The organism is Alistipes muris (assembly GCF_943193205.1).
GTDB classification, from domain to species: Bacteria; Bacteroidota; Bacteroidia; order Bacteroidales; family Rikenellaceae; genus Alistipes; species Alistipes muris.
In genome coordinates, this window is record NZ_CALPDD010000014.1 from 1 (window position 1) to 55821 (window position 55821).

General features: G+C 60.8%; 56 protein-coding genes and 2 tRNA genes (1 of these 58 only partly in view). 21 read left to right on the forward strand and 37 right to left on the reverse strand.

Going from position 1 to position 55821, the window contains the following annotated elements; genetic code table 11:
* Positions 1-82: 82 nt before the first annotated feature.
* The 3 genes from NFR47_RS07850 to NFR47_RS07860 are packed head-to-tail and all read left to right on the forward strand — an operon-like array spanning position 83 to position 2932.
* Positions 83-1546 (forward strand): sodium:solute symporter, encoded by a 1464-nt coding sequence (locus tag NFR47_RS07850; protein WP_251215025.1) that lies wholly within the window; start codon positions 83-85, stop codon positions 1544-1546.
* 26 nt (positions 1547-1572) lie between these two features.
* Positions 1573-2022 (forward strand): GatB/YqeY domain-containing protein, encoded by a 450-nt coding sequence (locus tag NFR47_RS07855; protein ID WP_251215026.1) that lies wholly within the window; start codon positions 1573-1575, stop codon positions 2020-2022.
* 1 nt (position 2023) lies between these two features.
* The gene (locus NFR47_RS07860) at positions 2024-2932 is read left to right on the forward strand and encodes a transporter (protein ID WP_251215027.1); all 909 of its coding nucleotides are present in this window, start codon (positions 2024-2026) and stop codon (positions 2930-2932) included.
* 274 nt (positions 2933-3206) lie between these two features.
* Here NFR47_RS07860 and NFR47_RS07865 read toward each other — a convergent pair whose 3' ends face one another.
* Genes NFR47_RS07865 through NFR47_RS07875 form a run of 3 tightly spaced genes read right to left on the reverse strand, consistent with a single transcriptional unit; the run spans position 3207 to position 4812 of the window.
* Positions 3207-3770, reverse strand: a complete 564-nt coding sequence (locus NFR47_RS07865; RefSeq protein WP_251215028.1) for a hypothetical protein — start codon at positions 3768-3770, stop codon at positions 3207-3209.
* A gap of 15 nt (positions 3771-3785) precedes the next feature.
* Entirely contained in the window at positions 3786-4148 is a 363-nt protein-coding gene (locus NFR47_RS07870; protein WP_251215029.1) for a DMT family protein, read from the reverse strand.
* A gap of 4 nt (positions 4149-4152) precedes the next feature.
* Positions 4153-4812 carry an HAD family hydrolase gene (locus NFR47_RS07875; RefSeq protein WP_251215030.1) on the reverse strand — a complete coding sequence of 220 codons (660 nt, stop codon included), beginning with the start codon at positions 4810-4812 and terminating at the stop codon, positions 4153-4155.
* 81 nt (positions 4813-4893) lie between these two features.
* Between NFR47_RS07875 and NFR47_RS07880 the strand changes: the two genes are divergently transcribed.
* Positions 4894-5937 carry a DUF2776 family protein gene (locus NFR47_RS07880; protein ID WP_251215031.1) on the forward strand — a complete coding sequence of 348 codons (1044 nt, stop codon included), beginning with the start codon at positions 4894-4896 and terminating at the stop codon, positions 5935-5937.
* A gap of 65 nt (positions 5938-6002) precedes the next feature.
* Here NFR47_RS07880 and nqrF read toward each other — a convergent pair whose 3' ends face one another.
* From nqrF to NFR47_RS07910, 6 genes are read right to left on the reverse strand one after another with little or no spacing between them, the layout of a single operon-like run.
* Entirely contained in the window at positions 6003-7265 is a 1263-nt protein-coding gene (gene nqrF / locus NFR47_RS07885; RefSeq protein WP_251215032.1) for an NADH:ubiquinone reductase (Na(+)-transporting) subunit F, read from the reverse strand.
* 25 nt (positions 7266-7290) lie between these two features.
* Positions 7291-7911: an NADH:ubiquinone reductase (Na(+)-transporting) subunit E gene (gene nqrE / locus NFR47_RS07890; protein ID WP_251215033.1), complete on the reverse strand. Its 621-nt coding sequence runs from the start codon at positions 7909-7911 to the stop codon at positions 7291-7293.
* 11 nt (positions 7912-7922) lie between these two features.
* A complete protein-coding gene (locus NFR47_RS07895) occupies positions 7923-8552 on the reverse strand; it encodes an NADH:ubiquinone reductase (Na(+)-transporting) subunit D (RefSeq protein ID WP_251215034.1) in 630 nt (209 codons plus the stop codon).
* Positions 8545-9255 carry an FMN-binding protein gene (locus tag NFR47_RS07900; protein ID WP_251215035.1) on the reverse strand — a complete coding sequence of 237 codons (711 nt, stop codon included), beginning with the start codon at positions 9253-9255 and terminating at the stop codon, positions 8545-8547. The genes NFR47_RS07895 and NFR47_RS07900 overlap by 8 nt, the downstream gene beginning before the upstream one ends.
* A gap of 10 nt (positions 9256-9265) precedes the next feature.
* Positions 9266-10411: an NADH:ubiquinone reductase (Na(+)-transporting) subunit B gene (locus NFR47_RS07905; protein WP_251215036.1), complete on the reverse strand. Its 1146-nt coding sequence runs from the start codon at positions 10409-10411 to the stop codon at positions 9266-9268.
* Between the two features lie 2 nt (positions 10412-10413).
* Positions 10414-11769 carry a Na(+)-translocating NADH-quinone reductase subunit A gene (locus NFR47_RS07910; protein WP_251215037.1) on the reverse strand — a complete coding sequence of 452 codons (1356 nt, stop codon included), beginning with the start codon at positions 11767-11769 and terminating at the stop codon, positions 10414-10416.
* 263 nt (positions 11770-12032) lie between these two features.
* On the opposite strand from NFR47_RS07910, the gene NFR47_RS07915 reads away from it, so the two are divergent.
* Together NFR47_RS07915 and NFR47_RS07920 are read left to right on the forward strand one after the other, a co-directional pair.
* Positions 12033-12644, forward strand: coding sequence for a TatD family hydrolase (locus NFR47_RS07915; protein WP_251215038.1), 612 nt, complete (start codon positions 12033-12035; stop codon positions 12642-12644).
* Positions 12637-13365 (forward strand): tRNA threonylcarbamoyladenosine dehydratase, encoded by a 729-nt coding sequence (locus NFR47_RS07920; RefSeq protein ID WP_251215039.1) that lies wholly within the window; start codon positions 12637-12639, stop codon positions 13363-13365. The genes NFR47_RS07915 and NFR47_RS07920 overlap by 8 nt, the downstream gene beginning before the upstream one ends.
* Positions 13366-13437: 72 nt before the next feature.
* Here NFR47_RS07920 and NFR47_RS07925 read toward each other — a convergent pair whose 3' ends face one another.
* From NFR47_RS07925 to alaS, 3 genes are all read right to left on the reverse strand, one after another.
* The gene (locus NFR47_RS07925; protein ID WP_251215040.1) at positions 13438-14511 is read right to left on the reverse strand and encodes a TlpA disulfide reductase family protein; all 1074 of its coding nucleotides are present in this window, start codon (positions 14509-14511) and stop codon (positions 13438-13440) included.
* Between the two features lie 17 nt (positions 14512-14528).
* Positions 14529-16055, reverse strand: coding sequence for a 2,3-bisphosphoglycerate-independent phosphoglycerate mutase (gene gpmI, locus NFR47_RS07930; protein WP_251215041.1), 1527 nt, complete (start codon positions 16053-16055; stop codon positions 14529-14531).
* Positions 16056-16185: 130 nt separating this feature from the next.
* On the reverse strand, positions 16186-18807 hold the full coding sequence (gene alaS / locus NFR47_RS07935; RefSeq protein ID WP_251215042.1) for an alanine--tRNA ligase: 2622 nt from the start codon (positions 18805-18807) through the stop codon (positions 16186-16188).
* A gap of 99 nt (positions 18808-18906) precedes the next feature.
* Here alaS and NFR47_RS07940 point away from each other — a divergent pair, with 99 nt between their 5' ends.
* Genes NFR47_RS07940 through NFR47_RS07950 form a run of 3 tightly spaced genes read left to right on the forward strand, consistent with a single transcriptional unit; the run spans position 18907 to position 21444 of the window.
* Positions 18907-19884 carry a M23 family metallopeptidase gene (locus tag NFR47_RS07940; protein ID WP_251215043.1) on the forward strand — a complete coding sequence of 326 codons (978 nt, stop codon included), beginning with the start codon at positions 18907-18909 and terminating at the stop codon, positions 19882-19884.
* A gap of 2 nt (positions 19885-19886) precedes the next feature.
* Positions 19887-20837 carry a M23 family metallopeptidase gene (locus NFR47_RS07945; protein ID WP_251215044.1) on the forward strand — a complete coding sequence of 317 codons (951 nt, stop codon included), beginning with the start codon at positions 19887-19889 and terminating at the stop codon, positions 20835-20837.
* A 4-nt stretch (positions 20838-20841) separates the two neighbouring features.
* Positions 20842-21444, forward strand: coding sequence for an HAD family hydrolase (locus NFR47_RS07950; protein WP_251215045.1), 603 nt, complete (start codon positions 20842-20844; stop codon positions 21442-21444).
* Between the two features lie 4 nt (positions 21445-21448).
* On the opposite strand, the gene NFR47_RS07955 is transcribed toward NFR47_RS07950, so the two are convergent.
* Positions 21449-24589 (reverse strand): UvrD-helicase domain-containing protein, encoded by a 3141-nt coding sequence (locus NFR47_RS07955; protein WP_251215046.1) that lies wholly within the window; start codon positions 24587-24589, stop codon positions 21449-21451.
* A gap of 112 nt (positions 24590-24701) precedes the next feature.
* Between NFR47_RS07955 and NFR47_RS07960 the strand changes: the two genes are divergently transcribed.
* Together NFR47_RS07960 and NFR47_RS07965 are read left to right on the forward strand one after the other, a co-directional pair.
* On the forward strand, positions 24702-25451 hold the full coding sequence (locus NFR47_RS07960; protein ID WP_251215047.1) for a GIN domain-containing protein: 750 nt from the start codon (positions 24702-24704) through the stop codon (positions 25449-25451).
* A 1-nt stretch (position 25452) separates the two neighbouring features.
* Positions 25453-28299 (forward strand): PD-(D/E)XK nuclease family protein, encoded by a 2847-nt coding sequence (locus NFR47_RS07965; protein ID WP_251215048.1) that lies wholly within the window; start codon positions 25453-25455, stop codon positions 28297-28299.
* A gap of 145 nt (positions 28300-28444) precedes the next feature.
* On the opposite strand, the gene tsf is transcribed toward NFR47_RS07965, so the two are convergent.
* The 10 genes from tsf to mce all read right to left on the reverse strand — a co-directional run bounded on the left by tsf (position 28445) and on the right by mce (position 35994).
* Positions 28445-29275, reverse strand: a complete 831-nt coding sequence (gene tsf / locus NFR47_RS07970; protein ID WP_251215049.1) for a translation elongation factor Ts — start codon at positions 29273-29275, stop codon at positions 28445-28447.
* Positions 29276-29378: 103 nt separating this feature from the next.
* The gene (gene rpsB, locus NFR47_RS07975) at positions 29379-30248 is read right to left on the reverse strand and encodes a 30S ribosomal protein S2 (protein ID WP_251215050.1); all 870 of its coding nucleotides are present in this window, start codon (positions 30246-30248) and stop codon (positions 29379-29381) included.
* 214 nt (positions 30249-30462) lie between these two features.
* A complete protein-coding gene (rpsI, locus tag NFR47_RS07980; protein ID WP_251215051.1) occupies positions 30463-30849 on the reverse strand; it encodes a 30S ribosomal protein S9 in 387 nt (128 codons plus the stop codon).
* 5 nt (positions 30850-30854) lie between these two features.
* Positions 30855-31310, reverse strand: a complete 456-nt coding sequence (rplM, locus tag NFR47_RS07985; RefSeq protein ID WP_251215052.1) for a 50S ribosomal protein L13 — start codon at positions 31308-31310, stop codon at positions 30855-30857.
* Between the two features lie 138 nt (positions 31311-31448).
* Complete coding sequence (locus NFR47_RS07990; protein ID WP_251215053.1) at positions 31449-31877, reverse strand: DUF3592 domain-containing protein; 429 nt, start codon at positions 31875-31877, stop codon at positions 31449-31451.
* A gap of 68 nt (positions 31878-31945) precedes the next feature.
* Complete coding sequence (locus tag NFR47_RS07995; protein ID WP_251215054.1) at positions 31946-33157, reverse strand: sodium ion-translocating decarboxylase subunit beta; 1212 nt, start codon at positions 33155-33157, stop codon at positions 31946-31948.
* Positions 33158-33161: 4 nt separating this feature from the next.
* Positions 33162-33623 (reverse strand): biotin/lipoyl-containing protein, encoded by a 462-nt coding sequence (locus NFR47_RS08000; RefSeq protein WP_251215055.1) that lies wholly within the window; start codon positions 33621-33623, stop codon positions 33162-33164.
* A gap of 9 nt (positions 33624-33632) precedes the next feature.
* Complete coding sequence (locus tag NFR47_RS08005) at positions 33633-33989, reverse strand: OadG family protein (protein ID WP_251215056.1); 357 nt, start codon at positions 33987-33989, stop codon at positions 33633-33635.
* A 15-nt stretch (positions 33990-34004) separates the two neighbouring features.
* Positions 34005-35570: an acyl-CoA carboxylase subunit beta gene (locus tag NFR47_RS08010; protein WP_251215057.1), complete on the reverse strand. Its 1566-nt coding sequence runs from the start codon at positions 35568-35570 to the stop codon at positions 34005-34007.
* Between the two features lie 13 nt (positions 35571-35583).
* Positions 35584-35994 carry a methylmalonyl-CoA epimerase gene (mce, locus tag NFR47_RS08015; protein ID WP_251215058.1) on the reverse strand — a complete coding sequence of 137 codons (411 nt, stop codon included), beginning with the start codon at positions 35992-35994 and terminating at the stop codon, positions 35584-35586.
* 259 nt (positions 35995-36253) lie between these two features.
* On the opposite strand from mce, the gene NFR47_RS08020 reads away from it, so the two are divergent.
* On the forward strand, positions 36254-36712 hold the full coding sequence (locus tag NFR47_RS08020; RefSeq protein ID WP_251215059.1) for a thioredoxin domain-containing protein: 459 nt from the start codon (positions 36254-36256) through the stop codon (positions 36710-36712).
* Between the two features lie 8 nt (positions 36713-36720).
* Positions 36721-37830, forward strand: coding sequence for a methylmalonyl Co-A mutase-associated GTPase MeaB (gene meaB / locus NFR47_RS08025; protein ID WP_251215060.1), 1110 nt, complete (start codon positions 36721-36723; stop codon positions 37828-37830).
* A 160-nt stretch (positions 37831-37990) separates the two neighbouring features.
* Here the strand turns inward: meaB and NFR47_RS08030 are convergent, their stop codons facing one another.
* Entirely contained in the window at positions 37991-38590 is a 600-nt protein-coding gene (locus NFR47_RS08030; RefSeq protein WP_251215061.1) for a trimeric intracellular cation channel family protein, read from the reverse strand.
* A gap of 66 nt (positions 38591-38656) precedes the next feature.
* Positions 38657-39352: an SIR2 family NAD-dependent protein deacylase gene (locus tag NFR47_RS08035; protein ID WP_251215062.1), complete on the reverse strand. Its 696-nt coding sequence runs from the start codon at positions 39350-39352 to the stop codon at positions 38657-38659.
* Between the two features lie 477 nt (positions 39353-39829).
* Here NFR47_RS08035 and NFR47_RS08040 point away from each other — a divergent pair, with 477 nt between their 5' ends.
* From NFR47_RS08040 to NFR47_RS08050, 3 genes are all read left to right on the forward strand, one after another.
* Positions 39830-40591, forward strand: a complete 762-nt coding sequence (locus NFR47_RS08040) for a DUF1295 domain-containing protein (protein WP_251215063.1) — start codon at positions 39830-39832, stop codon at positions 40589-40591.
* An 84-nt stretch (positions 40592-40675) separates the two neighbouring features.
* Positions 40676-41899 (forward strand): NADH:flavin oxidoreductase, encoded by a 1224-nt coding sequence (locus tag NFR47_RS08045; protein ID WP_251215064.1) that lies wholly within the window; start codon positions 40676-40678, stop codon positions 41897-41899.
* A gap of 1 nt (position 41900) precedes the next feature.
* Complete coding sequence (locus NFR47_RS08050; protein ID WP_251215065.1) at positions 41901-42710, forward strand: SDR family NAD(P)-dependent oxidoreductase; 810 nt, start codon at positions 41901-41903, stop codon at positions 42708-42710.
* A gap of 118 nt (positions 42711-42828) precedes the next feature.
* On the opposite strand, the gene NFR47_RS08055 is transcribed toward NFR47_RS08050, so the two are convergent.
* The 4 genes from NFR47_RS08055 to NFR47_RS08070 form a co-directional block, all read right to left on the reverse strand.
* A tRNA-Pro gene (locus NFR47_RS08055) sits at positions 42829-42903 on the reverse strand.
* Positions 42904-42950: 47 nt separating this feature from the next.
* Positions 42951-43025 (reverse strand) — tRNA-Pro (locus NFR47_RS08060).
* Between the two features lie 270 nt (positions 43026-43295).
* On the reverse strand, positions 43296-44369 hold the full coding sequence (locus tag NFR47_RS08065) for a TIGR04133 family radical SAM/SPASM protein (protein ID WP_251215066.1): 1074 nt from the start codon (positions 44367-44369) through the stop codon (positions 43296-43298).
* 2 nt (positions 44370-44371) lie between these two features.
* The gene (locus NFR47_RS08070) at positions 44372-44641 is read right to left on the reverse strand and encodes a hypothetical protein (protein ID WP_251215067.1); all 270 of its coding nucleotides are present in this window, start codon (positions 44639-44641) and stop codon (positions 44372-44374) included.
* A gap of 212 nt (positions 44642-44853) precedes the next feature.
* On the opposite strand from NFR47_RS08070, the gene NFR47_RS08075 reads away from it, so the two are divergent.
* From NFR47_RS08075 to NFR47_RS08090, 4 genes are all read left to right on the forward strand, one after another.
* Positions 44854-45054: a cold-shock protein gene (locus NFR47_RS08075; RefSeq protein ID WP_251215068.1), complete on the forward strand. Its 201-nt coding sequence runs from the start codon at positions 44854-44856 to the stop codon at positions 45052-45054.
* A 162-nt stretch (positions 45055-45216) separates the two neighbouring features.
* The gene (locus tag NFR47_RS08080) at positions 45217-46452 is read left to right on the forward strand and encodes a 6-phosphofructokinase (protein WP_251215069.1); all 1236 of its coding nucleotides are present in this window, start codon (positions 45217-45219) and stop codon (positions 46450-46452) included.
* A gap of 119 nt (positions 46453-46571) precedes the next feature.
* Complete coding sequence (locus NFR47_RS08085; RefSeq protein WP_251215070.1) at positions 46572-47507, forward strand: DUF5106 domain-containing protein; 936 nt, start codon at positions 46572-46574, stop codon at positions 47505-47507.
* A gap of 113 nt (positions 47508-47620) precedes the next feature.
* On the forward strand, positions 47621-48175 hold the full coding sequence (locus NFR47_RS08090; protein ID WP_251215071.1) for an NADH peroxidase: 555 nt from the start codon (positions 47621-47623) through the stop codon (positions 48173-48175).
* A gap of 55 nt (positions 48176-48230) precedes the next feature.
* Here NFR47_RS08090 and NFR47_RS08095 read toward each other — a convergent pair whose 3' ends face one another.
* Both NFR47_RS08095 and NFR47_RS08100 read right to left on the reverse strand, forming a co-directional pair.
* Entirely contained in the window at positions 48231-48578 is a 348-nt protein-coding gene (locus NFR47_RS08095) for a hypothetical protein (protein ID WP_251215072.1), read from the reverse strand.
* Positions 48579-48602: 24 nt separating this feature from the next.
* Complete coding sequence (locus tag NFR47_RS08100) at positions 48603-48815, reverse strand: YtxH domain-containing protein (RefSeq protein WP_251215073.1); 213 nt, start codon at positions 48813-48815, stop codon at positions 48603-48605.
* 71 nt (positions 48816-48886) lie between these two features.
* Between NFR47_RS08100 and NFR47_RS08105 the strand changes: the two genes are divergently transcribed.
* Entirely contained in the window at positions 48887-49393 is a 507-nt protein-coding gene (locus NFR47_RS08105) for an SLOG family protein (protein ID WP_251215074.1), read from the forward strand.
* A 138-nt stretch (positions 49394-49531) separates the two neighbouring features.
* Here NFR47_RS08105 and NFR47_RS08110 read toward each other — a convergent pair whose 3' ends face one another.
* The 6 genes from NFR47_RS08110 to NFR47_RS08135 all read right to left on the reverse strand — a co-directional run.
* Entirely contained in the window at positions 49532-50386 is an 855-nt protein-coding gene (locus tag NFR47_RS08110) for an MFS transporter (RefSeq protein ID WP_251215075.1), read from the reverse strand.
* A gap of 162 nt (positions 50387-50548) precedes the next feature.
* On the reverse strand, positions 50549-52273 hold the full coding sequence (locus NFR47_RS08115) for an acyl-CoA dehydrogenase family protein (protein ID WP_251215076.1): 1725 nt from the start codon (positions 52271-52273) through the stop codon (positions 50549-50551).
* A complete protein-coding gene (locus tag NFR47_RS08120) occupies positions 52273-53292 on the reverse strand; it encodes an electron transfer flavoprotein subunit alpha/FixB family protein (protein ID WP_251215077.1) in 1020 nt (339 codons plus the stop codon). Before NFR47_RS08120 ends, NFR47_RS08115 begins: the two co-directional genes overlap by 1 nt.
* A 14-nt stretch (positions 53293-53306) precedes the next feature.
* Positions 53307-54185 (reverse strand): electron transfer flavoprotein subunit beta/FixA family protein, encoded by an 879-nt coding sequence (locus NFR47_RS08125; protein WP_251215078.1) that lies wholly within the window; start codon positions 54183-54185, stop codon positions 53307-53309.
* A 175-nt stretch (positions 54186-54360) separates the two neighbouring features.
* Positions 54361-55629 carry an adenylosuccinate synthase gene (locus tag NFR47_RS08130; protein ID WP_251215079.1) on the reverse strand — a complete coding sequence of 423 codons (1269 nt, stop codon included), beginning with the start codon at positions 55627-55629 and terminating at the stop codon, positions 54361-54363.
* A gap of 159 nt (positions 55630-55788) precedes the next feature.
* A protein-coding gene (locus tag NFR47_RS08135; protein ID WP_251215080.1) for a clostripain-related cysteine peptidase crosses the window boundary here: on the reverse strand, positions 55789-55821 show its 3' end. 1161 nt of this gene lie beyond the right edge of the window; the window shows 33 of its 1194 coding nt (coding positions 1162-1194); the start codon falls outside the window, past its right edge; its stop codon occupies positions 55789-55791.

The window sequence follows — 55821 nt, forward strand, 5'->3', positions numbered from 1 at the left end:
CTTAATTCTTAATTCTTAATTCTTAATTCTTAATTCTTAATTCTTAATTCTTAATTCTTAATTCTTAATTCTTAATTAAAAAGTGTCCCCTCTCGCCGTCATCCTCACCGTCTCGGGTTATATAGCCGTGCTGTTCCTCGTCGCGTGGCTCTCGGGGCGCCGCGCCGACAACGCCGGATTCTTCACCGGCAACCGCCGCACTCCGTGGTACATGGCCGCTTTGGCCATGATCGGAGCCGCCATGTCTGGCGTCACGTTCATCTCCGTGCCCGGTTCCGTCGCCGCCGATTCGTTTTCCTACATGCAGATGGTCGCAGGCTTCACCGTCGGGCAGCTGATCGTCGCGTTCGCCCTCGTGCCGTTGTTCTACCGGCTGAAGGTCGTGTCGCTCTACCAGTACCTCGACGAGCGGTTCGGCATCGTCTCCCACCGCGCCGGGGCCTGTTTCTTCATCCTCTCCAAGATGTTGGGCGCCGCCCTGCGGGTCTACGTCGTCTGCGCCGTCATGCAGCTGCTCGTCTTCGGGCCTTACGGTTGGCCGTTCTGGGCCAACGCCGTCGTCACCGTCGCCCTCGTGTGGCTCTACACGCAGCGGGGCGGCGTCAAGTCGCTTATCTGGACCGATACGCTCAAGACCCTTTGCCTGGTCAGCAGTCTGGTCCTCACCATCGTTTTCATCGCCCGGGCTTTGGGCTTCGGCGGCACGGAGCTTATCCGCGAGGTCTCCGCATCGCCCATGTCGCAGATATTCTTCTTCGACAATCCCGCTTCCGACCGTTATTTCTGGAAGATGTTCGTCGGCGGCATCGTCGTCCTCGTCGCCATGACCGGGCTCGACCAGGACATGATGCAGTGCAATCTCTCCTGCCGCACGCCGCGTGACGCCCAGCGCAATATCGTGCTGACGGCTTTCTGTCAGATCATCGTCATCCTGCTGTTCCTCGTGCTCGGCGTACTCCTATATTTATATGTCGACAGCCGCGGCCTCGCGCTCCCCGCCAAAAGCGACCAGCTCTTTTCGTTGGTCGCCGTCGACGGAGGGCTTCCCGCCATCGTGGGCATCGTCTTCGTCCTCGGGTTGATTTCCAGCACCTATTCCGCCGCCGGGTCGGCCATGACGGCCCTCACCACTTCGTTCACCGTCGACCTGCTCGACGGCCCCGCGCGTTACGACGAGCAGCGGCTCACCCGCGTGCGGCACCGCGTCCACGTCCTTATGGCCGCCTGCATGACGCTCGTCATCCTCGGCGTAGGCTACCTGGCCGACGACAACGCCATCAACCTCTTTTTCCGCATCGTCAGCTACACCTACGGTCCCATCCTCGGGCTCTTCCTCTTCGGCATCCTTTCGCGCCGACGTCCCCGCGACCGCCGGGTGCCGTTCGTCGCCCTCGCAGGCCCCGTGCTGAGCGCATTGCTGCAATACGCCGCCGCCGAGCATTGGGGTTACCGCATCGGCTTCGAGCTGCTGGTCTACAATGCGCTTTTCGTCATCGCCGGGCTCTTTTTGCTCTCGCTCGGGCGCAGGGATACAGAAAAATCGTAACTTTGGGGCTGTAAAACCGTTTTAGCATGTCACTCGAACAACAGATTTCCAAGAGCATCATGGATGCCATGAAGGCCAAAGACGCCGTGCGTCTGAGCGCCCTGCGCAATGCCAAGAAGTACATCATCGAAGCCAAGACCGCCGGGCCGGAGCTCTCCGAGCTGCCCGACGCCGACGTGCTGAAAATCCTCGCCAAGCTCGCCAAGCAGGGCACCGATTCCGCCGCCATCTTCACCGAGCAGAACCGCCCCGACCTAGCGCAGGAGGAGTTGGCGCAGGTCGCCATTTTCCAGGAGTTCCTGCCCAAACAGCTCTCGGCCGAGGAGCTGACCGCCGAGGTCAAGGCCGTCATCGCCGAAGTCGGCGCCACCTCCATGAAGGAGATGGGCAAGGTCATGGGCGCCGCGTCCAAGCGGTTGGCCGGACGGGCCGACGGCAAGGATATTTCGGCCAAGGTCAAGGAGCTGCTCGCTTAGGATGCACCTGCCCGAAGGCGTCCGCCGCAATCTGAAAAGCATCGCCATGCCCACGGCCATGGTCGTCGGCGCATTGCTGTGCCGCCCCGTCACGGCCGTGGAGGAATGGTCGGGCCGGATGATTACCCCGGCGCTCATCTTTCTGATGCTCTTCGTCACGTTCTGCCGCGTGAAGCCGCGCGAAATGCGGCTTTCGTGGCTTCACGTGTGGCTGCTGCTTTTCCAGACAGCAGCTTCTGCGGCAGTCTATTTCGCCTTGCTCCCGTTCGACACCACCATCGCGCAGGGGGCCATGATTTGCATCCTCACCCCCGTCGCCATGGCCGCCGTTGTCATCGCAGGCATGCTCGGCGCCAACGTCGTCACCGTGGCGACATACAGCCTGCTCTGCAACATGACCGTGGCTTTGGCGGCCCCCGCGATTCTCACTTTCACCGGGACAGGCGTCTGTTCTTTCGCCCAGATTCTCTCGCGCATCGCTCCGCTCCTCGTCATGCCGTTCGTCGTCGCGCAGTTCTGCCGGCTGCTGACACCCCGCATCGCCCGGTGGTTCGGCAGCCACGGGCAGATTTCGTTTTACCTGTGGTTGGCAGCGCTCACCGTCACCATAGGGCGGACCACGGCGTTCATCATCGACCTCCACGACGTTTCGCGGTCGGTCGAGTTGTGGCTCGCGCTCGCCGCCCTGGTCATCTGTCTCGTCCAGTTCAAGGTCGGGCGGACGTTGGGAAAGCGGTTCGGCGACCCTGCCGCCGGGGGCCAGTCCCTCGGGCAGAAGAATACCGTCCTCGCCGTCTGGATGGCCCAGTCGTTCCTCGACCCCATCTCCTCCATCGCCCCCACCGCTTACATCGTGTGGCAGAACTTCGTGAACAGCTGGCAGATGTACCGCAAAAATCAAGGCGAATAATCGACTGCTAAATAAAATTATCCCCGGCCGAATTGGCCGGGGATAATTACTATATCAGTTTTTATAAAGATCAATAATATTCGTTGATGGTAGTTGTAGTTGTATTCTCTGAATTAGGGAATACCGAAGGGTCATATATTGAACTTAAAGCACGAGTTACTGTTTTACCGGAATATTCATATGTGGTAATTATTGAATAGCCATTAGAATGATTTTCGGTTCTTATTATTCGGCCGTGCTCGTCATAATAACTATACTCATCGTGTGTGATTCCTCATTTATATTTAGATGAAACAATACCATTCCGACTGAAATACAACCCGTCCACGAAAAATTCGCCGCAATCGGAATTGCCACTTGAACCGTCGCCCGTGGATTTGAGTGCTGCAACTTCCGTGTTCAGCCGTTCGATTTCACCGCCCATCCCGGTCATTCGGGCTGTCAATGTCGCCGTTTCTTCTTTCAAAGCCGAGATTTCCGGTTCCACATTCAACGACAAAATTTCTTCTTTGAGGGTAGATACTTCCTCCTTCAATGCTGCGACATCCGTGCTCGTATTCAACGCGGCCAATTCCTCTTTAAGTGCCGATATTTCCGTTCTCAAAGTAGCAATATCCTTATCCATATCCAACGCCGACAACTCCTCTTTCAACGTGGATACTTCGGTCTTCAATGTGGAAACCTCCGTTTGCAGCGCACGTATGATATTCCACAATTCCTGCCCGTTAGCAGGCGGGACCGAATCGTCGGTCGTGGACTCGCCGCAGGAATGGTTGATAGCCACCCCGACCAAAAACGCCGCAATAACGGCGATTGATTTCAAAAGGTTGTATTTCATAAGGTTTGAAGTTAGTTATTTCCGGAAAATAAAGTAAACGGCGAGGACCAGGCAGGCGAACCCGGCGAGGTGGTTCCACCGGAGCGTATCGGACTTCATGAAGACGAGCGCGAAAAGGGTGAAGACCGAGAGCGAGACAACCTCCTGGATGACCTTGAGCTCCCAAATGGAAAACGGACCGCCGAACTGCGCCGAGCCGATGCGGTTGGCCGGGACCTGGAAGCAATATTCCAGAAGGGCGATTCCCCAGCTCAGCAGCACGATAGCGGCCATCCCGAAACGTTCGAGCCGCGATTTGAACGCGATATGCCCGTACCACGCCAGCGTCATGAAAGCGTTCGACACGACGAGCAACCCCACAGCAACTATTCCCCGCATCGTCCTACTGCAAAATAGCGCCGAGGTCCTCGACTTCGGCAAAGTTGTTCACAATCATGTCCGCCGCGGTCTCTGCCGCCAGCACCTCGCGCGGGAGAGTCGTGGTCAGCGCAACGATGCGCCCCGCACCTGCCCGCCGGGCCGATTCGATGCCGGCCTTGGCATCCTCGAACACCACGCATTCCGCCGGATTCAGGCCCAACTCAGCCGCGGCCGTAAGGTATATTTCCGGGTCCGGTTTGCAGTGCGCCACCCTGTCGCCCGACACGATGACGTCGAAACAGCCCTCGATGCCGCATTTCTCCAGCACGAAGTCGATGTTGGTGCGGCAGCCCGACGACCCCACGGCAAGGCGCACTCCGGCAGCCCGCAGCCGTCCGAGCAGGTCGGCCAACCCCTCTACGGGCCGGATGGTCGGCGCGTAGATTTCGCGATAAATCGCTTCCTTTTCGTCGGCCAGCGCCGCCAACCCTTTTTGACGGATTATCTCCTCGGGCATGATACGGCGCATGATGTCGTCGTTACCCATACCGAACGCCTGCGCCAACTTCTCCTGCCAATCATGCACGCCGTAGCGCTCGCAGAAAATCTCGAATGCCCGCACATGCACCGCGCTGTTGTCGACCAGCGTGCCGTCCATGTCGAATATTGCTCCTCGAATCATCGTTTCAGAATTTTACGGGGATAAAGATACCAATTTTATTGGTACGGGATTTGCGCGGGGGCCGAAAAAATTCCGACAACCATGAACCACGGTATCAGCGTACTTTTCCGCGCCATTCCGCTTGCGATGGCGGCATTCTGTTTTGCCTACGGGGCCTATATCTACACGGCGGGCGACGACCCCGCACGCCTGACGGCCGGACCCGTCGTATTCTTCCTCGGCTCCATCTGCATGGCCCTCTACTGCACGGCGGCCACCATCATCCGCCAACTGACCGGCACCTACAACGAAGCATCCAAATACATCTTCCCCGCCATCGGCTACTCCTTCGCGCTGGCCACGCTCATCTGCGGCGTCTTCATCCTCACCTCCGGGATGACCGGCTGGGTGGTCACGGGCCACGTGGTCTGCGGTCTGGGCCTTATCACCGTCTGCGTTTCGACGGCCGCAACCTCGTCGTCGCGCTTCGTCCAGATTCCCCGCAATTCGGCCGACGCTTCGTTTTCGATCAACCCGCAGGGATTCACCGTCGGCCAGTCGGTCACCCTTATCGGCATCGTCAGCGCCACGGCCCTCGCCGCGTGGATTTGGTGCATCCTGCTCTATGTCCGCGGCACGCTCCCGGCCCACATCGTCGCCGGCAGCGTCATGTTCGGCATCGCCTGCGTCTGCACGGCGCTTATCGCCTTGGTGGCAAGCATCGCCCGGCAAATCCGGGGCAGCTACACGCTCAAGGAGAAATCCAAATGGACAGGGCTGGCCCTCACGATGGGCGCCCTGGCTTTCATCCTCGGCATCGTCCTGCTGATCGTACTTCGGGGACGCCCCATCAATTTCGTCGGATTCGTACTCTTCGGCCTGGCGCTGATTTGCTGGAGCATTTCGAGCAAGGTCATCCTGCTTGCCAAAATCTGGCACACCGATTACCCGCTGGCCAACCGGATTCCCATCATCCCCATCGTCACCGCCCTCACGTGCCTTTTCCTCGCGGCGTTCCTTTTCGAGGCCGCCGGCTTCGCCCACAAGTATTTCGTGCCCGCCCGCGTTCTCGCCGGATTCGGCGCCATCTGCTTCGCCCTCTACTCCATCGTCTCCATCCTCGAAAGCGGCGCCAGCAAGAAATAACCCGCACCCTTTCAACAAAAACAAGAGCAGACATTCGTCTGCTCTTGTTTTTTATTCACCCTATGTTAACTGCCGAAATTATCATACAGGATATTCTCCGGCGGGACGCCGAGGCTGTCGAGCATCTTGACGACCGAAGCGATCATCATCGGAGGTCCGCACATGAGGTAGATGCAGCCTTCGGGCTCCTCGTGGTTCTTCAGATAGTTCTCGAAAAGCACGTTGTGCACGAATCCGGCCGTGTACTTCACCCCTGCCGCGTCGGCTTCGGGGTCGGGACGGTCGAGCGCGAGATTCATCTTGAAGTTGGGGAAATCCTTCTCGATCTGGTGGAACTCGTCGAGATAAGGCGCTTCCTTGAGTGCGCGGGCACCGTACCAGAACGACACCGGACGCTTGGTCTTCTCGGTCTTGAACAGGTGCATGATATGGCTGCGCATGGGCGCCATGCCCGCACCGCCGCCGATGAAAATCAGCTCCTGCGTATCGGGCAGGTCGTCCGGCAGGAAGAATTCGCCGTAGGGGCCCGAAATCGTCACCTTGTCGCCCGGTTTGCGCGAGAAGATGTACGACGAGCAGATACCCGGGTTCACCTTCATGAACGAGCCCGCGGCCCGGTCGAACGGCGGCGTGGCGATACGGATGTTCAGCATGATGATGTTGCCCTCGGCCGGGTGGTTGGCCATCGAGTAGGCGCGAAACGTCGGTTCGGGGTTGGTCGTCACGAGGTCCCACATCTTCATCTTGTCCCAGTCCTCGCGGAAGCGTTCGTCGATTTCCATGTCCGAGAACTTGATGGCGTCGTACTTCGGAATGTCGATCTGAATGTAGCCGCCGCTGCGGAACTTGAGGTTCTCGCCCTCGGGCAGCTTCACCACGAATTCTTTAAGGAAAGTCGAAATGTTGCGGTTCGAGACCACCGTACACTCCCATTTCTTCACGCCCAGCACCGCTTCGGGCACCCGAATCTTCAGGTCCTCCTTGACCTTGACCTGGCAGCCCAGACGCCAGTGGTCCTTGGCCATCTTGCGCGAAATGAAGCCCGTTTCGGTCGGCAGGATGTCGCCGCCGCCCTCCAGCACCTGGCACTTGCACATGCCGCACGAGCCGCCGCCGCCGCAGGCCGACGGCAGGAACACCTTGTTGTTGGCCAGCGTCGAAAGCAGCGTCCCGCCGCTCTCGGCCGTGATGACTTTCTCACCGTTGTTGATGTCGATGGTCACGTCGCCCGACGAGGTCAGCTTCGCCTTGGCAAAGAGAAGCAGCCCCACCAGCAGCAGGGTGACGATCAGAAAAGCCGCAATCGCAACTATAATTGTCAATTCCATTTTTTCAGTGTCTCTGTTTAGGGGTTTAGAACTGAATGCCCGAGAAAATCATGAACGCGATGCCCATCAGCCCCGTGATGATAAAGGCGATGCCCGGACCTTTCAGCGCGGCCGGGATGTGCGAGTAGGTCGTCTTCTCGCGGATGGCCGCCATCATGACGATTGCCAGCCACCAGCCCAGACCCGAGCCCAGACCGTAGACGACAGACTGCCACAGCGAGGTCAGCTGCATGGCGTCGACCTTCTGCTGCATGAACAGCGAGCCGCCCATGATGGCGCAGTTCACCGCAATCAGCGGCAGGAAGATGCCCAGCTGGCTGTAAAGCGTCGGCGAGAATTTCTCGACGATCATCTCCACCAGCTGCACGAACGCCGCAATCGTCGCAATGAACACGATGAACGACAGGAAGCTGAGGTTCACTTCGGGAACTCCGGCCCACGCCAGGGCTCCGGGTTTCAGCACGAACTGATAGAGCAGATAGTTCAGCGGCACGGTCATCACCATGACGAACGTCACGGCGGCGCCCAGTCCGAGGGCCGTCTTCACGCTCTTCGACACAGCGATGTAGGAACACATGCCGAAGAAGAAGGCGAACACCATGTTGTCGATAAAAATCGACTGGATAAAGATATTCAACGATTCCATACGCTACCCTCCTATTTTTCCTGTAATTCCTTGTTGCGCGAGCGGTGCACCCAGATGATGCAGCCCACAATGATAAGGGCCATCGGCGGGAAGAGCATCAGACCGCAGTTCGAGTAGAACCCGCCCTCGGCCATGTACCAGCTCTCCGGGACGATGCGGTAGCCCAGCAGCGTGCCCGAGCCCAGCAGTTCGCGGAAGAACGCCACGACCACCAGTATCAGGCCGTAGCCCAGGCCGTTGCCGATGCCGTCCAGCAGCGCGGGCCACGGCTTGTTGGCCAGCGCAAAGGCTTCGATGCGGCCCATGACGATGCAGTTCGTGATAATCAGACCCACATAGACCGACAGCTGTTTCGACACTTCGTAGACATAGGCCTTGAGCACCTGGTCCACAAGGATTACCAGCGCGGCGATGACCACCAGCTGGACGATGATGCGGATGCGGGCCGGCACGCCGTTGCGCAGCAGCGACATGACGAGGTTCGAGAACGCCGTCACGACCGTCACCGACAGCGCCATGACGATGGCCGGTTTGAGCTGCACCGTCACGGCCAGCGCCGAGCAGATGCCCAGTATCTGTACGATTACCGGGTTGTTCGCCGAGAAGGGCCCGGTCAGGTATTTGAGATTCTTGCTACTCATGGTCTTCCGTATTTTCTTCGTTAGAGCCCGATGCGGCCGCGCGGCGCGCTTCCAGCAGCGGCAGATAGTGGCCGATGCTCGTGCGGAGCATGGCCGTCACGCCGTCCGAGGTCTTGGTTCCGCCCGTGATGGCGTCCACTTCGTGGGCAGGGTCCTTGGCGCCGCCCTTACGCAGCGACACCGACACGAATTCGCCGCCCTCGAAAATCGTCTTGCCGACGAAATTCGACTGGTATTTCTCCGTCGCGATTTCGGCGCCCAGACCGGGGGTTTCGCCCTTGTGGGACATCACGATGCCCGCCACGGTGTTCATGTCGTTTTCCAAGGCCACATAGCCCCAGATGGGGCCCCACAGCCCCGAGCCCGTCACCGGGATGACCACCCGGCCGTCCCGGGCCTCGAACACCGGGTAGTTGCCCGCATCGAACGAGCCTTGCAAGTCGTTGAGCATGGCGAATACGTCGCCGCCCTCGACCGTCCGGCCCTCGGCATCCAGCACACGGGCTTCGATGAATTCATCGTAGTTCTCGCCCGTTGCCGAGAGCGACGCGAGAATCGACTGCTTCTTCTCGTTGAGCTCGTTGGCATACTGGCGTTTTTGCAGCGAGAGCGCGGCCACGGCCAGCAGCGTCGCCACCGCCACCACCATCACCGTCGAGTAGACGATGATGTAGGCGTTGCTGTTCGTATTGAATTTTTTCATGATTGCACCCTTATTTTGCCGGTTCGACACGTTTGTTTCTGCGCCGGATGTTGGCCTCGACCACATAGTAGTCGATCAGCGGCGCCAGCGCGTTCATGAAGAGAATCGAAAGCATCATGCCCTCGGGATAGGCCGGGTTGACCACACGTATGAGCACGGCCAGCGCACCCGTCAGCAGACCGAAGATGTACTTGCCCGCGTTGGTCTGGGCCGAAGTCACCGGGTCGGTGGCCATGAAGACCGCACCGAACGCAAAGCCGCCGATGATCAGATGCCACCAGGCCGGATAGGAGGTCACGCCCGTCCACTGGAACACATAGCCCATCAGCAGACCGCCTGCGAAGACCGAAAGCATCGTCCGCCACGAGGCGATGCCCGTGAAGAGCAGCAGGGCGGCGCCTATCAGAATCGCCACCGTCGAGGTCTCGCCGATGGAACCGGGGATGAATCCGAGGAAAGCATCCATCGCCGAGTAGCCCAGCGTGCCGTCGACAGCCAGGTGTTCGAGCGCCGTGGCACCCGAGAAGCCGTCGACCACGCCCTCGCCCGACTTCAGGCCCGCAATCCACACCTCGGCGCCCGAAATCGAGGGCGTGTAGGCGAAGAAAACGAATGCACGTGCCAGCAAGGCAGGGTTGAAAACGTTCATGCCCGTACCGCCGAAGACTTCCTTGCCGAATACGACCGAGAAAGCCGTAGCTACGGCCACCATCCACAGCGGAATGTCCACCGGCATGATCATCGGGATGAGCAGACCCGTCACCAGGAAGCCTTCGTTGACTTCATGGCCGCGCGCCTGCGCGAATCCGAATTCGATGGCCAGACCCACCACGTAGGAAACCACGATGATGGGCAGCACCTTCAGAAATCCGAACCACAGCGAAGCCCACAGCGCAGGTTCGACGCCCTGCGACAGATAGTGCTGATAGCCCGTGTTGTAGAATCCGAACAGCAGCGCAGGCAGCAGCGCCGCCACCACCACGATCATCGTTCGTTTCATGTCGTTGCAGTCGCGGATATGCGCGCCCTTGGCCGTCGTCGTGTTCGGCACGAAAAGGAACGTCTCGAACGCATCGAACGTCGAGGCCAGAAAACTCAGCTTGCCGCCCTTGGAAAAGGTGGGCTTGAGGTTGTCAACTATTTTACGCAGTCCCATCGTTATGCCTCCCTTATCATTAAGTTAATACCGTCGCGGATAATCTGCTGGATTTCGATTTTCGAGGGGTCGACGAATTCGCACAGCGCGAAGTCCTCCTCGACTGCTTCGTAGATTCCCAGATTCTCCATCTTGTCGATGTCGCCCGCCAGGCAGGCTTTCAGCAGATACATCGGATAGATGTCCATCGGCAGATACTGCTCGTAGAGTCCCGTCACCACGAACGGACGTTCGCCGCCGTGCAGGTTGGTATCGAGCTTGTAGGCTTTCTTCGGGCAGAGCCACGAGAAGTAGGAGCGCGACACCGAGAACTTGCCGAAGCGCGGCATCGCCCAGCCCAGCAGTTCGTACTTGTCGCCCTCGGGGATGACCGTCAGCTGGTTGGCGTAGTAGCCCAGGAAGCCGTCCATCGCCGTCTTGGTGCCCGTCAGCACGTTGCCCGAGATGATGCGGACGCTGTCGCCCTCTTTCTGCGCCTTGACGTTGCCGCCCAGTATCGAATCGCAGCGGGCGCCCGCTGCGGTGCGGACATAGGCGGGTTTCTCCACCTCGGAGCCCGTCACGGCGATGATGCGCGTCATGTCGACCCGCCCCGTGTTGAACAGGCGGCCGATGATGGCGAGGTCCTGGATGTTGACCGTCCAGACCTTCTCGCCCTTGTTGATGGGGGCAATGTGGTGAATCTGCACGCCGACGTTGCCCACCGGGTGCTTGCCCGCAAAGCTGTGCAGTTCGGCGCCTGCCAGCGACGGCATGTCGCCCTCGGCCTTGGCGCGCACCGACAGATGCACCTTGCCCGGCGTGAGCTTGCGCAGCACCTCGATTCCGGTTTGCAGGTTGTGTTTCTCCTCGCGAAGCACGAAGTTGTAGTCCGGGGCCAGCGGCGCCGAATCGAACGCCGAAACAAAGATTGCCCGGGGCGTGTCCGACGGGTCGGCGATGATGCCGTAGGGGCGCTGCACGATCATCGGCCACAGGCCGCTGCGCAGCAGCAGTTCCACAACTTCCTCGCGCGTAGCCGCACCGAGGTCCGGACGTCCGAACTCTTCCGACCGACCTTCGCCGTCGGGGGTCACCGTCACGGAGAGCACCTTGCGTTTTTCGCCGCGGTTGATGGCCGCCACACAGCCGCTCACCGGCGAGGTGAAAAGTACGCGTTGGTCGTTCTTGTTGAAGAACAGCGGCGTACCCGCCTTCACCTTATCGCCCGCCTTGACCAGCAGCTTGGGGGTCACGCCCTCGAAATCGAGGGGCGAAACCGCATACTCCGCAGCCCGCGGCGCATCGGCCACGGTCGGCTGAGGTTTCCCCTCCAGATTGATGTCGAGACCCTTGCGTAGTGTAATGACTTTCGACATGGTTTGAATTTGAGTTTGATTGAAATATGATTTTTCTCGTTGTTCCGTCCGTTGTCCGTGCCCTCTCGGCCGCAGTCCGCAGGTGTTCCCGCAGTCGTGGGCCCATGTTCCGGCAGTTCCCAGCGCCTCCGGCTTCCCGGCCCCGCCCTGTTGTTAGCACGCTAACAGCTTAACCGCGTGCGAAAGTACGAAATTTTTTCCGGAAAAACGTATGCCGCAGCCATTATTTCTTAAATATCCTTAAAATTCGTATCTTTGTCCATATGAACCCTGTTTTCGTCAACATCCACACCCACCGCCCGACGGGCTGCGGCATCGAACTGCGCACGGCGGGCATCCACCCGTGGGATGCTCCCCAGGCCGATGCCGCCGCGCTCGACCGGCTCGCCCGCGAGTTGGAGAGCGGCGGCGTGCAGGCGGTCGGCGAAACCGGGCTCGACTTCGTGCAGGCGGCCGACAACGGCACGCGTCAGGCACAGATCGAGCTGTTCCGCGCCCAACTCGCCCTCGCCTGCCGGTACGGACTGCCCGTGGTGCTCCATTGCGTCAAGGCATTCGAGCAGACCATGCGCCTGCTTTGGGAGCAGGAGCCGCGCGCCGTCATCTTCCACGGCTTCATCGGGTCGCCGGAGCAGGCCCGGCAGGCGCTCGAACGGGGCTACTGCCTGTCGTTCGGCGAACGGACCTTCGCCTCGCCGCGGACGGTCGAAGCCCTGAAAGGCACGCCCCTTTCGCAGCTCTTTCTGGAAACCGACGACAGCGAGACGCCTGTTAAAACGATTTATACGCGCGTCGCAGAGCTCCTGGCACTTTCGGTCGAGGAGCTGAAGCAGGCAACGACCGAAAACTACGAACGCATTTTCATCCATGGATAACTGGCTCGAACGCACCGCCCTGCTGCTGGGCGAAGAGAAGCTCGGCATGCTGCGCCGCGCCCACGTGCTGGTCGTGGGACTGGGCGGCGTGGGGGCCTATGCCGCCGAAATGATCGCCCGCGCAGGCGTGGGCCGCATGACCGTCGCCGACGCCGACACGGTGAGCGTCAGTAACATCAACCGCCAGCTTGTCGCGCTCCGCTCGACCGTCGGCCGCCCCAAGGCCGAGGTGCTGGCCGAACGGCTCCGCGACATCAACCCGGAGCTGGAGTTGACGGTGCTAAATCGTTTTATACGCGACGAGGAGACCTACGCCCTGCTCGACGCGGCGCGCTACGACTATGTCGTGGATGCTATCGACACCCTTTCGCCCAAGCTGGCGCTTATCCTCGCGGCGCTCGAACGGGGGCTGCCGCTTGTCAGCTCGATGGGCGCCGGAGCCAAGACCGACCCCACGAAACTCGAAATCGCCGACATCTCCAAGACCCACCACTGCCCGCTGGCCCACATGCTGCGCAAGCGGCTCCACAAGGCGGGTGTCCGGCGGGGCTTCCAGGCCGTATTCTCGCCCGAACCCGCCCGCGAGGGGGCGATGATTCTTTGCGAGGAGCAAAACAAGAAATCGAACGTGGGGACCATCTCCTACCTCCCCGCCCTATTCGGCATCGGCTGCGCCTCGGTCGTCATCCGCGGGCTCATCGGCGAACTGCCCGAGCGCTGAGAACCGCATCCCGCATAGAAAAAAGGGGCGCGAAAATTTCGCGCCCCTTTTTCCATACAATGTCCTGCCGGGCTATTCGGCCATGACCTCGGCCACCTTCTCCTTGAGCGCATCGCCGCGCAGGCCGCGGGCGACAATCGTTCCGTCGGGACCGAAGAGGATGATATGGGGAATCCCGTTGATGCCGTAAAGGTCGGTCGGCACGCCCTGGGCGTCGAGAATCTGCGCCCACTCGATACCGAGGTCGGCAGCGGCCTTGAGCGTATCCTCGCGCTTGTCCCACACGGCAACGCCCAGCACCTCGAACTTGTCGCCGCGGTACTTCTCCCACACCTTGCGGATGACGGGAATCTCGCGGCGGCAGGGACCGCACCACGAAGCCCAGAAATCGACCAGCACGTATTTGCCCTTGCCCACGTAGTCGGAAAGGCTCGCGGCCGTCGAATCGGCATTGCCGTTCTCGATGGTGAAGTCGGCGAACGGCATTCCCTCGGCGGTCTTCTTCAGCGCATTGTGCTTGTCGACGATGGCTTTCACGGGAGCGAACTCACGCACACGGTCGCCCGCAAGGGCCAGCGCGGCGTCGAACTCCTCGGGCGTCTCCAGATCGGAGCACCAACGCAGGAAAGCATAGGCGCCCAGCGCGTTGTTGTTGGCTTCGACCAGCGGACGGGCCAGGTCGCCGAGCGCAACGTTCGTCTCTGCCACCAGCGCATCGGCCTTGGCCTCGAACTCCGCTTCCGAAAGCAGCGCGTCGCCCTTAAGGGTCATGAAATTCTCGTAAAACGCCCGGCCGATGGAATCGTACTGCGTGTTAAAACGATTTAACTGCTCGTTTTTCTCCGAACCGCCGACCGTGTGCTCCGTAAGGTCGACCGTGAAATCGCCGCCCTCCAGAATGACGTTGACGAAGTTGCGGCCCAGCGAAACCCGGCGCAGGACGTCGCCCGCAATGCGGCCGCCGAAGCTGAAACGCCCCTCGGCTACCACGGTGCTGTCGACGGCGCGGCCCTCCTGGTAATCGTAAAGGTAGACCGTCTGCCCGTCGGCCGACGAATCGGCCGTACCTGCGAGAGTGAACGGCTTCTTAGGCGTGCACGAAGCGCAAAGCGCGGCGCAGGCCGCAAAGAACAACAATTTTTTCATCGTATTCGGTTTTAAGGTTACTTCATTTCGACCAGCGAACGGCCCGTCATACCGGCCGGCTGGGGAACGCCCATCAGCGCCAGCACCGTGGGTGCTACGTCGGCCAAGATACCGTCGTGCACCGCCTTGACGCGGTCGGAAACCACGACGATGGGCACCGGATTGAGCGAGTGGGCCGTGTTGGGCGTGCCGTCGGGGTTGACGGCGTTGTCGGCGTTGCCGTGGTCGGCAATCTGCACCACCTCGTAGCCGTTGCGCTTGGCCGCCTCGACCACCTTTTCGACGCACCCGTCGACCGCCTTGACCGCCTTGACGATGGCATCATAAATACCCGTGTGCCCTACCATGTCGCCGTTGGCGAAGTTCAGACAGATGAAGTCGAACTTCTGCTCGTCGAGCGCCGCCGCCAGCTTGTCGGCCACCTCGGGCGCCGACATCTCGGGCTGGAGGTCGTAGGTCGCCACCTTGGGCGAAGCGACGAGGATACGTTCCTCGCCCTCGAAAGTCTCCTCGCGTCCGCCGTTCAGGAAGAACGTGACATGCGCGTATTTTTCGGTCTCGGCGATACGCAGCTGCCTGAGCCCCTGCTTCGAGACCCACTCGCCGATGGTGTCGGGCACATTCTCCTTGTCGAACAGAATGTGCAGCCCCGTGAACTTAGCGTCGTAGGGGGTCATGCAGCAATAGTAGAGCGGCAGGGTGTGCATCCCGGCTTCGGGCATGTCCTGCTGGGTCAGCACGATGGAAAGCTCCTTGGCGCGGTCGTTCCGGTAGTTGAAGAAAACGACCACGTCGTTGGGCCGGATGGTTCCGACGGGATTGCCGGCCTCGTCCACGCGAACGACGGGCTTGATGAACTCGTCGGTAACATCGGCGTCGTAAGACTTCTGCACGGCGGCGGCCATGTCGGTTGCGTGCTCGCCGATGCCCTCGACCAAAGCGTCGTAAGCCACCTTGACACGCTCCCAACGCTTGTCGCGGTCCATAGCGTAGTAACGACCGACGACCGTGGCGATTTTACCCGTCGACGCGGCCAGGTGCTTCTCCAGCTGCTCGATGAAACCCTTGCCGCTGCGCGGGTCGGTATCGCGGCCGTCCATGAAACAATGGACGAACGTGCGGTCGATTTTATACTCGGCGGCGATGTCGCACAACTTGAACAGATGCTCCAGCGACGAATGCACGCCGCCGTCGGAGGTAAGGCCCATGAAATGGACGCCGGCGCCGTTCTGGCGGGCATAGTCGAACGCGCGGACGACCTCGGGATTCTTCAGAATCGAATTGTCGCGGCAGGCGCGGTTGATTTTGACCAAATCCTGGTAGACGACGCGCCCGGCGCCGATATTGAGGTGGCCCACCTCCGAATTGCCCATCTGCCCGTCGGGCAGACCGACGTTCTCGCCGTCGGTGCGCAGCTGCGCGTGGGGATAACGCTCGGTCATGGCCGAGATATAAGCGGGATGAACCGTCGAAATGACGTCGGCCCGGTCGTGGCGGCCGTTGCCCCAGCCGTCGAGAATCATCAGCAGAACCTTGTTTGCCATAGCTGTAATCTTTTATTCAAATCTGTAAGGCCGTCATTCTGAGCGGTCAGATCCTTCGCTGCGCTCAGGATGACAAAAAGAGCTGGCTCGGGACAAAAGAGACGCGCTCAGGATGACAGGCGTATAGTTTCTATTTGAGTTTGGCGAGAATCAGTTCCACCGCCTTGTCGATGGCGGCCTGCAATCCGTCGGGGTTCTTGCCGCCGGCCGTGGCGAAGAACGCCTGACCGCCGCCGCCGCCCTGCATGAGCTTGGCGGCCTCGCGGATGACGGCCCCGGCATCGACGCCCTGCTTGACGATTTCGTCGCCCAACATGATAGTCAGCGAAGGCTTGCCCTCGAAGAGCGACCCGATGACCAGCACGAGCTTGGGCGACCGGGCGCGGAGGTTGTAGGCGAGGTCCTTGACCACCTCGGGCTTGTTCTCGGACTGCAAGGCGATGAGCTGCACGCCGTTGCGCTCGGGCAACGACGCGGCGAGCTTGTCGGCCCACTGCGCCACCTGCTCGCGCCGCATGCGCTCGACCTCCTTGGAGAGCGTCTCGTTGCTCTCGATCATCTTCCGGACCGCCTGCATGATTTGCGTATTGTTGAGCGACTCGCCCACACTGCGGATCGTATCCTCAGCCACGTAGAGCACCTTCTCGGCCTGCTCGCCCGTGACGGCCTCGATGCGGCGCACCCCGGCCGAAATGGCGCTCTCGTTGAGAATCTTGAAGAAGCCGATGTTGCCCGTAGCGCTGGTATGGGTACCGCCGCAAAGCTCGACCGAATCGCCGAAACGCACCATGCGCACGCGGTCGCCGTACTTCTCGCCGAAAAGCATCATGGCCCCGGCTTCGGCGGCCTCCTCCTTGGTGGCGTCGCGCTTCTCCTCGAGCGGGTAGTTGGCGCGGATGGCCTTGTTGACCAACTTCTCGACCTCGCGCAGCTCCTCACGCGTGACTTTCTGGAAGTGCGAGAAGTCGAAACGCAGCAACTCGGGGGTCACCATCGAACCTTTCTGCTCGACGTGGTCGCCCAGCACCTTGCGCAGAGCGGCGTGCATGAGGTGGGTGGCCGAGTGGTTGTTGGCCGCCGCCTGCCGCTTGTCGGCATCGACGCGGGCGGTGAAAACAGCCGCGGGATTCTCCGGCAGCCGCTCGACGATATGGATAATCAACCCGTTTTCCTTTTCGGCAGCGACGACGGCGATGCGCTCGTTGGCGCTCTCGATGACACCGATGTCGCCGATCTGACCCCCCGAATTACCGTAGAACGGCGTGCGGTCGAAGACCAGCTGGTAGGAAGTCTTGCCCTTGGAAGCGACGCGGCGATAACGGGCTATGCGCACCTCGTCGGTGAGCGTGTCGTAACCTGTGAAGACACTTTCGCGCAAGGGGAACAGCTCCACCCAGTCGTCGGTATCGACGGCCGCGGCGTTGCGCGAACGCTCCTTCTGAGCCTGCAGCTCCTTGTCGAAGGCATCGAGGTCGACCCCGACGCCCTGCTCGCGGGCTATAAGCTCCGTGAGGTCGATGGGGAAGCCGAACGTATCGTAGAGCTCGAACGCGTCGGCGCCCGAAATCAACTGCCGGCCCTCGGACTTGGTACGCGCGATGACGCCGTCCAGGAGGTTGATACCTGTGGCCAAAGTCCGCAGGAACGAAGCCTCCTCCTCCTCGATGACCTTTTCGATAAGCCCCTGCTGGGCCTTGAGCTCGGGGAACTGGCCGCCCATCTGAGCCACCAGCCCGGGCACCAACCGGCAGAGGGTCGGCTCGGTGAAGCCGAGGTAAGTATAGCCGTAACGCACGGCGCGGCGGAGGATACGGCGGATGACGTACCCGGCCTTGACGTTGGAGGGCAGCTGTCCGTCGGCGATGGAAAAAGCGATGGCGCGCAGGTGGTCGGCGATGACGCGCATGGCGATGTCGGCCTGTTCATCGGCCCCGTACTGCTTGCCGGACAAGGCGGCGATACGGCCGATGGTGGGCTGGAAAACGTCGGTATCGTAATTGGACTTCTTGCCCTGGAGAATCATGCACAGACGCTCGAAACCCATGCCGGTGTCGACGTTGCGCGCGGGCAACTCCTCCAACGACCCGTTGGCCTTGCGGTTGAACTGCATGAAGACGAGGTTCCAGATCTCGATGACCTGCGGATGGCTCTTGTTGACCATCTCGCGGCCGGGTATGGCGGCGATTTCGGCCTCGTCGCGGAGGTCGAAGTGGATTTCGGAACAAGGCCCGCAAGGACCCGTCTCGCCCATCTCCCAGAAATTGTCGTGCCTGTTGCCGCGGATGATGTGGTCCTCGGGCAGGAAACGCCTCCAATAATCGTAGGCCTCCTGGTCGAACGGCACGCCGTCCTCCTCCGAACCCTCGAACACGGTGGCGTACATACGCTCGGCGGGCAACTTATAGACGTCGTGCAAAAGCTCCCACGCCCACTCGATGGCCTCCTTCTTGAAATAATCGCCGTAAGACCAGTTGCCGAGCATCTCGAACATGGTGTGGTGGTAGGTATCGTGGCCCACCTCCTCCAGGTCGTTGTGCTTGCCGGAGACACGCAGGCACTTCTGCGTATCGGCCGCCCGCGGAAACTTGCGGGGAGCGTTGCCGAGGAAAATATCCTTGAACTGGTTCATACCCGCGTTGGTGAACATCAACGTAGGGTCGCCCTTGACGACCATCGGCGCCGAGGGGACGATGGCATGGCCCTTGCTTTGGAAAAAATCGAGAAAAGCCTGACGGATTTTTGCAGATTCCATATATACTCTATTGTCCTGTTGCATCGTTATACGATTCGGGTTGCAAAATTACACAATTAAACTTAAATTTGCATCCTGCAACAAGGAGTTTTTTAGAGGATGAAGCAAAAACCAGAGACACCTGCCGCCGCAGGGCGCGAGGCGCGCGAAACCGCCAAGGCACCGCTCCGGCTGAGAATCTACCGCATACTGCGCAAGGTACTCATCGGATTCATCCTTGTGTCGATAGCCAACGTGGTCTTTTCGCAGTTCTTCTACACCCCCAAAATGTACCGCATCAACCGCCGCAACCGCGAACTGATGATCCGGTACCGCATCCTCCAGGACCGCATCCGCACGGCCCAGAGCCGCGTGGACGAAATACGCCACCGCGACAACCACGTCTACCGCTCGCTCTTCTCGACCGACACCCTGGCGGAAGCCGACCGCCCCTACCCCGACGCGAAATACGCGCCGATGGCCGACGACGAATTCGCACCGCTGATGATAGGGACGTGGAAACAACTGGACGCACTGGCCCGCACGCTCTACCAGGAATCGGTCTCGTTCGACGAACTGCAAGTGCTTTCCAAGGACAAGGCACGGCTGGCGGCGGCCATCCCGGCCATCTGGCCCATCGACCGCAAGGCCCTGCACGGCGACCATATCGGAGCCTTCAACCCGCGCCGCATGCACCCGATCTACCACCGCATCATCGCCCACCTGGGCATCGACCTGGGCTGCGACCGCGGAACCCCGGTCTATGCCACGGGCGACGCCACGGTGCAGAAAGTGGACATCGGAGAACCCACGCGCGGCTACGGCAAACAAATCCTGCTGAACCACAAGTTCGGCTACCAGACCCGCTATGCGCACCTGAGCAAGATACTCGTGAAACCCGGCGACAAGGTCCTGCGCGGCCAGGTCATCGGCGAAACGGGCAACACGGGCGGCTCGACGGCGCCCCACCTCCACTACGAAGTCATCCGCAGGGGCACGCCCGTCAATCCGGTCAACTACTTCAACCGCAACATGACCTACGACGAATACGACCGGTTCATGGAACGGATGCGCGAAACGAACTTTGAAATCATGTAACCATGCCCGGCAAAAAAGACCTTGAAAAACTCCGCAGGCACAAGCGCCGCCGCCAACGCATCATCCGCGGGACGGTGCAGTTCTTCGTGTGGACGGGTGTGGCGGTGATCTACTACACGGGATTCTCGCTCTTCTTCGACACGCCGCTCGAATACATGCTCAAGCACTCGACCGACGGGCTGCGCGACGAATACAAGACGCTGACGGCACGCTACGATTCGCTGACGATGGTGCTGGACAACCTCTCGGAACGCGACCGCAACGTGTTCCGCATCCTCTTCGAGTCGGATCCCTACGAATCGGAAGCCGAAATCCGAAGCCGCGAAAACGCCAGCTACGAAGCACTCGTCGAGCACCCGACGCGCCAGCTCAAACGCGACCTGCGGCAGAGCACCGAAGAACTGGAACGGCGGCTCGAAGAACTCAACCACACCTACCACGACTTGCAGGCGCTGATCGATTCGACCGGGACGGCGAGCCACAACATACCGGCCATCCAACCCGTCATCAACAAACAGCTTACCCTGCTGACAGCCTCCTACGGCATGCGTTTCCACCCGTTCTACAAGACGCTCCAGTCGCACCAGGGCGTCGACTACACCATCCCCGAGGGGTCGCGCGTATTCGCCACGGCCGACGGCACGGTGCGCGACGTGCTGGAACGCAACTCGACCTCGGGCCGCACGGTGGTCATCGACCACGGCAACGGCTACGAAACCTCGTACAGCCACCTGTCGCAAATCAACGTCCGCAAGGGACAGCAGGTGCGGCGCGGCGACATCATCGCCCGCTCGGGCGACACGGGTCTCTCGCTGGCCCCCCACCTCCACTACGAAGTGCGCTACAAGGCCATGCGGGTCGACCCGATCCACTACTTTTTCATGGAACTCACACCGGGCGAATACCGGCGTCTGATGCACATCGCCCAGTCGGGCATGCAGTCGTTCGACTAACCCGATGGAAGGCCCGGTCAAACTGATTCTGCTGGACTTCGACGGCACGCTGGCCGACACGCGGCGGGCCAATGCGCTGGCCTACGCGGCCACGCTGCGGGAAGCGGGCTACCCGCTGACCGAGGAAGAATACCTCGGCCGCTATTTCGGAGTGCGGTGCGACGAATTCCTGCGCAGCTACGGCATCGCCGACCCGGCCGAGCGCGAACGGCTACGGCTGCGGAAAATCGAACTCTATCCTGCGTTTTTCGACACGGTGGAACTCAACCGGCCGCTGTGGGAATTCTGCCGCCAGTTCCGGCGGCAGGGCGGACGGGTATGGATCGTCTCGACGGGCAGCCGGGCCAATATCGACAACGCGATGGCCCACTTGGGCATCGGCGGACCGGAGACGTCCGAAGCCCGATGCCCCGCAGGCCGGGTCGACGGCATACTGGCCGGACCCGACGTCGCGCGAAGCAAGCCCGCCCCCGACTGCTTCCTGGAAGCGATGCGCCGCGAGGGGGTCACGCCCCGCGAAACGCTCATCTTCGAGGATTCGGCCGTGGGGCTCGAAGCCGCCCGGGCTTCCGGGGCCGCGTACATCCGAGTGACGCTGCCGGAATAGCGCCCTACACCACCCTTTCGATTTTGCCGAGCCGGACGAACCAGAGGTAACCCTCGGTGCGGGCATACCCCATGTCGCGCAGGAGCGCGCAATATTCCTCAATCTGGCGCTTGTAACGGGCGGTGTCGTGCTCGCCGAACTTGTAATCGACGACCACGGCCCGGTCGCCGCAGGTCATCACGCGGTCGGGGCGGCGCGGCGAACCCTCGCCCGGCAGGATGATTTCCTGCTCGTTGCGCACCTGCTGCCACGGTCCGTCGAACCACTCGCGCACAACCGGGTCGGCCAGCGCCTGGCCGATCATCCGGCGAAGCTGCGCGGCGTCGGCGGCCGAAAGCGTGCCGTCGTGCTCCATCCGCGCCACGGCCCGCCCGATTTCCGCGGTGTCCGCCGCATCCTCGAACGCCCGGTGCATCAGAATACCGAAATCGCGCGGCGAAAGGGCGGCATCCGACCCCGGCTCGAAATAGCGCTGCGACGGCAGCCGCAACCGCAGGTCGGCCTGCGCCGTGGGATAATTCTCCAGCACGACGTGCCGGACCTCGCCCCCCTTGCGGAGCGAATCGGCCGGACCCGCGAACTCGCCGAACTCGAAACGCTCGGAAGCCTCGCCGCACGAGTAACGGCCCGTCATATCGCCGAGCAGCGCCCTATCGCCGTCGACGGCAAGGTGTTCGAGCAGCAGCGACCCGACGTGGCGGCTGCCCCGCCGGGGAATGAAGAGATGGAGCGATTCGGCGGCACGCGTCAGCGCCACGTAGAGCAGATTGATATTGTCGACATGCGAATAGACCGTCTCGCGGTAGAACTCCTCGGAGAAACCCGATTCGGCCATCGCCTTCTTGAACCTGACCGGGAAGCGCCCCGCTCCGGCGGCTTCGCCCTGCGCCTCGGCCCACACGATGTTCTGCACCCCGCCCCCGGACTTGGGGTCGAGCTGCCACGAACAATAGGGAATCAACACCGCCTTGTTTTCCAGCCCCTTGGCCTTATGGATGGTGATGATTTCGACCGCCTGCTCGCTGCGGCCGACGCTCAGCGAACGGGCCGAACCCTGCTCCTCCCACCAGGCGAGAAAAAGCGGGATGTCGGCTACCTTGTTGGCGCAGAACGCGATAATCTGCTCGTGGATGGCTTGCAGGTAGGCCGTCTGCAAACGGTCCTGCTGAAGGTCGTACTCCATGACGATGCGCTCGAACGCCTCCTCGGGCGAGAGCAGGCGGACCGAACGGAAGAACGCCCGCTCGGCATCGGAGAGCGGAGCATCGAAATCGCGGCCGAGGCAGCGGTTGAGAATGGCGCGGCTGAGCCGGTCGCCGGCATTGAGCGCCAGCCGCAAGGCCGCCGCGACGAACGAGCTGACGGGCGCGTTGCCGATGACGAGCGCTTCCTGCGTCATGACGTCGAAACGGTAGCGGGGGTCGGTGTTGCGGCTCTTGAAGTCGAGCAGTTCGGCGGCGATTCGGGCCCCGTCGGTGGCGCCGCGCACCAATATCATGATGTCGGCCGGGCGGAAACCGCGGTCGAGCAGTTCGCAGAGCCGCTCCACGACGGGCGGCCGCTCGTCGAAGGTCTCGACCGAGACGTACCCGTCGACCGGCGCCTTGCGGCGGGGCGTCTGCACCTGCCCGCGGTAAGCGTCGGCCAGCGTATCGCGCAGTTCGTCCGCCGCGGCAGCAGCGACATCGCCCCGGGCGGCCGCTTCGGCGAGCTGTCCGTTGAGCGCCGCATTGTCGGCGGCCACGACGCAGTCGATTATCCGGTTGTTGAACCCCACGACCACGGGCAGACTGCGCCAGTTCTCCTCCAGCATCTTCACCTCGGTGTTCCCCTCGCCCAGCGCGCGGCGCGCCCCCTCGTGGAGAATCCGCCAGTCGCCGCCCCGCCAACGGTAAATCGACTGCTTGATGTCGCCCACGATGAGCACCGAAGTCTCCTCGCTCTGTGCCATGGCGTTCTGCAACAAGGGCAGGAAATTCTCCCACTCGCGCACCGACGTGTCCTGGAACTCGTCGATCATGAAGCGCTCGAAGCGGTTGCCGACCTTCTCGTAGATGAACGGCGCATCGTTGTGGCCGATGAACTCCGCAAGCAGGTATTTGGTTTCGGAGAGCAGCATCATGTTCTGCTCGTCGCAAAGCCGCTGCACCTGCGCATAGAGGTCCGACAGGAGGGCGAAACTGCGATAGTTCTCGCGCAGCAGGTCGCAGGTGTTCCACGAACGGAGGTTCTGCGCATAGAGCCCGCACATGTGCTGCAACAGCGGCCGGAGCTGCCCGACGAGCGGCTCGGCAGGCGAACCCTTGGCGCACCAGCCGTCGGCCGTGGCGCTCATCTTCAGCACGGTGGCGGAGGGAGCTTTCAGTTCTCCGGCAGCCACGACATAGAACCAGTGGGCGAAACTACGGCTCTTGCCCGAAAAATCCGTGGCGGAAAGCCCTGCCGCGCCGATAAGCTGCACGGCCTGCGCAGCCGTCTGCTGCAACTCCCGCTTGGAGGCCTCGGCATGGGCCGCAGCACGGTGAACGATACGCCGCAGCTCCTCCTTGGACCGGGGAGCGGAGAGCGTCGGGCGGTTCTTCTCCTTGAAAAGCTCGCCGCCCAAGGAGAGAATGCCGTCGCGGACGTCCCATTTGCGCCCCTCGTCGATACGCTCCTCGACGAAACCGGTCATCCAGCGCAGCAGGTCGCGGTCGGCCGTGATGGCCTCGATAAGCGTATCGGCGCTCTTGGCGAGCACCGAAGCGGTTTCGATTTCGACGTTGTAATCGAGGTCGATGCCCAGCTCCTTGATGAAAGCCCGCAGAATGCGCTGGAAAAAAGTGTCGATGGTGAGGACCGTGAAACGCGAATAATCGTGGAGAATCCGGGCCCGGGCCTCGGCCGCCCGCTTCTGCACGGTGCGGGCGTCGAGCCGGAGCTCCCGGCACAAGTCGGCGGCATAGGCACTCGGCCCGCCGGACGCGAGCAGGTGTATCTCCTTGAGAATACGCGACTTCATCTCCTCGGTAGCCTTGTTGGTGAAGGTCACGGCGAGGATATGGCGGTAGAGCGACGGCTGCTGCACCACGTCGCGCACGTACTTGTAGGCCAGCTGGTAGGTCTTGCCCGACCCGGCGCTGGCATTGAGGATTCTGGCCCGCATGGGAAACGATGGATGTTCGGAAAGCGTAAAAGTACGAAACAAATCCCGAACGGCAAGGCGCTGTTCGCGATAATTTTCGTAATTTAGCGACCTGAACAGAAAAAGCCACACCATGAAACACCCGATTCTGAGCGCCATGGCGCTGCTGATGATGTGCACCGCCCATGCGCAGGCGGAATTCGAGACGCAGGCTTCGGTCGGCCGGGCGAGCACGCTGCCCGTATCGCCCACCGAACGCAGCGAATGGCTCGCGTCGTTCACGGCCGTGGAGGTCGACGCCTCGGTCGACCTCCTGTTCGTGCGGACGCCCGACAACAAGGCGCCCCGCATCGTCTACGACACCAAGGGCGATTCGACGACCAAGTTCCGCGCCGAAATCAAGAACCAGACCCTCCGCATCCGCGAACGCGCCGACATACACCGCCGCGACCGCACGATTGTGACGGTCTACTACACGACGCTGGAATCGCTGCGCCTGACCGACGCGACGGTACGCTTCGAGGGGCCGCTGAAAGCCAGGCTGTTCGACCTGGCGGTAGGCGCCCGGTCGAGCGTGGAAGCCGAAATCGACGTTCAGGACCTGATGATGGACCTCTCGGGCGAGGAGAGCCGCGCGAAACTCCACGGGCAGGTACGCTATCTGACGCTCTTTGCGTCGACGGGAGTAGCCGACGCGGCCGGAGTGGTCTGCGAAACGGCCCGCGTAGTGGCCCGCAACAAGGCCCGTGTGAGCGTCGACGCCATCGAACGGCTGGAAGCCAGGGCCACGAGCGGCGCGAAAATCGACTACAAGACGGAACCCAAGCTGCTGCGTTTCAGCCAGTCGACGCCGTGGTTCCCGTCGGACGAAAAAGAGAAATAGGATGGCCGCGCCGGGATTTCTGGAAGAAGTGGCCCGCGACCTCCACGCACGCTACGGCGCGGAGCTGAGCGACCGGACCATCCTGTTTCCGTCGCGGCGCGCACGGCTGTTCTTCACCGACGCCCTGAGCCGGATTGCGGACCGGCCCATGTGGCAGCCGGCGTGGACCACGATCGACTGCCTGACAACCGAAATCTCGGGGCTCGAAACGGGCGACCGCCTGCGGCTCATCGCCGAACTCTACAAGGTCTATTCGCAGTACCACGACGAAGCGTTCGACAAATTCTACTTCTGGGGCGAGATGCTCCTGGCCGACTTCGACACCATCGACAAATACCGCATCGACGCCCGGCAGCTATTCCGCAACCTGTCGGAAATCAAGGAACTGGAAGCCGACATATCGTATCTGACGCCTGCCCAGCTGCAAATCCTGAGCTTCTGGTCGTCGCTGGGCCCCGAAGCCGACCTGTCGGAGGAGAAACGCCGCTTCCTGGCAATCTGGAAGACGCTGGGGCCCATCTACGAACGCTACCGCGAACGGCTGGCCGCGCTGGGCATCGCCTACGGGGGCATGGTACAGCGCGCCGCGGCCGAGAAAATCGAAGCGGGCGACTATGCGTTTCCGGAACCCCGGCGCTACGTGGTGGCGGGATTCAACGCACTGTCGGAATGCGAGAAAATCCTGTTCCGGTTCCTCGCCACGACGGCCGAAACCGACTTCTACTGGGACTACGACACCTATTATAAAACGAATCCCGAGCAGGAAGCGGGCATGTTCGTGCGCGAAAACATGGCGCTTTTTCCGCCGCGCGCGGAACTCTCGCACGACGGCATGGCCCTGCCCAAGGAACTGACCGTGGTTTCGGCGGTGTCGAATGCCGTGCAATGCAAATACGCCGCGGAAATCCTGCGCGAATATGCCCGGCAGGCGCCTTTGGACAAACGGACGGCGGTGGTGCTGACCGACGAAAATCTGCTGCTGCCGCTGCTCTACGCGCTGCCCGCAGAAGCGGGCAAGGTCAATGTGACGATGGGCTATCCGCTCAAACAGACGCTGGCCTACACCTTTGTGGAACGGCTGGTGGCGCTGCAAGCCCGCCGCCGGAGCAAAGGGACGGAAACGACTTTCTATCACGCGGACGCGACGGGACTGCTGAACCATCCCTATGTTTCGGGGTGCGACGAAGCGCTGACCCGCACGCTGTCGGAGGAGATAGCCGACGAACGCCGGATTTCGGTCGACGCCGCGTGGCTGGGCCGCAACGACCTGCTGCGAAGTGTCTTCCGCCCTGCCGAAAGCTGGCAGGAACTCTCCGACTGGCTGCTGGAAGTCATCGGCGCGGTGGCCCGGATGCCCTATGCCGGAGACGACGCTGGCCAACGGACCGAATTCCTGGCAGTCATCGCCGAAGAAATCCACAAACTGCGCAACTCGCTCGAAACCTGCGGCATACCCATCGAAACAGAAACCTATGCCTCGCTGCTGCGCCGCCACCTCCAAACGCTCCGCATTCCGTTCGAGGGCGAACCGCTGGAGGGACTGCAGGTAATGGGCATCCTGGAAACCCGCAACCTCGACTTCGAGAACGTGGTCATCCTCTCGATGAACGACGACAACTTCCCGGGCAACCGCATGGCGCAGGCGTCGTTCATCCCCTACAACCTGCGGGCGGCCTTTGCGCTGCCGACGCCCGAACACCACGAAGGGGTCTTCGCCTACTATTTCTATCGGCTGATTCAGCGGGCGCAGCGCGTGCACATGCTCTACTGCTCGCATGCCGACGAAAAATCGACGGGCGAACCGAGCCGCTACATCTATCAGCTCGAATACGAAAGCGGAATTCCGGTGCGGCGAACCGAAGTGGGCGTCGATGTGAACCTGGCGCAGACAGCCCCCATCGAAGTGGGCAAAGACGCGCGGACGCTGGAACGGCTCGAACGCTTCGTCGACCCCGAAAACCCGGCGACCCTCTCGCCGACGGCCTTTTTCCGCTATGTGGCCTGCCCGCTGCGCTTCTATTTCCACTCGGTGGCGCGGCTCACCCCCGACGACGAAGTGACCGAAGAAGTCGACGCCCCGATGTTCGGCACGATACTGCATGCGGCGGCCCAAAAACTCTACGGCCGCATCGTAGGCGAAGCCCATCCGGGCGAAACCCTGCGGGCGATGATCCGCACGGACGAAGCGACGCGCGCAGTGACCGAAGCGATCAACGAAAACTACCTGCGCGACGCGGACGCGACGCCGGAAGAATACACGGGCGACCTGCTGCTGGTCAAAGACATCGTAACGCGCTACCTGCGCGGCGGCATCATGCGCCACGACGCGGCGCACGACGCATTCACGACCACGGGGCTGGAACACGAAGTCGCCTATGCCTTTCCGTTCGAGGCGGCGGGCCGGAAACTGCAACTCAAATTCGCCGGAATCGCCGACCGCATCGACCGGCTGGACGACGGGACGCTGCGCGTGGTGGACTACAAGACGGGAGCGCCGCATCTGGAATTCGCAGGCATCGAAAGTCTCTTCCGCGGCGAGGGGAAACAACGGCTCTCCAACATTCTCCAAACCCTGCTCTACGCCATGATGCTCTACCATTCGCAGGGGTGCGACGCCCGCCCGGCGCTTTACTATGTCCGCAACATGCACCGGGAGGACTACGCGCCGGAACTGGACGACAAACAACTGGGGCAGCGAGGAACGCCCTACTCGGCATACGCCGCGCCGTTCGAGGAACTGCTGCGCACCACGCTGGCCGAACTCTACGACCCCGCCGTACCGTTCCGGCAGTGCGAGGACCCCGACACGTGCAAATTCTGCGACTTCAACGTAATCTGCAAACGATAAAAAGGCAGGCCGGACCCGAAAGAATCCAGGCCGGCAAGCCCTGCCCTATCCAGACGACCACCCCTCCGCCCGACGGAATCCGCAAAACAAAACGCCGGAACTTCCTTTCCTCGGAAGCTCCGGCGTTTCAATAAACGGCCGACGGCTACTCGCCCAGCGCGAAACGCTTGTAAGCGATGACCGTAGCGTCCTTGTCAGCCTTGCGGATGAACTCGGCGATGGTCTCCTTCTCGCCGACGACGCACTGGTTCAGAAGCGTATTCTCCTCGAAGAACTTGCGCATCTTACCCTCGGCGATCTTCTCGAGAATCTCGTCGGGCTTGTTGGCGTTCTTGGGGTCCTGCTTCATGGCCTCGACAGCGATCTGACGCTCGTGAGCGACCACGTCGGCGGGGCAATCGGCCACGTCGATGGCGATGGGCGCCATAGCCGTAGCCTGCATGGCGACAGCGTGGGCGACCTCCTCGGGCACAGCCTTGTTGAAACCGAGCACCGTACCCAACTTCTTGTTGAAGTGGACGTAAGCGGTGCAGTAGGGAGCCTCGATGCGGGCATAGTAGGCCAGCTCGATTTTCTCGCCCGTCTGACCCGACTTCTCGGTCACCATCTCCTCGACGGTATGGCCCTCGGCGTTCTTGGTAGCCAGGAGCGCATCGCGGTCGGCAGCGTCGGCAGCGACCGCAACCTCCAACATGGCGTTGGCGGAAGCGGCGTACTCGGCATTCTGAGCCACGAAGTCGGTCTCGCAGGCGAGGCAGAGGATATAAGCCTTGCCACCCACGATTTTAGTCACGACAACGCCCTCGGTAGCGGTACGGTCGGCGCGCTTGGCAACGACGAGCTTACCCTTTTCGCGGATAATATCCTGTGCGCGGTTGTAATCGCCCTCCGCCTCGATGAGTGCCTTCTTGCAATCCATCATGCCGGCACCCGTCATCTTGCGGAGCTTCATCACATCGGCAGCTTTGATTTCCATAATTGTCTGAATTTAAGATTTACGTTCGTTTGCATGACCTTCTCCTGCCTCGGCAAAACCCAAGCCAACCTGGGCGCCGCCCCGGCAAGAGAAAAAGCCCGTGTTACTCCTCCGCAGCGGCTGCGGGCTCCTCGTAGGAAGTTTCGACAGCGGCGACAACCTCCTTGACAGCCTCCTCCTCGGCATCAACGGTAGCTTTGACAGCCTTCTTGATGCGGGGTTTGGCTTCCTTCTTGGCAGCTTCACCTGCGGCCTCGGCCTCCTGGGTCTCCTTCTCCTTTTCGAGCTTGCGCTCCTCGAGACCCTCGGCCAACGCGGCGCACATGGCCTCTACGACCACGGCGATCGACTTGGTGGCATCGTCATTTGCAGGGATTACGTAATCAATGTCGGTCGGATCACAACAAGTATCAACCATTGCAAAGACGGGGATGCTCAAACGCTTGGCCTCCTTGACGGCGTTGGCCTCCTTCTGAACGTCGACGACGAACAGAGCGGCGGGCAGACGCGTGAGGTCGGCGATGGAACCGAGGTTCTTTTCGAGCTTCGCACGCTGGCGTGCGATCTGGAGCTTCTCGCGCTTGGAGAAGTTATCGAACGTGCCGTCGGCGGTCATCTTGTCGATGGTCGCCATCTTCTTGACGGCTTTACGTATGGTGGGGAAGTTTGTCAGCATACCGCCGGCCCAACGCTCTGTAACGTAAGGCATACCGACGGCTGCCACCTTTTCGGCAACGATTTCCTTGGCTTGTTTCTTGGTGGCGACGAACAGCACGCGGCGACCGCTCTTGGCGATCTGCTTGATGGCTGCGGCAGCCTCATCGATCTTCAGCACGGTCTTGTGCAGGTCGATGATATGGATGCCGTTCTTCTCCATGAAGATGTAGGGAGCCATTTTGGGGTTCCACTTACGCTTCAGGTGACCGAAATGGGCGCCGGCCTCCAACAATGTATTAAAATCTGTACGTGACATTTTCGATTCGTAATTAAAACTGATTCTAATTCTCTTTTCAACAACTCCGCGAGTAGCGGTCCTTAGGGCCGGTCCCCGGAGTTTTCCGCGGCGCGGCAACCGAGAGGCAGTACCTATTTATTATATAAGATTCTTCGCTGTGCTCAGAATGACATAACCAAGGCAATCCCTGCGGTTTGAAACCGACGCCGTACATGCCGAAATTCCGGTCGTACTAACGCTTGCTGAACTGGAACTTGCGGCGTGCTCCGGGCTGACCGGGCTTCTTACGCTCAACCTCGCGGGGATCGCGGGTGAGGAAACCTGCCTTCTTGAGCGTGGGACGCATCTCGGCGTCGATCTCGCACAATGCGCGAGCGATACCCAGACGTGCGGCCTCGGCCTGACCCTTGATACCACCGCCATCGAGGTTGATGGTGATGTCGTAATTCTCGGCGGTGTTGGTAGCCAACAGGGGCTGCTTCACCTGGAACTGGAGAATTTCGAGGGGGAAATAAGCGGCGAGTTCCTTGCGGTTGATGGTAATCTGACCCTTGCCCGGCTTCACGTATACGCGAGCCACAGCGGCCTTGCGACGACCTACGGTGTTTACAACTTCCATAACGCTTACTTAATCTCGTTTAACTTGATACTCTTGGGGTTCTGTGCGGCGTGCGGATGCTCGGCGCCTGCATAGACCTTCAGATTTTTCAACAGCACGGCACCCAGACGCGTGCGGGGCAGCATGCCCTTGACGGCCTTTTCAACCAGGAAAGTAGGTTTCTTGGCGAGGTAATCGGCCGGAGTAGCGAAACGCTGACCGCCGGGATACCCCGTGTGACGCGTGTAGACCTTGTCGGTCATTTTCTTGCCCGTGAGCTTCACCTTGTCCGCGTTGACGACGATGACGTAGTCGCCGCAGTCGACGTGGGGCGTGTAGCTGGGCTTGTTCTTGCCGCGGAGGATCTTGGCCACCTGCGAAGCAAGACGTCCCAATACCTCGTTCGTAGCATCGATCACCACCCATTCCTTGGCGACGGTCGAAGCATTGGCCGAGATAGTCTTGTAGCTTAATGAATCCACTGTTTTACGTTTAGTTTAACTTGTTTGTAATCCGTTTCCCGCACTACGCGGGTGCGCAAAGGTACGAAAAAATATTCACCCGGCAAACCGCACGGCGAAAAATTGCGGCGCCGGGTGAAAAAAAGAAGCCCTGCGAACCTAACGGCGATACGGACGAGGGCGAATTCTTCTGATTTTCAGATTTTTTGCGCTATCGCGTGCCGGACGGTTACGGGCGGGGTCGCCGGGCAGATAACAAACCGCGATGGAATCGCCCTTGCGCACGCCGACGGACGCGGAACCGAGCCGGTGGGAATCCTCGAACTCCTGCCCGCCGACCGAAAAACGGTAGTCGAGGTAATGGACCGTCACCTTTTCGCGGCGCGAAGTGCGCCGGGTGACCCGCCGGGTGCGGTACTCGGTCTTGGTGTAAATACGGGTCACGACGCCCATCGTTTCGACGCCCTCTTTCTTGAAACGGCCGTTGAGCCAAAAGGCATAGCCCGAACCGACGGCGAGGGCGGCGACCAAAGCCGCAAGCGCCCCGCGCCAAACACCGCGCCACGTTCGGGAAGCGGAATTTTCCATGGACAAAAACGAACTTTAATGAAAAAGGGGCGGACCCAAATCCACCCCTATCGAAACAACGCCCCGGACTAACCCAGGAACGAAAGCAGAATACCTGCGGCCACGGCCGAACCGACGACGCCGGCGACGTTGGGTCCCATGGCGTGCATCAGCAGATAGTTGCCCGGATCGGCTTTCTGCCCCTCGGTCTGCGACACGCGGGCGGCCATCGGCACGGCCGAAACGCCTGCCGAACCAATCAGCGGGTTGATTTTGTTGCCCTCCTTGCAGAAGCAGTTCATCAGCTTGGCCAACAGCACACCGCAGGCGGTGCCCAGCGCAAACGCGGCGACGCCCAGCACGAGGATGCCCAGCGTGCGGACATTCAGAAACGCCTCGGCAGTAGCCGTAGCACCGACCGTCAGACCGAGGAAGATGACCACGATGTTCATCAGCTCGTTCTGCACCGTCTTGCTCAGACGGTCGACAACACCGCACTCCTTCATCAAGTTACCGAGCATCAGACAGCCGATAAGCGGCGCGGCGCTGGGCAGTAACAGCGAAATGATGACAGCGATGATAATCGGAAAAAGGATACGCTCCAGTTTGGAAACGGGGCGCAGCGTGCTCATCTTGATTTTGCGCTCTTTCTCGGTCGTCAGCAGCCGCATGATGGGGGGCTGGATGACGGGAACGAGGGCCATGTAGGAATAAGCCGCCACGGCGATGGGACCCAGCAGCTCGGGCGAGAGCATCGAGGTGAGGTAGATGGCCGTAGGACCGTCGGCCCCGCCGATGATACCGATGGAACCTGCCTGCGCGGGCGAGAAACCCAGCGCGAACGCCCCGAGGAAGGTGACGAAGATACCGATTTGCGCCGCGGCCCCGAGCAGGAAACTCTTGGGATTGGCAATCAGCGGCCCGAAATCGGTCATGGCGCCGACGCCGACGAAAATCAAGCAGGGATAGATACCCAGCTTGACACCCAGATAGAGGTAGTCGAGCAACCCGGCATTGGCGACGAAGATGTCCCAATGCACGTGCCCGCCGGCGAAAAGCTCCGTGTGGTAGAGGTTGGCGCCGGGCAGGTTGGTGAGCAACATGCCGAACGCGATGGTGAAGAGCAGCAGCGGCTCGAACTTATGCCGGATGGCCAGGTACATGAGGAAGCAGGCGACGCCCAGCATGACGACGCTGCCCCACCCCATCGAGGAGAAGAAACCTGCGATACCCGTGGACTCGGCGAATTTGAGCAGGCTCTCCGATACGAAATCGGAACCTGCGGTCAGAAAACTCCACATAAGGCTACCCGATGACGATTAAGCTGTCGCCCTCCATGACGGTAGCGCCCTGCTGGATGAGAATCTCCTTGACCACACCGCCGCTCACGGCGTCGATATTGTTCTCCATCTTCATGGCTTCCAGCACGACGAGCGTCTGTCCGGCAGCGACGGTATCGCCGACAGCCACCTTGATGGCCAGCACCGTACCGGGCAGCGGGCACTTGACGACCGAACCGCCTGCGGAAGCCGCGGGTGCGATGCGCGGCGAAGGAGCCGCCGTGGAGGGAGTGATCATGCCGCTGTTGGCCTCGCGCGGTGCGGGAGCCACCTGCGGCCGCGAGGGTGCGGCGGCCGAAGCCCCGGCGATTTCGACCTCGTAGGGAGTGCCGTTGACGGTCACGTGGGCCACCGTCGAGGTTTCGTTGACCTCGTCGATCTGCACGTTATAATTTTGTCCGTTGATTTTCAGTGAGTAATCTTTCATTGCAATAAACTATTTACGGTCGGGCAACTGGGTGAGGCCGTGGATTTTGGAGTTCCACGGCGAATAGGCGCGCTTGATGCTGAGGATGGTCAGCACCTCGGATTCGCGGTCGTGCATGGCGCTGCGGTAAATCTTGAGCGCCGTGGCGATGGCAGCGATCTCCTCCTCGTGGACCTGCCCCTGCACGACGACACGCCCCGAGGGAGCGGCCGCGGGAGCAGCGGTCTGCCGGACGGTGAACACGTAGCCGAAGAGCTTCATGACGCCGACGAGCAGCACCAGCATGAAGAAGACCAGACAGACGCTGATGAGCGCCACCCACAACATTTCGGACCAGCCCCAGTCCGCTACTATCAACATTTTCATGGTTGCAGGATTGGGTTACAAAGGAATGTTGGAGTGCTTCTTGGCCGGATTCTGCAAACGCTTGGTAGCCAGCGACTGCAAGGCCCGGATGATGCGGAAGCGCGTGTTGCGCGGCTCGATGACGTCGTCGATGTAGCCGTAGCGGGCGGCGTTGTAGGGGTTGGAGAACTTGTCGTTGTACTCCTTCTCCTTCTCGGCGATGAAAGCGGCCTTCTCCTCGGGCTTGTCGGCAAGCTCCTTGAGCTCCTTGCCGTAGAGCACCTCGACGGCACCGCTGGCACCCATGACGGCGATTTCGGCCGACGGCCAGGCGTAGTTGATGTCGCCGCGGATGTGCTTGGACGACATGACGATGTAAGCACCGCCGTAAGCCTTGCGCAGGGTGATGGTAATCTTGGGAACCGTAGCCTCGCAGTAGGCGAAGAGCAGCTTGGCACCGTGGGTGATGACCCCGCCGTACTCCTGCGTGGTACCCGGCAGGAAGCCCGGCACGTCGACGAGCGTCACGATGGGGATGTTGAACGCGTCGCAGAACCGCACGAAACGGGCGGCCTTGCGGCTGGCGTTGATGTCGAGCACACCTGCCATGAACTTGGGCTGGTTGGCGATGATGCCGACCGACTGGCCGTTGAAGCGGGCGAAGCAGGTGATGATGTTCTTGGCGTAGCTTGCAGCCGATTCGAGGAACTCGCCGTTGTCGACGATGGCGCGAATGACTTCGGCCATGTCGTAGGGCTTGTTGGCACGGTCGGGGATGATTTCGTTGAGCGAATCCTCCAAACGGTCGATCTTATCGGTGCAGACAGCCAGCGGAGCATCCTCCATGTTGTTCTGCGGCATGTAGGAAAGCAGCTTCTTGATAAGCTCGATACCCTCCTCCTCGGTGTTGACGGCGAACTGGGCGACGCCGGACTTGGTGGTGTGCATCATGGCACCGCCCAACTGCTCCTGCGTCACGTCCTCGCCCGTCACGGTCTTGACGACCTTGGGACCCGTGAGGAACATGTTGGAAGTCTCCTTCTTCATGATGATGAAGTCGGTCAGCGCGGGCGAATAGACGGCACCGCCGGCGCAGGGGCCGAAGATGGCCGAAATCTGCGGGATGACGCCCGAAGCCATGACGTTGCGCTGGAAGATATTGGCATAACCGGCCAGGGCGTTGACACCCTCCTGGATACGTGCGCCGCCCGAATCGTTCATGCCGATGCAGGGGGCACCGTTGCGCATGGCCATGTCTATGACCTTGCAAATCTTATCGGACATGGACAGCGACAGCGAACCTGCCGTGACGGTGAAATCCTGTGCGAAGACGTAAACCAACCGCCCGCCGATGGTACCGTAACCCGTCACCACGCCGTCGCCGAACGCATGGCTCTTGTCCATGCCGAAGTCGTAGCAACGGTGCGTGACGAACATGTCGAACTCCTCGAAACTGCCCTCGTCCAGCAACATCCGGATACGCTCGCGGGCCGTGTACTTGCCCTTGGCGTGCTGGGCGTCGATACGCTTCTGACCGCCGCCGAGACGCGCGGTTTCGCGGTTCTCGATGAGCTTGTTGATCTTGTTCTGAATTTCGCTCATAGTCTTATACGGATTATTTGTTCTTGTTCTCGCACAACTCGGTCAGAATGCCCTGCGTGGACTTGGGATGCAGGAACGCGATGGTCATCCCCTCGGCACCCTTGCGGGGCGTCTTGTCGATCAGGCGGATGCCCTTGGCCTCGGCGTCGGCCAGCTGCTCCTCGATATTCTCGCAGGCGAGAGCCATGTGGTGGATGCCCACGCCGCGGTTCTCGATGTACTTGGCGATGGTCGATTCCTCGGAAGTGGGCTCCAGCAGCTCGATCTTGGTCTGGCCCAGCATGAAGAAAGCCGTGCGGACCTTCTGGTCGGCGACCTCCTCGATGGCGTAACACTTCAGACCCAGAACGCCCTCCCAATAGGGAATGGCCTCGTCGAGGCTCTTCACGGCGATGCCCAGATGCTCGATATGAGATACTTTCATGATAAGAATGAATTAAGATTTGATGATATTTTTGAACTGTAATTTACGGATTGTTATTTCACGCACACAAAGATAAGAAGAATATTCAGGAACCGCCAACATTTGAAACGGATTTTTTGTATTTAATTTTCAGTCCGTTCGTCGCCGAAATTATCCGGATTGCCGGATGGGCGGCGCACCGCGGCGCAGCAAAAAAATCGGCCGCACGGCAGAAAATGGCAAATAATTCGTATCTTCGCTTGACAAAACACCGGGCTCTATGAAAAAAACAGTGTTCGTATTGCTGGCGGCCCTGGCCGCAGCGGCCGCCGCCGGTCAGAATATCGCCCTGGGCGAACGGGCGCCGGAACCCAAAGTCCAGTGCTGGCTCGACGGCCGCCAGCCCGCCGAGGCGCCGATGACCTATGTGGAGTTCTTCCACTCGGCCAGCCGCAACTCGCTGGAGGCCATCCGCCACCTGCACCGCATTTCCGAAAAAATGGGCGACAGGCTGCGCATCGTGGTGCTCGTTCACGAACCCGAGGAGAAAATCGCACCCCTGCTGACGCCCTATCTGTCGGAACACCTGGGCGTAGGCTGCGACCCCAACGGCAAACTATTCACGGCCTACGACGTCCGCTACGTTCCGTTCGGGGTGCTCCTGGGCCCCCGCCACCGCGCGCTGTGGATGGGCAACACGCTGCAACTGACCCCCGAAATCATCGAGAAATCCAAATAACCCCCGCAATGGCCTACACCAAAATCGACCACTACGAAAAAGAATACGCCGACACGCACCACGACACGGCGCTGAATGTAGCCCAAGGAGTTGAAGAACAACCGATCATAAACCCCTACTTCAAGCGGCGCAAGAAATCGAAGCTGACGACCGAAGAATACGTTGCCGGCATCCTGGCAGGCAACATAACGACCCTTTCGCAGGCCATCACGCTCATCGAATCGAACAACCCGGAGCACTACGCACAGGCGCAGGAAATCATCGAACGGTGCCTGCCCCACGCCGGGAAATCGGTCCGCATCGGCATCACGGGAGTGCCGGGCGCCGGCAAATCGACGTTCATCGAAGCCATCGGCAACATGGTGACCTCGCTCCGCCACAAGCTGGCCGTGCTGGCCATAGACCCCTCGTCGGAGCGCAGCGGCGGCTCGATTCTGGGCGACAAGACCCGCATGGAGAGCATCTGCCACAATCCCGACGTCTTCATCCGCCCCTCGCCCTCGGCCGGTTCGCTGGGCGGCGTGGCCCGCAAGACGCGCGAGACGATCGTGCTGTGCGAGGCCGCCGGATTCGACGTCATCTTCATCGAGACGGTCGGCGTCGGGCAGTCCGAGACGGCCGTGCACTCGATGGTGGACCTGTTCATGCTGCTCCAGATTTCGGGTGCGGGCGACGAATTGCAGGGCATCAAGCGCGGCATCATGGAGATGGCCGACCTGATGGTCATCACCAAGGCCGACGGCGAAAACATCCACAAGGCCGAACTGGCCCGCACGCAGTTCCAGGGCGCCCTGCGGCTTTTCCCGCTGCCCGATTCGGGCTGGCGGCCCAAGGTCTACACCTGTTCGTCGGTCTCGGGAACGGGGCTGGAGGAGGTCTGGAAAGGAGTGGAAGAGTATCTGGACCACATCGAAAAGAACGGTTACTTCAAGCACCACCGCAACTGCCAGAACAAATACTGGATGTACGAATCCATCGAGGAGGTGCTGCGCAGTTCGTTCTACCGCCATCCGCAGGTCGAAGCGCAAATCGGCGACTACGAGCAGCGGGTGCTCGACGACAAGATTTCGTCGTTCATCGCCGCCAAGGAATTATTGAAGCTCTACTTCAACAACTAACAGCTATCGATCTCGCTATGTGTTTGCAGAACTTTTCTGATTGTCTTGTTGAGCGTAGCGAAACATCTTGCTGACGCATCCGGATTGACACTATCGGATTCTTCGCTTCGCTCAGAATGACGAGACGAAAACCGGATGTATCGCGTAAAATCGGAGGCTGCTATTTCAGAATCGGCAGCTTGAGCCCGAAATGCACGGCGACGACGCGTGCGGCGATAACGCTCAAGGCGGTAGCCACCTCCGTAGTCCCGGCCCCGAGCCCCGCCCACTGGCACAATCCGAAGACGACCCCGCCGAAGACGCAGGCGAGGGCATAGATTTCTTTCCGGAAAATCAGCGGTTCCTCGTTGATGAGGATGTCGCGCAGCACACCGCCCGCAGCGCCCGTAATGGTTCCCATGATGATGCCGACCCACAGCGGGAATCCCGCCGCGAGCGTCTTTTCGATGCCGACGACGGTGAAAAGCCCCAACCCGATGGCGTCGAAGATGAAGAACGTGTTGTTGAAACGAATCAGATAGGGCCCCGAGACGATGACGATAAGCAGGGCCCCTGCCGTCACGAACAGATAGGTCGAATCGAGCATCCAGAACGGGGTGAGCGAGAGCATCAGGTCGCGCACGGTTCCGCCGCCGATGGCCGTGGTGAACCCCACGACGTAGGCCCCGAACCAGTCGAAGCGCTTGGCCGAAGCCAGCCGGATGCCGCTGATGGCGAAAGCCAGCGTGCCCAGAATCTCGATGAAAGTGAAGAGCGTCATGTTGGCGACAGATTTTCCGGGGCACAAAGGTAAAACAATTCTCTCATTCCGCACCGCCACGCACCGCTAAACGTAAGTTTTTTGCAGCATCGCGGCCAGTTCGGGCACCCCGTCGGCCGCCCGCTTGTGGATGAACGTAAGCGGATTGCGTATCCACGACGTGTCGGGACGGCCCGGGTCGACCACGAAAATCGGGATTTCGGGCCGCACGTAGCGCACCAGCGAAGCCGCGGGATAGACCGCCAGCGAAGTGCCGACCACCACCATGATGTCGGCTTCGGCCGCAATCCGCGCCGCCCGGTCGAACATGGGCACCGCCTCGCCGAAGAAGACGATGTGCGGGCGGAGCAGCGCCCCGTCCGGGGCACGGGCATCGAGCGGCTGTTCCCAGCCGTCGAGCGGAACGATGAGTTCCGCATCGCGCTCCGAGCGCAAGCACGTGAGTTCACCGTGCAAATGCAGCACGCGTGTCGACCCGGCCCGCTCGTGGAGGTCGTCGACGTTCTGCGTAATGACTTCGACCTCGAACCGCTCCTCCAGCGCGGCGATGGCCCGATGCCCCGCATTGGGCCCGGCATCCAGCATTTCGCGCCGCCGCCTGTTGTAAAACTCCACCACCAGCGCCCGGTTGCGCGCCAGGGCTTCGGGCGTGCAGACATCCTCGATCCGGTATTCGGCCCACAGCCCGTCGGCATCGCGGAACGTCGCCAGCCCGCTGTCGGCGCTCACCCCGGCACCCGTAAAAACCACAATCTTCTTCATCGCCGCATTAACGTTTCACGCATCGAAACTACCGATTTCCGACCGAAAAACCAAACGTTCCAGGCAAAAAAAGCCCGGAGCACGGGAACCGGGCGGAACCGCGCATCACACAGAAGCGAAAATTCCGCCGCCACGACTTTCCGGCACAATTCGTGCAGGCATCCATACTGCGACCGCACCGGGTGCGACCGGCACCTCGCGGTAACGTATTCCATTCTCCGCAACGCCCCGACAGGCGCTTTCTCGCGGCCGGTAACGGCGACCGAACATTCAGGGACCTTCCCCGCGACACGCGCCGCCACCCGGGCCGGAGCGGATCGGACGGACAGCGCAGGCTCAGTGCAGGCGCTGTCCTTTTATTTATAGGCTGTTTTTCGCCATTGACAGCCGCTTCGTCCGACTTCCGGCCCGAAAAATTGTCGGTCAGCGATTTTTTGGCTATATTTATGCCGTTGTCCGCAAACCCGACTGCATAAAATGGCCCAGACGTTCGACATCTTCCTCCTCATCATGGCCCTGCTGGCCGTGGGAGTATTCGTGGCGCTCCACTTCTTCGAGGCCGGCTACGGCTATCTTTTCAATCCCAGATACGGACCTCCGGTACCCAACAAAATCGGATGGATGCTGATGGAATCGCCCGTGTTCATACTCATGTGCGTGCTTTGGGCGCTGAGCGACCGCACATGGGAAGCCGGGCCGCTGGCGCTGTTCCTGCTGTTCCAGGCCCATTATTTCCAGCGTTCGTTCATCTTCCCGCTGCTCATGCGCGGCCACTCGAAGATGCCGCTGGGCATCGTGCTGATGGGGATGGCGTTCAACACGCTCAACGCCTTGATGCAGGGCGGCTGGATATTCTACGTCTCGCCCGCAGGCTATTACGCCGACTGGTTCGCCAAGCCCTACATATGGACAGGCGGCGCGCTGTTCATCGCGGGCATGGCCGTCAATCTGCACTCCGACCGCATAATCCGCCGCCTGCGCCGTCCCGGCGACACGCGCCACTACATCCCGCGCGGCGGCATGTTCCGCTACGTCTCGTCGGCCAACTACTTCGGCGAGGTGCTCGAATGGACGGGCTTCGCCATCGCTTCGTGGTCGTGGGCGGGCGCGGTCTTCGTGTGGTGGACTTTCGCCAACCTCGCCCCGCGCGCCGCCTCGCTCTACCGTCGCTACGAAAAGGAATTCGGCGAAGAGTTCACCGCCCTCAAACGCAAGAAAATCATCCCGTTCATCTATTGAAATCAGCATAGCCTGCAAGCAGTCTCTGCCCTCGCTTAATCGCAAAGTTCACCTTTAATCTTTCACTTTTCACCTTCAGCCAAAATGTCCGACCTGTTCACCCCCTATAAGTTGGGTCCGCTGACCCTGCGCAACCGCACCATCCGCTCGGCGGCTTTCGAGTCGATGGGCAAGGATTTCGGCCCCACGCAGCAGCTCAAGGATTACCACGTGTCGGTCGCCCGCGGCGGCGTGGGCATGACCACGGTAGCTTACGCTTCGGTCAACCGCAGCGGCGTGTCGTTCAACAAACAGCTGTGGCTGCGGCCCGAAATCGTTCCGGGGCTGCGCGACATGACCGACGCCATCCACGCCGAGGGTGCCGCGGCAGGCATCCAGATCGGCCACTGCGGCAACATGACCCATTGGTCGACGGCCGGATGCTTCCCGGTCAGCGCATCGACGGGGTTCAACCTCTACTCCCCCACTTTCGTGCGCGGCATGCGGCGCAGCGAGTGCGCGGCCTTCGCCAAGGATTTCGGGCAGGCGGTCCGCACGGCCCACGAAGCCGGGTTCGATTCGGTGGAGGTGCACGCGGGCCACGGCTATCTGATTTCGCAGTTCCTCTCGCCCTACACCAACCATCGGCGCGACGAATACGGCGGTTCGCTCCAAAACCGGATGCGCTTCATGCGGATGTGCCTGGAAGAGGTGCTCGAAGCCGCAGCGCAATGCGGCATGGCTGTGCTGGTCAAGCACAACATGGAAGACGGCTTCAAGCGCGGCATCCAGATACCGGAGAGCCTCGAAATCGCCCGCGAAATCGAACGCTTGGGCGCCCACGGCATCGTGCTGACGTCGGGCTTCGTGTCGAAAGCCCCGATGGCGGTGATGCGCGGCCGCATCCCGACCAAGACGATGAGCCACTACATGCCGTGGTCGTCGTGGCCGCAGAAAATCGTAATCAGCCTGTTCGGCAGCCGGATGATCCGGCAGTACGATTTCGAGGAGTGCTACTTCCTGGAAAACGCCAAGAAGTTCCGCGCTGAACTCAAATGCCCGCTGGTCTATGTGGGCGGGCTGGTGAGCCGCGAGGGCATCGAGCGCGTGCTCGGCGCCGGGTTCGAGCTGGTGCAGATGGCCCGCGCGCTGGTCAACGACCCGGCGTTCGTCAACAAGCTGCGCGACGGCGACATGACGACCCGCTCGGGCTGCGACCACCGCGACTACTGCATGGCCCGCATGTACTCGGTCGACATGCAGTGCTGCCACAACTGCAAGGAACCCATACCGGAGAAAATCTGGCGCGAACTGGCCAAAATCAAATAGCATGCGACGCGGAGAAGTGGAAAAAGGAAGCGCATGGGCCTTGGTGACGGGTGCCGGCTCGGGCATCGGACGGTGCTACGCCTTGCGGCTCGCGGCCTTGGGCTACAAGCTGGCGCTGGCAGGAGACCGCCCCGAACCGCTGGAAGCGGTAAAGGCTGAACTGCTGGCGGCGGGTTGCGCCGGGGTATTCGTCACGACGTGCGACCTGGCCCGGGTCGAATCGGCGGAAGCACTGCACGCAGCGCTGACAGTGGCGGGAATCGAGCCGGACGTGGTGATAAACAACGCAGGCATGTTCTCCTACTGCGACATCCTCGCAACGCCCGTCGAACGAATCGAGCGGATGGTTCTGCTGCACGACCTGACCAACACCAAGCTCTGCCGCCTGTTCGCCGCCGACATGATTCGCCGCGGCGTGCAGGGCCGCATCCTGAACATGTCCTCCTACTCGCAGTGGATGCCTTTTCCGGGGCTGGCGCTGTACAGCGCCTCGAAAGCCTACCTGCGGCAGTTCACGGTCTGCTTCGCCAAGGAGATGCACGAGCACCGAATCCGCGTCACGGCGGTTTGTCCGGCAGGCGTCGCCACCGACCTCTACGGCCTGCCGCCCCGCTGGCAGCGAATCGGCATGCGGCTCGGAGCCTTGATTTCGGCCGACAGGTGCGCCCGCCGCGGGTTGCACGCCTTGTGGCGCGGGCGCCGCACCTGCGTCCCCGATTGGTGGAACCGCATCGCAATCCCCGTCTGCAAGCTCCTCCCCCTGTGGCTCCTCCGCCCTATCCGTAAATCCACGTTGAAGTTTCAGAAATAGCCCTCTGCGATTGATTTGCAGGGTCCTCCGCGCAAGCACGACTTTATATCCGCGAGCAAATATCGGCGCAACAAAAAAACCTTTGCTTTTCAGCAAAGGTTTCTGCCGCCGTGGCCTGTCGGGGAGACTGGATTCGAACCAGCGACCCCCTGCTCCCAAAGCAGGTGCGCTAACCGGACTGCGCTACACCCCGTTCGCTCATACGAAAACAGACCGCCGAAAGGCAGTCTGTCCTTTTTGTCGGGGAGACTGGATTCGAACCAGCGACCTCCAACTCCCGAAGCTGGCGCGCTAACCGGACTGCGCTACACCCCGAACAAAACTCCTATCCTTGTAAGAGCGCACAAAGATACGCCGAAAAATCGAAACAACCAAATTATTCGCAAAAAAACGACATCGCCCCTCGAAAACATGCCGACCGAAAGATACTCGACCGCCAAAAAGCTCATGCTAAAACGTTTTAACAACCCCACTGCATCACTGCCGCGCAGGTTTACCAACGCCGCCTGATTTTGTGAAGCCAAGCCTCAAGCGCACAACCCAGCAAGAAAAGGGTCAGAAAAATAGCTCCCCAAAACATCATAATCACAGCCGTTTGTAGTGACAATACAGCAGATCGCCGTTGTCGTCGTGCAGGTGCATCCCGCCGCCGAGGCAATAGCGGAACATTTTGCAGTCGGCGCATTCGCCGCGCTTCGCCCAGTCGCGTTTGCGGAACGGCTCGAAGCGGTTCTGCCACACGTCCCAGAATTTGTCGCGGTAAATATTGCCTTGGTGGAAGTTGGCCCGGATGGAGGTGCAGCCCGAAATCGACCCGTCGACCCGGATGGAAGCCACCGAAACCCCGGCGGCACATTGGTAGAAGTGGTCGCGGACCTCGGTTTCGTAGCCGCCCAAAAATCCCTCGCAGGCATAGCTGACCTCGATGCGGCCCTCTTTCCGCGTCTGACGGATGAATTCCAGCATCCGGCGGAACTGGGCGTCGGACAGCCGCAGCGTCGGGTCGTCCTTGGCGCGCCCCATCGGGAAAATCGAGAACAGCCGCCACGACCGCACGCCCTCGGCAATCAGCATGTCGCGGAAAGCCTCCAGCTGCGGAACCATGGCTCCCGTCACGCAGGTCACCACGTCGAACGCCAGGCCTGGTTCGCGGACCAAAAGCCGCACCGCATCGAGCGCTTTGGAGTAGCTCAGCGGATTGCTGCGGATGTAGTTGTGTTCGCGCTCGAAGCCGTCCAGACTGACCGAAATGCTCCGCAGTCCCGCGTCGACCAGCCCGCGCAGGCGCTGTTCGGTCAGCGCCATGCCGTTGGTGACCATCCCCCACGGATAGCCCCGGCGTGCGACTTCGCGGCCCGCGAATTCCAGGTCGTCGCGCACCAGCACCTCGCCCCCGGAGAAGATAATCAGCACCGACGAGGGGTCGGCATGCGGCGTCACCTCTTCGTCGAGCACCCGCAGGAAATCGGCCACGGGCATGTCTTTCACCCCAGGGTCCACCCGGCAGTCGCTGCCGCAATGGCGGCACGAAAGATTGCACCGCAGCGTGCATTCCCAAAAGAGCGTATCGAGCCGATGCTCGGCGACCGTCGAGCGGTAAAGGTCGGAAAATATGTTGAGGGCCAGCCGCTTGCGGAGCCCCAACCGTCGTCCGGCCATGACTATTCGGCCTGCTTCTCCTCCTGCGGAGCCTGCGGTGCGGGGATCCCTGTCGGCGCTGTCACCGAATCGGGCAGCGTCTCCATCACCGTCCCGCGGGGCGGCCGCACGCCGTACATCACGACAATCCGATAATGCGTCGTGTCCGAACGCATCTCCACACCGATGGCTTCCTGCGGCCCGGAACTGCGGCCCGCGGAGTGTTTCGCCGAAGAGCAGGCGGCCGAAAAGCCGAGCAGCGCCGCCAATGCAAGTTTGAATTTTCTACCCATATCGCCCGAATTAGTATGCGATTCTCTTGCCGAAGATACGAATAAGTGAGGGCAAAAGCAAACTTGTTTGCATTTTGCCGAGCGGGAGTATCTCAGCAATGGCTAAGATACGAAAAATCCCGCAAAGACGAAAAAATAAGCGGATAAGTTTTGAAAACCGACCTTTTTTGCGTTACTTTGCGGAACACAATTCACACTTTAATCGCTTTTTTATGAAAGGTCAGGTAAAATGGTTCGATAGCAAGAAAGGCTACGGATTCATTACTGGAGAGAACGGCAAGGAGATTTTCGTTCACTTCTCGGGCATCTTAACGGATGGTTTCAAGTCGCTCAACGAAGGTCAGCACGTCGAATTCGAGGTCGGCAACGGCGCCAAGGGCGAGCAGGCCATCGACGTGAAGGTGGTTGAGTAAACGATAAATTACCCAATTCCCGTCGGAGCGGTTTTCAGCAGTGGAAACCGCTCTTCTTTTTTCCCGCGCGGCATCCCCGCGAATCGCGCCCGGTTTTCTTGTCGGTTTGAAAAAAAAGGCGTAATTTTGGCTTCCGAAAAAACAACTCACTCCAATACTCCTATGAAAGAAGCTATTGCTATTCTGACCGGGGGCGGTCCGGCCCCCGGCATGAACACGGTGGTGGGCAGCGTCGCCAAGACGTTCCTGCACCACGGTTATCGCGTAATCGGCCTGCACGAGGGTTACACCGGGCTCTTCATCCCCGAACCCCGGACCGTCGACATCGACTACCGCATGGCCGACAGCATTTTCAACCAGGGCGGTTCGTTCCTCCAGATGAGCCGTTTCAAGCCCAAGGATTCGGACTTCGAGAACAATTTCAATCTCAAGTTCTTCACCGACAACAACATCAAGCTGCTCGTCACGGTGGGCGGCGACGACACCGCTTCGACGGCCAACCGCATCGCCAAGTTCCTTGAGAGCAAGAAATACCCCATCGCCAACATCCACGTGCCGAAGACCATCGACAACGACCTGCCGCTTCCGAAGGGTACGCCGACGTTCGGCTACGAATCGGCCAAGGACAAAGGCGCCGTCATCGCCCGCGCCGTCTACGTAGACGCCCGCACCAGCGGCAACTGGTTCGTGCTGGCCGCCATGGGCCGCAGTGCCGGCCACCTCGCATTCGGCATCGGCGAGGCCTGCCACTACCCGATGATCGTCATCCCCGAGATGTTCAACAAGACCGAAATCACGGTCGAGAAGATCGTCAACATGGTCATCTCGTCGATCATCAAGCGTAAAATCATGGGCATGGACTACGGCGCCGCCGTCATCTCGGAAGGTGTGTTCCACGCATTGAGCGACGAGGAAATCCGCAAGAGCGGCATCCACTTCACCTACGACGACCACGGGCATCCCGAGCTGGGCAAGGTGTCCAAGGCGCATATCTTCAACGAGATGATCGAGAAGCGCGTCAAGGAGCTCGGGCTCAAGGTCAAGAGCCGTCCCGTGGAGCTGGGCTACGAAATCCGCTGCCAGACCCCCATCGCCTACGACCTCACCTATTGTTCGGAGCTGGGCATCGGCGTGCACAAGCTCTTCACCGAGGGCAAGACGGGCTGCATGGTCTACGTCGATTCGGAGGGCAATGTTTCGCCCCTCTACCTCAAGGATTTGCAGGACCCCGCTTCGGGCAAGATTCCGCCCCGTCTGGTCGACATCCATTCGGACAAGTTCACGTCGGTGGTCGAGAATATCCTGAACGCCATCACTCCGGCCGATTACGAGGAGGCCAGAAAATACGTGCCCAATCCCGAGGAGTTCGATTTCCACAAGATTCTCAACTGGAAATAGCCCCTCCGGACGTTTCAGCCATCCCGGTTCCCCGCAAGGAGGACCGGGATTTTTGCGCTCTGCGGCAGGGTTCGTGCTCCGTATTTTGAATTCCCGGCTATTCGGTTTATCTTTACGCTATGAAAACCTCGTTCCGACTCCTATATATAATAGCGCTCCTGCTGACCGTCGTGTCGTGCGGCCGCCGTGCGCCGCAGACTGCGGCCAGGCCCGAGCGCCGCTACGTCTTTCTGCCGCCCATCCCGCCGGCGGCCCTGCCCCAGGAGCAGAAGCGCGATTACCTGCGCGGGCACTATTGGGACAAGTTCGATTTCACGGACACCATGTTCGTCCACAAGGCCGACACGGCGCAGATGCTCAACCATTTCGCCCAGTTCGTGGCTGTCATTTCGGACCGGCCCGCCGACCCCGCCCCCATGGCCGATTTGATGCGCCGGGCCGGCGTTTCGCGGCCCATGACCGATTATTTCGTCTGGTTGGCCGAGCGGGTTCTGGCCGACCCCAATTCGTCGATGCGCAACGACGAGTTCTACATTCCCGTGCTCGAAGCGCAGCTCGCCGCGCCGTTCTACGACCAGTACGAACGCATCGGGCCCCAATACGCGCTGGACATGGCGCGGCAGAACCGCATCGGACAGCGGGCCAACGACTTCCGCTACACGCTCGAATCGGGCGTCTCCCGGCGGCTCTACGACCTCAGGGCCGAATACGTGCTGCTTTTCATCAACAACCCCGGATGCCCGATGTGCCGCGAAATCCACGAAGCCATCGAAATCTCGCCGGTACTCCGGCGGCTGATCGCCGACGGGCGGTTGAAAGTGCTGGCATTCTATCCCGATGAGGACCTCGGCGAATGGCTCGCCTACCGCGGGCATGTCCCGGCATCGTGGATCAACTCCTACGACAAAGGCTGCGTCGTGCGCGAGACTTCCGCCTACAACCTCTCGGCCATCCCGGCGCTCTACCTGCTCGACCGCGACAAGCGCGTGCTGGTCAAGGACGCCACCGACGTGGGGCTCGTCGAGGAAGCGGTTCTCGCCCGCGAACAGCTATAGACGCAGCCTATGCCTACATAAAAAAAGAATATCGGATTTTTATCCGATATTGCGTCCGTTTTGTTACTTTTGCAGAGGAAACAGAAACTACAAACACTCAAACAATCAAGATTATGGCAAAGAAATGGCGTTGTACCGTCTGCGGGTACATTCACGAAGGTCCCGAAGCTCCCGAGCAGTGCCCGATGTGCAAGGTCGGCAAGGATAAGTTCGTCGAGGTCGAGGAGCAGGAAGGCAATCTCGATTTCGTCACCGTCCACCAGATCGGCGACGGCAAAGGTGCCAGCCCCGAATTGTGGGAAGGCTTGCAGAACCACTTCATGGGCGAGTGCACCGAGGTGGGCATGTACCTGGCCATGAGCCGCCAGGCCGACCGCGAGGGCTACCCCGAAATCGCCGAGGCCTACAAGCGCTATGCGTGGGAGGAGGCCGAGCACGCCTCGAAGTTCGCCGAGCTCATCGGCGAGGTGGTCTGGGACACCAAGACCAACCTCTTCAAGCGCATGAACGCCGAGTGCGGCGCCTGCGAGGACAAGATGCGCCTGGCGCGTCTGGCCAAGGAGCAGAACCTCGACGCCGTACACGACACCGTGCACGAGATGGCCAAAGACGAAGCCCGCCACGGCAAGGGTTTCGAGGGGCTCTACAACCGCTATTTCAAGAAATAGGCGGCGCCCTGTCCCAACGAAAAGCGGCTTTCCATCGGGGAAAGCCGCTTTTCCGTTATTCGGAGGGCCACAGTTCGTGTTTCAGCCGGACGAAGAATTCCAGCTTGGCCGCCACCCAGTCGTAGCCCTGCTTGAGCAGCCGGGCCACGTCGTAAACCGTTTCGATGCGGGCCCGGATTTGCCGTACCGGATCCTTGATGGCAAAGAAATAGATGCCTGCGGCGGCCAGCACAAAAACACCTCCCACCAGCAGCGCCGCCCATGTGAACGACCCCAGCCACTCCGACACCGCGATGAGCAGCGCCACGATCAGCAGCACGACTGCAATCATGGCCGTCACGCAGAAAAGAAGCAGCGCGAGGAAGAAATTTCCGCTCCCGGCGGACTTGTTACCCGTAGACATGCGGTTCTCCGAACGGACAGGGGTTTACTGCTGGTGCTCGCACTTGCAGCGGGCATCCTCGATTTGGTCGTGCACTTTCTGGACCTTGTCCTTCATGCGGTCGATTTCATCGGTCAGGAAGTCCTTGATTTGCTTGCGCGTTTCCATCCCCGACTGGGGCGTGAAAAGCATGGTGAGCGCCGAGCCGACGATCAGCCCGCCCAGCAGCGACGTAATGATGATACCAGTGTTCTTCATGGTTGTTGAAATTAAAAGATTCATGTCCCCGTTCAGCAAAGTCCGGGCCAAAAATACTATCTTTACCGCCGATGAATCCCAACCCCGCAACCGCCGTCGCTTTCACGGGCCACCGCACCTACTGCGGCGAGGCGGCGGCTGCCCTGCAACGCGCCGTCGAGACCCTCTACGCCGAGGGCTGCCGCACGTTTCTGAGCGGCATGGCCGCTGGGTTCGACATGGCCGCCGCCGAAACGGTGCTCGCCTGCCGCGACAGGCTGTCGGGACTGCGGCTGGTCGCCGTGGTGCCGTTCGAGGGGCATATAAATCGTTTTAGCAACTCCGACCGCGAGCGCTTCGGGCGAATCGTCGCCGCGGCGGACGAGACGACGGTGCTGTCGGCCCGATACCACCGGGGCGTCTACATGCAGCGCAACGATTACTTGGTGAGCCATGCCGCGCGGCTCGTCGCGTGGTTCGACGGTTCGCCCGGCGGCACGTTCTACACCCTCCGCCGGGCCTTGCAGGCCGGGCGCCGCATCGACAACCTGTGTCCCGCAGGCCCCGGCTTCCCGCCGCCCATGCCTACCCTCTTCTGAATACGAAACCCGCGGAACCTCTGAGAGGTTCCGCGGATTTACAGTGTTCGAGACTAAATCCGAGCGCAACTAAATATCCATAGATTCTTCGCTGCGCTCAGAATGACATTGCAAGAGCTTGTTAAAACGTTTTAACAACTACTCTAAGCCCCATTCGACGTGGTCGGAGACAAACGCATCGGCTTCGGCCGCCGCATCGTCCGAACGGGTGTAATAGTAAATCGAAACGAGCGAACCGTCATGCGCCGCATCGTACAGCACGGTGTTCCACTCCGGATAATCGGTACGACGCCCGACATGCCGGAGCATCCGGATGCCGCCGAGCACGACGATTTCGCCGCTGCCCGTCAGACCGCCGTCGAGGAAAGCTGCGGCCTGCTCGCCCAACGCTTCGGTCATTTCATCCACCTGCGCGATTCCGGCATCCGTCAGATTGCCCGCATGGCCCTCGACCATGAACATGCGGTCGTCGTTGTAGGCCAGAACCTTCCGATAGGCGTAGGTCGAATCGGTCTCCTCGCGGCCCGTGGTTTCGAGCTCGGAAAATCCGGCCGGAACGCTCACCCGCAGTCCCAGTTCGGGCCATTCGCACTGCTGTTCGGTCGCGAGATACTCCACGTCGTCGGCATGCACCATGCGCCACGAGGCGTAACCCAGCCCGGCGATGACCGCGCCTGCACAAACGCCGAGCACAACGGCCTGCCGGGCAGTGGCATACGCGCCGCGGCCGCGCAGCTCCCGCACGTAGGCGACAAGACCGCTGACAGCCTGAACGGCACCCCAAACGATGGCACCCGTCGCAATGACGTAACGGCCGCCCGCCTCGGTGAAATAATAAGATACGAAGCTGAAAATCAGACCGCCCACGCACCACAGCAACCCCAACAGCATGTTGCGGCGAGCCGTGCGCAGCGTATCGTCTTCGGCAGTCTCCGCGTCGGGAGCCTGCGGTTCTTCGATGGGCTCGAAAAGCCCGTTTTCCTGCTCTTTCATCTGAAATCCGAAATTAAAACGATTTAACGATATGTTTTCCGACGACAAAGGTACGAAATCCGCGGCCGAAACAAACACGCCCGAAGCCAAAAAGAGCAGACCCTGCAAGGTCTGCCCTTTTTGCGGAACATTCCGGCGGGCGCTAATCCCGCTGCGGAACGGCTAACACTCCTGCTCGACGGCCTTGAACAAATCTACGTCGTCGAACGAAGAATTCATGACGTAGGTATAGGCTTCCGAAATCTTGCCCTCGGCCAACTTGACGAAGATGCGCGCGGAATTGATGTAGTCCTCGCACTCCCCGGCCTGACGGGCGAGCAGATAGGTGATGATGATATGCCCGGCGGTCTCGACGAGCCGGCGCGCATGGAAATCCTTGAACCCGGGCTTCTCCTTGTCGCCGGACTCGACGCGCTCGACCATCTCGGCGAACTTGGCCGTCAGCTCCTTGAGCTTGGCGACGACGGGCTGCATGCACTCGGAGTAGGTGTCGGCAGCGTAACGCTCGATCTGCTCCATGAACGTGCCCTTAGTGACGGCGTTGATGGCCGCCACGACCTGCAACTGCGAGGTACCCTCGTAGATGTTCATGATGCGGGCGTCGCGGTAGATGCGCTCGCAGGGGTAATCCTTCATGAAGCCCGAACCGCCGTGAATCTGGATGGCGTCGTAGGCCAGCTGGTTGGCGTACTCCGACGAAAAGAGCTTGACGAGCGGCGTGAAACCGTCGGCCAGGCGGGTATAGAACTTCATCTCCTGGCGCTCCTCGGCTTCGAGCGAACGCTCGTGCGAAATGTGGGTATACTGCTTGTAAATCTCGACGAAACGGGTGGTCTCGTAGAGCAGCGCGCGGGCACCCTGCAACTTGGCCTTCATGTTGGAGAGCATCTCCGAAATGGCGGCGAACCGGATGATGGGCTTGCCGAACTGGGCGCGCTCGTGGGCATACTTCAGCGCCTCGCGGTAAGCGGCCTCGCACGTACCGACCGACTGGGCGCCGATACCCAGGCGGGCGGCGTTCATGAGCGACATGACGTACTTGATAAGGCCCATCTTACGGTCGCCGACCAACTGAGCGGGAGCGTTGGTGAAGACCAACTCGCAGGTGGGCGAACCCTTGATACCGAGCTTGTTCTCGATACGGCGCACCTTGACGCCGCCGTCGCGCTTGTCGTAGACGAGCATCGAGAGACCGCGCGCATCGGCGGTGCCCTCCTCGGTGCGTGCCAGCACGAGCGAGACGTCGCCGTCGCCGTTGGTGATAAAACGTTTTACACCGTTCAGGAGCCATGTCTGCTTCTCCTCGGACCAGGTGGCCTTGAGCATGACGGCCCCGAGGTCGGAACCGGCGTCGGGCTCGGTGAGGTCCATGGCGCAGGTGGCCCCGGCCGAAACCCACGGCAGGAACTTCTGCTTGATCTCCTCGGACGCGAACTCGTTGAGCGTCTCGGCGCAGTCCTGCAAACCCCAGATATTCTCGAACCCGGCATCGGCGCGGGCGACCATCTCGTTGGCCATGACGAAGCAGACGAGCGGGAAGTTCAAACCGTCGTACTTGCGCGGCAGCGTGAGGCCGCTCAGACCGGCGTCGACGATGGCCTTCATATTCTGGACGGTGCCGGAAGCGTACTCGACGTGGTCGTTGACGACGCGCGGACCCTCGTGGTCGACCCCCTCGGCGTTGGGCGCGATGACCTCGCCGCACACCTCGCCGGCGATTTCGAGCACGCGGCGGTAGGAATCCATGGCGTCGTCGAAATTCTGCGGAGCGTAGTCGTAGAGGTCCTTCTCGGCGAAACCGCGCTCCTTGAGCTCCACGATCTTGCGCATCGCGGGATGCTGGAGGTGGAACTGCAAATCCTTGTTATCTGAAAAGAAATTGGCCATTACTTTGAATTTTGCTTGTAATACTTGATCATTTTGGGAATGATGTCGTTGACGTCGCCCGTGATGGCATAGTCGGCGAGCTTGCAGATGGGAGCCTCGGGGTCGGAGTTGATGGAAATGACCATCGACGACTGGTCCATGCCGGCCGTGTGCTGGATCTGACCCGAGATGCCGCAGGCGATGTAGAGCTTGGGACGCACCGTGACGCCTGTCTGGCCGACCTGGCGCGCATGGTCGGTGAACCCGGCGTCGACGGCGGCGCGGCTGGCGCCGACCTCACCGCCCAGGACGTCGGCGAGCTCGTGGACGAGCTTGAAATTCTCCTTGGAACCCATGCCGTAACCTCCGGCGACGATGATGCCTGCCCCCTTGATGTCGATTTTGCGCTCCTCGATCTGGCGCTCGACGATACGCACGGCGAGGTCGGTATCCTTGACGAACTTCTTCCAGTCGATGGCGCGGACCTCGCCCCTGCCGGGCTGCGCGGCGTACTCCTTGCGCATGACGCCCTCGCGGACGGTAGCCATCTGCGGCCGGCAGTCGGGGTTGACGATGGTGGCGATGATGTTGCCGCCGAAAGCGGGACGAATCTGGTACAGCAGGTCGGTGTACTCCTTGCCGGTCTTGGGGTCCTTGTGGTCGCCGATGACTAACTGGGTGCAGTCGGCGGTCAGACCGCTGTGCAAGGCGGACGACACGCGGGGCGCGAAGTCGCGGCCGATGCAGGTGGCGCCGAAAAGAACGATCTGGGGCTTCTCCTGCTCGATGAGCCCGCACAGAACTGCCGTATGGGGCAGCGTGCGGAACGGAGCGAAAGTCTTGTCGTCGGCGACCCACACGGTGTCGGCGCCGTACTTGGCGAGCTCCTTTTCGATGCCTGCGAGCTTCTCGCCGAGCACCACGGCGTCGAGCCCGACGCCCAAGGTCGAGGCCAACTCGCGGCCCTTGGTCAGCAATTCGAGACTTACGTCGGCGACCTTGCCCTCCTCGATCTCGATATAGACGAATATGTTGTTCATAATGCTAAAACGATTTAACCGAGCGTATGGCTCGCGATGAGTTCGACCATCAGTGAATTGATATCCTCGTCGGCGGCCGTGAGCCGCTTGGCCTCCTTGGCCTGGAAGACGACGTTCTCGATCTTCTTGACCTTGGTGGGCGACCCGCTGAGACCCAACTGCTGGGGATCGGGATCGACGTCGGCAGCGGCGAACTCGACAATCTGAAGATAAGGCTTCGCAACGGCGCGCCGTGCGGCCTCGGAATCGGGCGCGGCGGCGATTTCGGACCCTGCGAGGGCGCACTTGAACTTCATGACGCGCTTGGCGTTGCGCGGCCGGCACTCGGGAGCCGACGCGTTGACGGTGACGACGGCGGGAACGGGGCACTCGACGACCTCGGTACCGCTGCTGAGCCGCCGCTTGATGACGAGCGAAGCGTCCTTGATTTCGACAATCTCCTCAGCGTAAGTGACCTGCGGCAAAGCGAGCTTCTCGGCGACCTGCGGTCCGACCTGCGCCGTATCGCCGTCGATGGCCTGGCGCCCGGCGATGATGATGTCGGGCCCGATTTTACGCAAAGCGCACGAAAGGGCGTAGGAAGTAGCCAAGGTATCGGACCCGGCGAACTCGCGGCCGGAGAGGAGGTAACCCCCGTCGGCCCCGCGGAACATGGCGTCGCGGATGATGTCGGCGGCGCGCTGGGGCCCCATGGTGAGGATGTGGACCGTCGCGCCCTCGACCCGGTCCTTCAACGAAAGGGCCATTTCGAGCGCATTGAGGTCCTCGGGGTTGAAGATGGCGGGCAGAGCCGCGCGGTTGACCGTGCCCTCGGGCGTCATGGCGTCCTTACCCACGTTGCGGGTATCGGGCACCTGCTTGGCCAGAACAACGATTTTCAACTGGTTTTTCATAAATATGGATTAAATAATGTTAGATTCTTCGCTTCGCTCAGAATGACAATGAAAAGGGCTCAGAATGACAGTAAACAAACTAAGAATGACAGTAAACAAACTCGGGATGACAATAAACAAACTCGGAATAACTGCGGGAAGCCGAATGACAAAACGGCGGATTCACCTTTCACCTTTATTCTCTTACGATGGTTTCGCCGCGGTCGGGACCGACGGAGATGATCCGGACGGGAACGCCCGTTTCGCGCTCGATGAACTCGACGTAACGCCGGAACGCGGCGGGGAACTCGCCGTAGGATTTACACCCGCGCAAGTCGCACTTCCAACCCTCGAAGTCGGTATAGACGGGCTTGAGAGAATCGGCGATGTCATAGGGGAACTCGCCGGAGACCTGCCCGCCGATGTCGTAGGCCGTAGCGACGCGGATGGTGTCGAAGTCGTTCATGACGTCGGACTTCATCATGATGAGCTGCGTGACGCCGTTGATCATGATGGAATACTTGAGCGCGACGAGGTCGAGCCACCCGCAACGGCGCTTACGCCCTGTGACGGCGCCGAACTCGTGGCCGACGGAACACAACCTATCGCCGGTCTCATCGAAGAGCTCGGTAGGGAACGGACCGCTGCCGACGCGCGTACAATAGGCCTTGAAGATGCCGAAGACCTCGCCGATGCGGTTGGGCGCGATGCCGAGCCCGGTGCAGACCCCGGCGCTGACGGTGTTGGACGAAGTGACGAACGGATAAGAACCGAAGTCGATGTCGAGCAAGGTGCCCTGCGCCCCCTCGGCCAAGACGCTCTTACCCTCGGCAAGGGCGCCGTTGATGAAATACTCGCTGTCGATGAAGCGGAAGCGCTTGAGGAACTCGACGGCCTCGAACCACTGGCTTTCGAGCCCGGCGAGGTCATACGAATAATCGAGACTGCGGAGAATGCGCTCGTGACGGGCCTTGGCGCGGCTGTAAATCTCCCGGAAATCGGGGCTGAGCAAATCGCCGACGCGCATGCCGCTGCGGCTGACCTTGTCGGTATAGGTCGGACCGATGCCCTTGCCCGTGGTGCCGATTTTGGCGCTGCCCTTGGCGGCCTCGTAAGCGGCGTCGAGCAAACGGTGGGTAGGCAGAATCAGATGGGCCTTCTTGGAGATGCAGAGCTGGCGCGTGAGGTCGTGACCGCTCTTGGCCAACTCCTCGGCCTCGGCGCGGAACAGAATGGCGTCGATGACCACGCCGTTACCGATGACATTGGTCTTGCCGCCCTGGAAGATACCCGAAGGAATGGACCGCAGGACGTACTTCTCGCCGTTGAACTCCAGCGTATGCCCGGCGTTGGGGCCGCCCTGGAACCGGGCGACGACATCGTAACGCGGAGTGAGCACGTCCACGACCTTGCCCTTGCCCTCGTCGCCCCATTGCAGCCCGAGGATCACATCGACTTTTTTCATGCTATAGCTTATTCGTAATTTGGACTTTTTGCATTCAAAGGTAAGAAAAATTCGGCGGAAAAGGAAAAAAATCGGCCGATTATATACACTGCCCGGCGGAGAAAAAAACGGCCGCCCGAAGCAACGGGCGGCCGGAGACGAATCATACGGAGCGGGGAATCAAGGGTGGGTAGCCTGCCACCACTCGGTGTC

What these genes read in the sequence shown, in the direction of transcription:
- NFR47_RS07855 (WP_251215026.1), top strand. Translation starts at nt 1,573, where the DNA reads ATGTCACTCGAACAACAGATTTCCAAGAGCATCATGGATGCCATGAAG.
- NFR47_RS07860 (WP_251215027.1), top strand. Translation starts at nt 2,024, where the DNA reads ATGCACCTGCCCGAAGGCGTCCGCCGCAATCTGAAAAGCATCGCCATG.
- NFR47_RS07865 (WP_251215028.1), bottom strand. Translation starts at nt 3,770, where the DNA reads ATGAAATACAACCTTTTGAAATCAATCGCCGTTATTGCGGCGTTTTTG.
- NFR47_RS07870 (WP_251215029.1), bottom strand. Translation starts at nt 4,148, where the DNA reads ATGCGGGGAATAGTTGCTGTGGGGTTGCTCGTCGTGTCGAACGCTTTC.
- NFR47_RS07875 (WP_251215030.1), bottom strand. Translation starts at nt 4,812, where the DNA reads ATGATTCGAGGAGCAATATTCGACATGGACGGCACGCTGGTCGACAAC.
- NFR47_RS07880 (WP_251215031.1), top strand. Translation starts at nt 4,894, where the DNA reads ATGAACCACGGTATCAGCGTACTTTTCCGCGCCATTCCGCTTGCGATG.
- nqrF (WP_251215032.1), bottom strand. Translation starts at nt 7,265, where the DNA reads ATGGAATTGACAATTATAGTTGCGATTGCGGCTTTTCTGATCGTCACC.
- nqrE (WP_251215033.1), bottom strand. Translation starts at nt 7,911, where the DNA reads ATGGAATCGTTGAATATCTTTATCCAGTCGATTTTTATCGACAACATG.
- NFR47_RS07895 (WP_251215034.1), bottom strand. Translation starts at nt 8,552, where the DNA reads ATGAGTAGCAAGAATCTCAAATACCTGACCGGGCCCTTCTCGGCGAAC.
- NFR47_RS07900 (WP_251215035.1), bottom strand. Translation starts at nt 9,255, where the DNA reads ATGAAAAAATTCAATACGAACAGCAACGCCTACATCATCGTCTACTCG.
- NFR47_RS07905 (WP_251215036.1), bottom strand. Translation starts at nt 10,411, where the DNA reads ATGGGACTGCGTAAAATAGTTGACAACCTCAAGCCCACCTTTTCCAAG.
- NFR47_RS07910 (WP_251215037.1), bottom strand. Translation starts at nt 11,769, where the DNA reads ATGTCGAAAGTCATTACACTACGCAAGGGTCTCGACATCAATCTGGAG.
- NFR47_RS07915 (WP_251215038.1), top strand. Translation starts at nt 12,033, where the DNA reads ATGAACCCTGTTTTCGTCAACATCCACACCCACCGCCCGACGGGCTGC.
- NFR47_RS07920 (WP_251215039.1), top strand. Translation starts at nt 12,637, where the DNA reads ATGGATAACTGGCTCGAACGCACCGCCCTGCTGCTGGGCGAAGAGAAG.
- NFR47_RS07925 (WP_251215040.1), bottom strand. Translation starts at nt 14,511, where the DNA reads ATGAAAAAATTGTTGTTCTTTGCGGCCTGCGCCGCGCTTTGCGCTTCG.
- gpmI (WP_251215041.1), bottom strand. Translation starts at nt 16,055, where the DNA reads ATGGCAAACAAGGTTCTGCTGATGATTCTCGACGGCTGGGGCAACGGC.
- alaS (WP_251215042.1), bottom strand. Translation starts at nt 18,807, where the DNA reads ATGGAATCTGCAAAAATCCGTCAGGCTTTTCTCGATTTTTTCCAAAGC.
- NFR47_RS07940 (WP_251215043.1), top strand. Translation starts at nt 18,907, where the DNA reads ATGAAGCAAAAACCAGAGACACCTGCCGCCGCAGGGCGCGAGGCGCGC.
- NFR47_RS07945 (WP_251215044.1), top strand. Translation starts at nt 19,887, where the DNA reads ATGCCCGGCAAAAAAGACCTTGAAAAACTCCGCAGGCACAAGCGCCGC.
- NFR47_RS07950 (WP_251215045.1), top strand. Translation starts at nt 20,842, where the DNA reads ATGGAAGGCCCGGTCAAACTGATTCTGCTGGACTTCGACGGCACGCTG.
- NFR47_RS07955 (WP_251215046.1), bottom strand. Translation starts at nt 24,589, where the DNA reads ATGCGGGCCAGAATCCTCAATGCCAGCGCCGGGTCGGGCAAGACCTAC.
- NFR47_RS07960 (WP_251215047.1), top strand. Translation starts at nt 24,702, where the DNA reads ATGAAACACCCGATTCTGAGCGCCATGGCGCTGCTGATGATGTGCACC.
- NFR47_RS07965 (WP_251215048.1), top strand. Translation starts at nt 25,453, where the DNA reads ATGGCCGCGCCGGGATTTCTGGAAGAAGTGGCCCGCGACCTCCACGCA.
- tsf (WP_251215049.1), bottom strand. Translation starts at nt 29,275, where the DNA reads ATGGAAATCAAAGCTGCCGATGTGATGAAGCTCCGCAAGATGACGGGT.
- rpsB (WP_251215050.1), bottom strand. Translation starts at nt 30,248, where the DNA reads ATGTCACGTACAGATTTTAATACATTGTTGGAGGCCGGCGCCCATTTC.
- rpsI (WP_251215051.1), bottom strand. Translation starts at nt 30,849, where the DNA reads ATGGAAGTTGTAAACACCGTAGGTCGTCGCAAGGCCGCTGTGGCTCGC.
- NFR47_RS07990 (WP_251215053.1), bottom strand. Translation starts at nt 31,877, where the DNA reads ATGGAAAATTCCGCTTCCCGAACGTGGCGCGGTGTTTGGCGCGGGGCG.
- NFR47_RS07995 (WP_251215054.1), bottom strand. Translation starts at nt 33,157, where the DNA reads ATGTGGAGTTTTCTGACCGCAGGTTCCGATTTCGTATCGGAGAGCCTG.
- NFR47_RS08000 (WP_251215055.1), bottom strand. Translation starts at nt 33,623, where the DNA reads ATGAAAGATTACTCACTGAAAATCAACGGACAAAATTATAACGTGCAG.
- NFR47_RS08005 (WP_251215056.1), bottom strand. Translation starts at nt 33,989, where the DNA reads ATGAAAATGTTGATAGTAGCGGACTGGGGCTGGTCCGAAATGTTGTGG.
- NFR47_RS08010 (WP_251215057.1), bottom strand. Translation starts at nt 35,570, where the DNA reads ATGAGCGAAATTCAGAACAAGATCAACAAGCTCATCGAGAACCGCGAA.
- mce (WP_251215058.1), bottom strand. Translation starts at nt 35,994, where the DNA reads ATGAAAGTATCTCATATCGAGCATCTGGGCATCGCCGTGAAGAGCCTC.
- NFR47_RS08020 (WP_251215059.1), top strand. Translation starts at nt 36,254, where the DNA reads ATGAAAAAAACAGTGTTCGTATTGCTGGCGGCCCTGGCCGCAGCGGCC.
- meaB (WP_251215060.1), top strand. Translation starts at nt 36,721, where the DNA reads ATGGCCTACACCAAAATCGACCACTACGAAAAAGAATACGCCGACACG.
- NFR47_RS08030 (WP_251215061.1), bottom strand. Translation starts at nt 38,590, where the DNA reads ATGACGCTCTTCACTTTCATCGAGATTCTGGGCACGCTGGCTTTCGCC.
- NFR47_RS08035 (WP_251215062.1), bottom strand. Translation starts at nt 39,352, where the DNA reads ATGAAGAAGATTGTGGTTTTTACGGGTGCCGGGGTGAGCGCCGACAGC.
- NFR47_RS08040 (WP_251215063.1), top strand. Translation starts at nt 39,830, where the DNA reads ATGGCCCAGACGTTCGACATCTTCCTCCTCATCATGGCCCTGCTGGCC.
- NFR47_RS08045 (WP_251215064.1), top strand. Translation starts at nt 40,676, where the DNA reads ATGTCCGACCTGTTCACCCCCTATAAGTTGGGTCCGCTGACCCTGCGC.
- NFR47_RS08050 (WP_251215065.1), top strand. Translation starts at nt 41,901, where the DNA reads ATGCGACGCGGAGAAGTGGAAAAAGGAAGCGCATGGGCCTTGGTGACG.
- NFR47_RS08065 (WP_251215066.1), bottom strand. Translation starts at nt 44,369, where the DNA reads ATGGCCGGACGACGGTTGGGGCTCCGCAAGCGGCTGGCCCTCAACATA.
- NFR47_RS08070 (WP_251215067.1), bottom strand. Translation starts at nt 44,641, where the DNA reads ATGGGTAGAAAATTCAAACTTGCATTGGCGGCGCTGCTCGGCTTTTCG.
- NFR47_RS08075 (WP_251215068.1), top strand. Translation starts at nt 44,854, where the DNA reads ATGAAAGGTCAGGTAAAATGGTTCGATAGCAAGAAAGGCTACGGATTC.
- NFR47_RS08080 (WP_251215069.1), top strand. Translation starts at nt 45,217, where the DNA reads ATGAAAGAAGCTATTGCTATTCTGACCGGGGGCGGTCCGGCCCCCGGC.
- NFR47_RS08085 (WP_251215070.1), top strand. Translation starts at nt 46,572, where the DNA reads ATGAAAACCTCGTTCCGACTCCTATATATAATAGCGCTCCTGCTGACC.
- NFR47_RS08090 (WP_251215071.1), top strand. Translation starts at nt 47,621, where the DNA reads ATGGCAAAGAAATGGCGTTGTACCGTCTGCGGGTACATTCACGAAGGT.
- NFR47_RS08095 (WP_251215072.1), bottom strand. Translation starts at nt 48,578, where the DNA reads ATGTCTACGGGTAACAAGTCCGCCGGGAGCGGAAATTTCTTCCTCGCG.
- NFR47_RS08100 (WP_251215073.1), bottom strand. Translation starts at nt 48,815, where the DNA reads ATGAAGAACACTGGTATCATCATTACGTCGCTGCTGGGCGGGCTGATC.
- NFR47_RS08105 (WP_251215074.1), top strand. Translation starts at nt 48,887, where the DNA reads ATGAATCCCAACCCCGCAACCGCCGTCGCTTTCACGGGCCACCGCACC.
- NFR47_RS08110 (WP_251215075.1), bottom strand. Translation starts at nt 50,386, where the DNA reads ATGAAAGAGCAGGAAAACGGGCTTTTCGAGCCCATCGAAGAACCGCAG.
- NFR47_RS08115 (WP_251215076.1), bottom strand. Translation starts at nt 52,273, where the DNA reads ATGGCCAATTTCTTTTCAGATAACAAGGATTTGCAGTTCCACCTCCAG.
- NFR47_RS08120 (WP_251215077.1), bottom strand. Translation starts at nt 53,292, where the DNA reads ATGAACAACATATTCGTCTATATCGAGATCGAGGAGGGCAAGGTCGCC.
- NFR47_RS08125 (WP_251215078.1), bottom strand. Translation starts at nt 54,185, where the DNA reads ATGAAAAACCAGTTGAAAATCGTTGTTCTGGCCAAGCAGGTGCCCGAT.
- NFR47_RS08130 (WP_251215079.1), bottom strand. Translation starts at nt 55,629, where the DNA reads ATGAAAAAAGTCGATGTGATCCTCGGGCTGCAATGGGGCGACGAGGGC.